Below are 57,671 nucleotides of genomic sequence, written 5' to 3'. Positions count from 1 at the left end.
CGCTTCCCTTAATAATCGGCTGAACGCTCCCCTGATTTCCCAAAACATTTTTCGCAATTTGACCATAAAAATTAGTTGAGGTAACCACTCTCAGCTTATGGTTGGCCCGTTCATCTCCTGATTTTTTGCCACAACCAACTAGCACGATGACACAAAATAAGATTAAAATTGCTGTTATACTTAACTTAAACTTTTTTATCATTGTTTTTCTCCTTTGAAACATCATCCGAAGTTAAGTTGACCATCATTAAACAAATAATACTCACTTAATATAATACTGTTATCTTAAATTGAGCAATCAATCCACTGGAGGAATTTTCATGGCAAACGTTCGTAACCAGGATAAAACCCATTCCCTATTACTAGAGGCCGGGTTTAAGGCCTTTCTAAAAAACGGGTTTGATAAGACAAAGATTCGTGAAATTTGCCGAAACGCTAACCGGACAACCGGTTCCTTTTACAAACACTTTGAATCAAAGGATGCGATTCTAGATGAAATTCTTGATCCCTTTATCAAGCAATTAAAAGACGAATATGAGAATCAGTTTAATCAGGGAATGGCTAAAATCAGTCCAGCCAGCGTTCAAACGGTGTGGAAACAAAACATTTTGAATATGAATCCAATCATCCACACCCTTTACGCTAATCCGAAGTATAAGGAATTAATTCTTTTTAAATCAGAGGGGTCGAAGTACGACAATCTAGCCGAAATGCTAACGAAATACTTTACCCAAAAAATTGCTAACTCCATTGGGATCATGCAAGAACGTAACATCATCACTGTTAGCTTTAAGTTTAACTACCAGGAACTGCATTTTCACGTGTTCTCGTTTTATGCTACTTTTTGTGACATTTTGAAACATCGGTATAACGAGCAAGAGGCCATCATGCTGTGTAACAACCTCTACGACTTCTTCTACCCGGGATGGATGGCATGGCTGTCCATTTAGTTTGTTTTTAATAACACCGTTATTTAAGACCCCCTTCAATAGTACTTGAAGGGGGGTCTTTTTGGCTTTACTAAACATTTACATAAAAAGCCCGTAAAATTTACTTAACATTTACATTCACCTTATATACTTGGTTCGTAAACAAAATAATGTCCATTTAAACCAAAGGAGATTTCGTCCATGTCATTAGGCAAAAAGAAAAAGGTTGCATTGATATTAACGTGTGGACTGCTGGCGCTGGGACTCGCCGCGTGCGGATCATCATCTTCCACCAAGGCCAAAAACGGTAATAAGATTACCGCCGTTGGCTCCACGGCACTTCAACCACTGGTCGAGCAAGCGAGTCGAGAGTATCAGGTTAGTAACCCGAAAGTTAACATTAACGTCCAGGGTGGTGGATCTGGAACTGGCCTAAGCCAAATCCAACAGGGAGCCGTCAATGTTGGTAATTCAGATGTCTTTGCTTCCCAACAACCAGGTGTTACTGCTAAAGATTTAGTTGATCATAAGGTTGCCGTTGTTGGAATTGCCCCGGTTGCCAATAAAAAAGTGGGAGTGAAAAATCTCTCAATGAAACAACTTGAACAAATCTTCACTGGTAAAGTCACCAATTGGAAGCAGGTCGGCGGAAATAACGTCAAGATCGTGGTGATTAACCGGGTCGAGGGAAGTGGAACCCGGATGACCTTTGAACAATCCGTTTTAAAGGGCAAAAAAGCCATCAACGCTCAGCAACAAGACTCAAACGGAACGGTGCAACAGATTGTCTCATCGACTCCCGGTGCGGTTAGTTACCTCTCGTTTCCATATTTAAACAATAAAACGCAAAGTATTTCCATCGATAAGGTGCAACCAACCGACCCCAACGTAGAACATAACAATTGGAAAATCTGGTCGTATGAACACATGTATACCAAGGGCAAGCCCACTGGAACCACCAAAAAATTTATTGATTACATGCTTTCAGATCATGTTCAACAGAAATTAGTCAAGCAGATCGGATACATTCAAGTTAAAAACATGAAATTTGAAAAGAATGCTGAAGGTCAAGTTCAAGCGGTTAAATAATTATGAAAGTGGTTTTTTATATGAATGACATTAAAGAAAAATTACTGAAACCATCAAAAGAAACTCATCAAGATAAGGTTGGTCATTTTATCAGTCTCATATGTATCGGCCTGATCGGCATCCTCGTCATTACCATCCTCTTCTTCATCACCACCAAAGGACTGGCGACCTTTACTTCCGATCACGTCAGTATCATCGATTTCTTCACCAAGGGGGACTGGAATCCAAGTCAGACGGGACCAAATGGGAAACCAGAAGTTGGGGCACTTCCAATGATCGTCACCTCATTTGCGGTCACCCTACTATCCGCCATTCTTGCCACCCCATTTGCGATTGCCATGGCTCTTTTCATGACCGAAATCGCTCCCAAACGAGGGCAAAAGATTCTGCAACCAGTAATCGAATTACTCGTTGGAATTCCATCCGTTGTTTATGGGTTCATCGGTTTAATGGTCTTGATTCCCATCGTTAGAACGGCGTTTGGCGGGACCGGTTCTGGGATTTTACCAGCTACCATCGTTTTGTTCGTCATGGTTCTTCCGACCATCACCTCAATGTCAGTCGATGCTTTAAAGGCCGTCCCACGAGACTACCGGAGTGCTGCTCTTTCACTCGGAGCCACTAAATGGCAAATGATGTACAAAGTGGTCTTACGGGCTGCCACTCCGGGAATCCTTACCGCGATGATCTTCGGAATGGCGCGCGCCTTTGGTGAAGCACTAGCCGTTCAGATGGTCATCGGAAATGCAGTCCTCATGCCAACCAGCTTGACAAGTCCAACTGCAACTTTAACCAGTCAACTGACGACCCAAATGGGCAATACCATCATGGGAACCTTGCCTAACAACGCCTTGTGGACATTGGCCTTAGTTTTACTAGTAATGTCACTAGTATTCAACGTCATCGTAAAACTAATTGGAAAGAGGAGTGCATTTAAAAAATGAAAATAAATGCCAAAAAAATTAATAAGTTCGCCATTGGGACCATCTGGGCCTTAGTCGTGGTCGTAGTTCTGATCTTAATCTTCCTACTCGGTTACATCCTCATCACCGGTCTACCCGATATCTCGTGGAAGTTTTTAACCACCACGTCCAGTTCGATCAGTGCCGGCGGTGGAATTAGAGATCAGCTCTTTAATTCCGTCTACCTGCTAATACTGACGATCATCATCTCGCTGCCAATCAGTCTTGGGGCCGGAATTTACCTGGCAGAGTACGCCAAGGACAACTGGCTCACAACGCTCGTTAAAACGGCCATTGAGGTTCTAAGTTCATTGCCTTCCATTGTCGTTGGTTTGTTTGGATACTTGGTGCTAGTAATCAAGTTTCAACTTGACTACTCCATTCTGTCAGGAGCGATTGCTTTAACCATCTTCAACCTGCCACTCCTTACCAGAAGTGTCGAAGATTCCATCGAAGAGGTGCCAAAGTTACAAAGAGAAGCCGGGTTATCGCTTGGACTCTCCAAGTTTAAAACCATTACTGGAGTTGTGCTACCCCTCGCGATCCCGGGCATCATCACCGGTGTCATCCTTAGTTCTGGTCGAATCTTCGGGGAAGCCGCCGCCTTGATTTACACGGCTGGTCAAAGTGCCCCAATCGTAAGTTACACCAACTGGAATCCTTTCAGTCCCAGCAGTTTCCTAAATCCCATGCGTCCAGCTGAGACCCTTGCAGTTCATATCTGGAAACTAAATACCGAGGGAATTGTTCCAGACGCACACGTCGTTTCAAGTGGAGCATCAGCCGTTCTTATCATTGTTATCTTAGTCTTTAACCTGTCGTCTCGGTTCTTAGGTAACTGGGCTTACCGCAAGATGACTGGGACTTCTAGAAAAAAGCGAGGTTAAAACATGGCTCAACAAAATTACGATTTAAACCACCATCAAATTATTACACCACCAGGAGAAATGGCCCTTGAGACCGAGGACGTGAACGTCTTCTACGGTAAAAAGCAAGCTACCTTTGATGCTTCGCTGGCATTCTCAAGGTTCAAGATTACCGCCCTCATTGGAGCCTCTGGATCTGGCAAATCAACCTTCCTTCGCTGTCTCAATCGAATGAATGATGGTGTGGCAAACGTTACCGGTAGAATCATGTACAGAGACGTAGACATTAACCAAAAAAAATTAAACGTCTACGTCCTTCGAAAAAACATTGGCATGGTCTTCCAACACCCCAACCCCTTTGCCAAAACCATTCGTGAGAACATTAAATTTGCGCTTAGAAAACATGGCGTAAAAGATCCACAGGAACTTGATCAACGAGTAGAACAAAGTCTAAAAGCCGCTGCACTATGGGACGAAGTCAAAGATAAGCTGGATACAAGCGCCCTTGAATTATCTGGTGGACAGGCTCAAAGGCTCTGTATCGCTCGTTCAATCGCCATGCAACCTGACATCTTGTTGTTAGACGAACCAGCGAGTGCCCTTGATCCCATTTCAACCTCTAAGATTGAAGAAACGCTTCTAGAGTTAAAGAAAAAATATACGATTATCATCGTGACCCATAACATGCAACAAGCCGCCAGAGTCAGTGACTATACCGCCTTCTTCCATCTTGGACACGTCATGGAGTACGCTAAAACAGCTGACATTTTCACCAGACCACAGGTCAAAGCCACTGAGGATTACATTTCCGGCAACTTCGGTTAAGGAGAAGTAAATGACAACTAAAACGGAACCAAAAGAGATTATCAAAACTGAAAACGTCAATTTGTACTATGGAAAGCGAAAAGCGTTGCACGACATTAATTTAAACTTCAAACAAAATGAGATTACCGCCCTAATTGGACCATCTGGATGCGGAAAGTCAACATACCTCCGTTGTTTAAACCGAATGAATGATCTTATTCCAAACATTACCATCACGGGAAGCTTCACGCTCAATGGTCACAATATTTATGGTCCAAAAGAAGACATCGTGGAACTCCGAAAAGAAGTTGGAATGGTTTTCCAGCAACCCAATCCTTTCCCCTTTTCCGTGTACGATAATGTCACCTTTGGCTTAAAATTAGCTGGCGTTAAGAATAAGCAACTATTGGACGAACGCGTTGAAGAATCTCTAAAACAGGCGGCTATCTGGGATGAAGTTAAGGACAAACTTCATAAAAGTGCGCTTTCATTTTCTGGAGGACAACAACAACGAATCTGCATTGCTAGACTCTTGGCCATTCAACCAGACGTGATTTTACTGGATGAACCAACGAGCGCGCTCGACCCTATTTCGAGTCAGATGATTGAGGACACCCTCCTAAACATCAAGGACAAGTATACGATCATCATCGTGACTCATAACATGTCACAAGCTTCTCGAATCTCAGACAAAACGGCGTTCATGCTGAACGGTCGACTAGTGGAAGTAGGCAAAACCAAAAAAATGTTTATGAATCCTGATAAGCAAGAAACAAGTGACTATCTCAACGGAAAATTTGGATAAGGAGAATGACTATGGGAGCATTATTTGATGATGAATTAAAGAAACTTAAAGGACACTTCATGGAAATGGGATTTGACAGTAGTGAACAAATCTACCAAGCCACCAAATCTTTCATTGATCATGATAAGGACCTCGCACGCAAAATCATTGCAGAGGATCCCAAGATTAACAACGAAGAAATGGATTTAGAGAAACAGTCCTTACAACTGATCGCACTCCAGCAACCCGTTGCCAGTGATTTTCGTCAAATTATCAGTATTTTAAAGGCCAGTACCGACATTGAACGAATCGGCGATCACGCCAATACGATTGCGAGAGAAACCATTAACGCCAAGGGCCATGAACGAATCCCGGCGGTCGAAAAAGTCATCAGTGAAATGACTGAACAAGTCCGTTCAATGTTAGAACAGGTACTAGAGGCCTTCTTTGAGGGGAATGCCTCGGAAGCTAAGAAAATTGCTGACCAAGATGAATCAATTGACAAGTATTATCATTCCACCAGAAAGTTAGTAACTGAATCCCTGAAAAAGAACAGTAAGACGGCGCAAGCGGCCCTAAGCTACTTAATGGTCATCCGATTGCTCGAACGGATCGGTGACCACGTCGTAAACCTCGCCGAGTGGCTCGTTTACAATCAAACCGGCAAGATGGTCGAACTCAGTCACAGCACCAATCACGATGAAGAATACTTTGAAAACAACAAGTAACAAAGAAACCACCCTGATATTTCTATCAAGGTGGTTTTCGCTATTTATTGATTACTGGTTCGCTCAAAGAAGTCCAAAAACAACTGTTCCTCTTTTGGATCGTTTTGCCACAATAATTCTGGGTGCCACTGGATTCCCATGATACTAGCATCATCATTTTCAACCGCTTCGATGACGCCATCAGGGGATTTGGCCGTGACGGTCAAACTCTCTCCGACCCTTTTTAGGGCCTGATGATGAATTGAGTTCACCACCGGATGGTTTCCAATGGAATGGACCAACTGGCTTTTGGCTTTCACTTGCACCTCATGAAAATTATGCTTCGGATCGTCGTGTTTCACGTGTTGAACGTTAGACTTGGGTAAATCAGTGGCAATGTCTTGATAAAGACTACCACCAAAAGCTACGTTTAATACTTGAAGCCCCCGACAGATTCCTAAAAGTGGTTTTCTCCGGCGCACCATTTCTTTAATCAGTCCCATTTCCCACTCATCATGGGGTCGATAGTGCGCATCGTCTGGTTCGACTGATTTTTCGTGGAATAATTCTGGTTGAACATCTTGACCACCAGGAATAATTAGGCCGTCAACTAAGTCAACGTATTCGGAAATCATATCAAGCTCAGCCATGGGAATAATAACAGGCAGAATGCCGTGTTTTTGCAGTAAATCAATAAAAACTTGAGCAGTATAATTGGCGTAATCAAGGTTATAGTTAGGCGTCTTAATCCGGTTAACGTTTGCCGCAATTCCAATTCTCAAAATGAACCCCTCCATTACAATTTAGTAATTCCTAATGAATAAGAGCCATCCCGAATTAACGGGATAGCTCTTATTTGGTTTAGAAGTTAGTTTGGTCCAACTTTCCTATAATTGCAATAGCTTAATTAATTTTTTAATCTTTATTCGGAACTCAGACTCACAATTGGATCTAATTTAGCGGCCTTGGCTGCTGGAGCAAGTGCTGCTAGTAAACAAATAATAACAAAGACTAGTGCCCCAATAATGGAATTGGCCGGTGAAATTTGAACAATTGCGTACTTAATCGCTCCATTAGAAATCGTATCCGCTCCCCATTCGGCCAGGTAGGCGATGATAACCGCAAAGATGGACGAGAAGACTCCCAGAATAAAGGCTTCGGAGAAGAATAGGTTTCGAATGTTGCCCTTGGTAAAACCAAGTGCCCTTAGAATCCCAATCTCCTTGGTTCGTTCGGCAACACTAATGTAGAGCACCACGATGATCATAATTGCTGACACAAGGAGCGAAATTGCCGCAATTCCTGCTAGAACCCAAACAGCGACGTTAATGTAAGTGTTCAGTGTTGATACAATCGCACCCGCACCAGTAATTTGGTACTTGGCTTGTTGATTGGGTCCCTTCAACGACTTAATCTTATCTTGAACGGGTTGAACGTTGGGAACTCCACCAGCGATGTTCACCGCGGCAAAGTTCGGTTCGTACTTCATTTTAGCTTCACTAAACATTGACTTCATCGTGTTGGAACTAACAAGTGCCATTGGGTTCACGTCACTAGTCACCCCACTCACAGTAACCTCTTTTGATAGGACATGGGGCTGCCCGTTATCATCGGGGGCATTCGCAAACAACTTAATTTTTTGGCCCGTCATGTCGTACGGCTTCTTCTTATTAAAGCTTTGGGCCGTCTTCTTATTAATCAACACCTGATTATCTTTAGTGGGGACTGCTCCGGATTTAATGTTCTTCTTTAAGACCGCTCCTTGATAGTATGTTTGAATGTACTGAACGGAAGCGGTTTTATCGGCCGCTTTAAACTGACCGCCAGCTAAAAACTTACCCAACGTTGAACTCTTGACGTTCTTTAGATCCTGCAACTGCTGGTTATCCTGGTTGGTCAGAAGTTCATTTTTAGGGTTTTGTTCCTCTCCTTGTTTCTGTTTTCGACTAACCTGAATGGTAGTGGGATTAACCTCTGAATAAATTTCATGATTAATGTATCCCTTGACCCCATTGCCGAGACCTAACATGAAAATGACCGAAAAGATGCCGATGGCCGCCCCAAAAATAATTAACAGGTTGCGCTTCAGGTTATAACGAAAGTGTTCGAAGGCCATCGTAAAGATGGAAGCAAGTTTGGCCGGACGCGCCTGAAAGTCCGCCTGCGTTTTATTAACCGGGTAAGCGGGTTTTAAAATCCTATCTTCATCAATCTTCCCGTTGGCTAAATGAACGATTCTCGTTCCATAATTGGCAACCACCTGAGAGTGGGTGACGGCAATTACCAGTTTTCCGTCTTCGGCAATTTCGTTCATTAGTTCCAAGATGTCATCGGTATTTTGAGCGTCCAAGGCACCAGTTGGCTCATCAGCAATGATGATATCTGGGTCAGAAGCAAGTGCTCGAGCAATTGAAACCCGCTGCATTTGTCCACCTGAGAGTTGATTGGGGTACTTGTTACGGTGGTCATACAAACCAACCTTTTTTAAAAGCTCAGTGGCCCGTGCTTCTTGTTGTTTATGTGTTAAAGTTGTCATTTCTAAAGAGACCATCACGTTCTCTTTAATGGTCAGATGATTCACAAGGTTAAAGTTTTGAAAGATAAAACCAATCGTACTGCGCCGATACTCATCAAGTTGTTTACTGGTATCTTTTTTTAACGATTTCCCGTCAATTAAAACGTCACCGGAATAATCACTGTCTAGTCCAGCGATAATATTCATAAGGGTCGTCTTTCCACCACCAGATTCTCCCAGGATGGAAACAAATTCCCCACGATCGAAGTTGAGACTGATCCCGTTTAAAACATGAAAATCCTGATTATCCACATAATAGGACTTTTTGATGTTTCTTAGTTCTAAATAAGCCATTTGGTTCTCTCCTTCTTTTTTAGTAGTGTCCATTTTAAACTAATTTAACCAAAAGTAAATTTTAACCTGAAAGTAAGACCGGCCTTAACGGAAAATTAAAAAAATAATTTTGTGAAATATTTTCGTAATTTTTTCATAACAATAATTAAAATTAATTGCTTAATTCCCACTCTAATGCCGTTATCTATTTCACTTATCAAATTTCTTCTTTGTTCAATTTTTATTGGATCTATTTCAGAAGCTGGAATGCCCTTGCAAACAGTTTTCAAACGGTTTACATTATTACTTGGAAACAAATCTGATATTCCTGAAAGAAATCTTTCCATTTTTTTCGATCAGTTATGTTCAGATTGTAACGATATTAATTCATCAACTTTTCGAAAGGAAGTTATCTTATGTCAAAAATGAAAGCTTTAGTTATGACAGCTAAGCAACACATGGAGATTGAAGACAGAGATGTCCCAACTCCTAAGGACGACGAAGTCTTAGTTGAAACTGCCTACGCTGGTATCTGTGGTACCGACCACGCCTTATACAATGGTCTCCCTGGTTCAGCTGATGCTACTCCTCCAATCGTGTTAGGTCACGAAAACTCTGGAGTTGTTTCCGCAGTTGGAAAGAACGTTAAGGACTTCAAGAAGGGTGACCGTGTTGTTGTTGACCCTAACATTTACTGTGACAAATGTTTCTACTGTCACACTGGCCGCTACGAATTGTGTGAAAACCTATCGGCCGTTGGTGTAACTAGAGATGGTGGTCTTGAAGACTACTTCACCGCCCCAGAAAAGGTTGTTTACCACATTCCTGATGAACTATCACTTCAAACTGCATGCTCAATGGAACCACTTTCATGTGCCGTTCACACGATGAAGATCACCGAAAACATTACCCCTTACCAACACGCTTTAATCATTGGTGATGGATACATGGCTAAGTTGTTTGCTCAACTACTTAGAATCTACGGAATCCAGAACATTGACATGACTGGTAGACATGATGAAAACCTTGCTTGGGAAAAGAAAGAACTTAACTTAAACAAGGTTATCAACACGACTAAGGAAAAAATCACTGACAAGTACGACATGGTAATCGAATGTGTTGGAAAGCCTGAAACCCAAGAACAAGCTGTTGAAGCAACTAATCCTGGCGCTCAAGTTATGATGTTTGGTGTTGGTGCACCAGGTCAAACATTTAACATGAACACTTACGAAATCTTCAAGAAGCAATTAACCATCAAGGGTTCAATGATTAACCCCCACAGTTTCGAAGATTCAATTGCTTTACTTTCAGATGGTTCCGTTAAGGTTACACCTTTCCAACACAACATCCTTACTTTAGAACAAGTACCTGGTGTATTAGCTGGTACTGACAAGGTTCAAGGCAAGTCAATTGTTAAAGTTAATGGTAATCTTAAATAATTGAACCAAAATCTGATCGTGGAGGGAAACTATGGCGAAGAAAACCGCTAATAGAAAAGCCAAACGTACCATTTCCATGACAGCTTCAATTATGTTCTTTATCCTTTCATTAATAATTAACTCTGCTGGAAATGTTTTGACTCTAGTAACAACTGCTAAGATTCATCCATCTTTTCTAGGTTCAGCTTACTGGACCGCAGCCGAAACCAACCTTGGAAATGCATTTCACTGGAACTTATTCTGGGCATTTCTAATCTTGGGAGTTGCCATTACCATTTTGAACGCCTTTTTAGTCGGTCACTGGGATTGGGGACGTGCCATTGGAAACGTCATCTTCATGGTTCCGTTCTCAGCACTCATCCAGGTCTTTGATGACTTCTTCATGGATGGTTCACTGCCAGTAATTGGAAAAGTATCATTTTTTGCTGGATTCCCTGAAGCCAAGGGTTGGATGATGGTCGCTTTATATGTCCTCTTAAATTTCTTCGGGGTAGCATTGATTGCAACCGCCATCTCAATCTACCAACGAGTCAACTTAGTCTTGCATCCCGCTGATGATTTGATGCAGATCCTGCGATTTAAGTACTTCAATGGTGCTGCTGGGAAAGCCATGTGGGCTTCCTACATCCCACCGACTGTCATGGCAGTGGTTGCCTTTGCAATTACTCGTCAATTTACTAACTTAGGAGTAGGAACGATCTTTGCGTTCCTATTCCAAGGTGGAATCACTGGACTTGCTGATAAATACATCTTCCCTCACCTAAAGCATCAAGCGTTAGATGTTGGTGATGAATCAACGGTTGCCGTTGATATTGACGAAGACGAAAAGACAAAGAAAAAATAAGCAAAAGAAATAACCGATCTCAACCGAGATCGGTTATTTTTATTTAAACCACTATTTCAAACTTTTTAAAATCTCGCTCAATGCTGGTTGACCATAAACGTTATAACGTTTCTTGTACGCATCAATCGTTTTTTGGTCAAAGTTTTCTGGGTCAAGTGGGACAAAACTAGTATCAATTGGGTCAAACGCTTTAATCTTAGCGTCAATCACAATCGGCTTCGTGTTACCTTCGGCCTGCATTCGGTCAATCTCAACCATGACACTATCCAGTTCATCTTGACCCGAAACTTTAAAGCCATGAGCACCCATGCCTTCAGCAACCTGGGCAAAATCCGCTTGATAGAGGTCAACACCATAATCACTAATGCCAGATTGAACGTCTTCGTGTTCAATGTAACCAAAGCGTTCGTTTGACAAAACGACATTGATAATCGGCAAGTTGTACTTGGCCTGCGTAATCACATCCTGCATGACCATTGCAAATCCCCCATCACCTGAAATCGACCAAACTTGACGATCAGGATATGAGAGTTTAGCAGCAATGGAAGCTGGTAGACCAAAGCCCATTGTTCCAAACCACGGTGACATGGCAAACTGCTGCTGCTGATTAAAGGGAAGTTGACGAATGGAATGCATGGTGTTGTTTCCAACGTCAAGTCCATAAACCGCATTCGACTTAGAATGGTCAGCGATTGCTTTCAAAACAGTCTCAGCTCTAAGACCCTCGTCGTAGTCAGTCGCAATGCTATCAAGCCATTTTAACCAATTCTCGCGATCAATTCGAGCGGCTTTTAAGAAATCACTCTTAGGAAGCTTTACATCTGAATCAATTAACATTTCTAAGAATTCCTTGGCATCACCGTGAATCGTGAGGTTGGCCTGATACTGACGACCCAAATCAGCCAGATTGTTATTAACTTGAATGATTTTCTTATCTTTAGGCATGAAGCGAGCAAACGGAAAGTCGTTTCCAAGCATAATAATCAGATCGGCAGCCTGAGAAACTTCAAATCCGGGTTTCGTTCCCAGTCTACCACGAGCACCCATGTAACTCAGATTGTCGTTTGGCATAATCCCAGTTGCAGGAGCCGTGGACAAGACTGGCATGCTAAACTGATCGGAAACTTTCACGATCTCATCTCGGGCACCCTTAGCACCTCTTCCGTACCAAAGAACCGGATGTTTGGCTTTCTTAATCATCTTAATGGCTTCATCAACGTCAGCTTGTTTAGGGTGAACCGTTTTAATGCTACTTGAAACGTTGGCTGTCTTAGTTGGTTCATAGTCAATCTCAGTTCCAAGTAAATCATTCGGTAAGATGACGACTGCTGGCCCCTTCTTTTGATAGGCCGTCCTGATGGCTTCATCAATAATCTTTGGTATCTGATCGGCAGTTGACGCCTGGCGGTTGTAAACCGAAACGTCAGCAAACATTGGCAGTTCATCCATTTCCTGAAAGAACCGCGTGTTCATCATTGGTTGGGGAACTTGTCCAACGAGGGCTAGCATTGGCGTATTGTCTTCCTTCGCGTCGTATAAACCATTAAACATGTGAGTCGCACCAGGACCAGCCGAACCAAAGGCGACCCCAATCTTACCGGTATACTTATGGTCAGCGGAAGCGGCCAAAGAACCGACCTCTTCATGTCTAACCTGAATATATTTAATGTTCTTTTTTTCCTCATCTAGCGCATTCAATAAGTTATTCAAAGAGCCAGCTGTGATGCCATACAAATGGTCGACATCCCAACTCTCAAGCACTTTCACCAGTGCTCTACTTGCTGTCATTTTACTCATAGAATCCCTCTTTTCGTTTTTCCAATTTAACTGTTGACCCAATTGAATTATAAACCACTCCATCAATTTATCCTATCAGAAGCAATAAAAAAGACTCCTAATCAGAGCCTTTACTTATTAATTCATATTTCTAAGCTGGTCATTTTTAGTGTAAAAACTATGATAACCCATGTAACATGCGATGATTGAACTAACGGCCGTAATCCCAAGCAACATGAAAGTTACCATGATCTGGTACTTAATGGCCTTAACCGGATCAACACCAGCAAAGATTAAACCAGCCATCATCCCGGGTAAACTAACCAGTCCAACGGTCATCGCAGTATCAATCGTGGGCTGCATCCCGGTCTTAATGCTGTCACGCACAATGTCAGAACAGGATGTTTTCACGTCGGCTCCCAGAGCTAATTTTTCAATAATCTGCTGTCTCCGGTCTTTAAACATGGAATTCATACTTCGATAACAAAGTCCCAAGGCAACCATTGAGTTACTGGCAACCATTCCGGTAATTGGTACCACTTGAGACGGGATAAACTTAATTGCTCCCGCAAAGACTAATACCGCAAGTACGACAATCGTGCTACTTCCTAACGCAATGATGGAAATGGGCAATGCGTGTTCCATACCGTCACTACGTCCTTTGGCGTTATAAGCGGCGTTAAACAAAATAATTAAGATTAAAATCAGGGTTAAAAAAACGTTATTGATCCGAAAAACGAATCGTAAAACGTACCCAACTATAAATAACTGAACCACACAACGGATGGTGGCAATGATAATTGACTTATCAATGCCCAACTTTTCTTTCCATCCGACAAATAACGCGATTAAGACCAGGAGTCCAGTTAATGCGAGCGCTTGATTTGAAACAATTAAATTAGGCATCTTTATCTCCTTTAACTAGTCGTCCGTTAACAATTGTGACTAACTCGGTGGCATGGTCAATCTCACCTTGATCATGAGTAATCATGATGACCGTGGTGTGATCTTTTTGATTAATGTAGTTAATCATCTTGTGCACACTTTCCTTGGTGTTCTCATCAAGGCCAGTGGTAACCTCATCTAAAATAAGCACATCAGGCACAAACATGATGTTGCGAATTAATGCGACCCGTTGGCGTTCCCCACCAGAAAGATTATCGACCGTCCGATCCAAATCACCATCACCTAGATCGACGGTTTGAAGTGCTTTTAACGCATGTTCTTTATCAAACGGTTTATTTCGAATCTGATATGGGAACTCAAGATTATCCTTGACCGTATTGCCAAACAAGGTGGGTTGCTGAACGGCGTATGATACTTTTCTCCGATACTCAATTGGATTTAAATCAGCGACGTTTTGGCTTTCAAAAATTACTTCACCAGAACTGGGAGTCAAAAGATCCGCCAAAAGTCTCACAAAAGTTGTCTTCCCACTCCCTGATGGACCAGTGATCGTAACGATCTCTCCGGCATCAACGCTCCAGCTGATATCCTTGATAATCTCACGTCCATCAGCGTCGTAGCATAGGTTTTTAGTTTCTAGTACTGCCATTTTGATACCTCTCTTTTCTTTTTAACAAATTAACAGTATGATTATACAACACTTTTGTATCATATATGAGTCTGCTATAATGACGTAGACGTTGTTATGAAGAAAAAAGGAGTTCTAATGAGTTATAAAAGAGTTAGAAACGGTTCAAAAAGATCGTCAAATGTTTCGGTAGAACTCCACCAACGAGTTACGGTCACCATCAAGCGTCTCGGAATTAATGGTGAGGGAATTGGTTATTTTCACCGCAAATTAATTTTTATTCCTGGTGCGCTAGTTGGTGAATTAGTTCAAGCTGATGTAACCGAGATTAAACCTAAATACCTACGCGGAAAATTAGTTCAAATTGATAAGGAAAGTCCCTTTCGGGTTAAACCGCGTGATCCATATGCTGGAGAAGTTGGTGGTTTTGAACTCGAAGACCTCGCATACCCTAAGCAACTGGAATTCAAACGTGATTTAGTTAAACAATCGCTTAGAAGATATCATCCGAGGGCTTATGATCATTATGATGTCAGGGAAACGATCGGGATGGATAATCCCTATGAATACCGTAATAAGGCCCAGTTTCAAGTTCGAACTGAAGCAAACGGAAGAGTCATCGCCGGATTATATAAAGAAGGAACTCACGAAGTGGTCGACATGGAGACCTGCTCCGTTCAGTATCCGCTTACCATGAAGGTCATGCACGCTTTAGTCGAAATGGTTCAGGAACTAAACATCCCAACGTTCGTTGAATCCAATCACTCTGGCATTTTAAAAACCTTGGTAGTTCGAGCAGCTCTCAATACCAACGACGTGCAGGTGGTTTTTATCACTAACACGCCCAAGTTGATTAAGAAAAATCAACTCTTAGAAATGATTTCCGATCGCCTTCCAGAAGTCACTTCCGTCATGCAAAACATTAATCCTGGTGACTCACCTTTGATCTGGGGAGAAAAGACGGTTCATTTAGCTGGAAATGATAGTATTACCGAAAAAATTAATGGTCTATCATTTAAGTTGTCACCAAGAGCTTTCCTCCAACTAAACAGCATCATGACACCAAAACTCTACGATTTAGCTGGAACAGCCCTCAATCTTGATTCTGATGATCGTTTGATTGATGCATATTCTGGGGTAGGAACCATCGGTCTTTCATTAGCAAACCAAGTTTCTGAAGTTAGAGGAATGGATACCATTAAGGAAGCCATTACCGACGCCAATCATAATGCAGCAATCAATCATATTGATAACGCCACCTACTACTTTGGCAGTGCCGAGGATTTGATGCCGCAGTGGATAACCGAGGGTTTTAAACCCACGGCGCTGGTGGTTGACCCACCACGCGTTGGCCTTGACCAACACCTAATTGATGCCATTTTAACCGCTAAACCACAAAAATTTGTATATGTTTCATGTAATCCATCAACGCTAGCTCAGAACCTAGTTCAACTAACGAAGTCTTATAACGTGGACTACCTGCAACCAGTTGATATGATGCCACAGACTCCGCACGTCGAAGTCGTCGTCAAATTTACTTTAAAGTCTTAGAAAGGTCCAATTGTCAATGAATCCATTCGATAACGGCAATAATAGTGGGAATAATGGCATGAACAACATGTTCTTGCCACCTAACTACGCCGTCGTGCAAAATAAAGAAACCCAAGAAGTCAAAGTCCAAAAGGTGGGCTTCTCATTCACTACGCTAGTGTTTGGAATCTGGCCTTCTATTTTTCGTGGTGATTTCTATAATACCCTTTGTATGCTAGGGGTGGATTTTATCCTAGCAATGGCACTTACCGTCTTAACTGGATTAAACATCGCATCCTCTGCCTATGAGATTTTTGCAATCATGCCATTAGCATGGAGTTTTGTATACAATATGATGTTTTTCCGGCATTTGCAAAATAAGGGATTTGTTCCCATCAATAAACGTTCAGCTGAACTTTTAAAACGAAGTCATTATTATAAATAATTAGGAACACAAAAAACACTTCACATAATGTGAAGTGTTTTTTTGTTTGAGATTAATGATTTTATAGCATAACGGTAACGGCAGCAGCAACGATGATCAAAGCTAAACCGATCAAAGTAGCAACCATTTCCTTTGGAGTCTTCTTCTGGTGTAAGAAGTAAACACCGGTCAAGGTAGCAACAACTACTGATACCTGTGATAGAACGAATCCAGTTGAAAGACCTAACATGTTTGGTTGTGCAGCAATCAAGTATGAGAATGCGGCAATTGCAAAGAAGAAACCAGCAATAATCTGTTTGTATGAAACACCCTCAGCAAACACATTTTCACTCTTCATGTTCATCAAACCGTAGATAATAGCCATCAAGACCATTCCCATTGCCTGTGGCAAGAATGCTTCCATTGGGGTCATTACTGAAGTGGACTGTGGCAAAATTCCCTTAGCCCAAGTCAAGTTATTAACCTGTGGAGCGGCTGAGTATAACCAGTAACCAATAACACCAATTAACTGTAAGATAACGGCTTTTTCAAGCGCACCTTTATTAACGTTTTCTTTGTTTTGGCTCCAAGTGGTAAGAGTGGCACCGATAATGATAACGATCAAAGCAAGGATTCCAATGATCTTGTGACCAATACCAGGCCAACTACTTAACGCAAATGCACCCCACAAAGCAGTTACAATCAACTGAAATGCGGTCGTGATTGGCATAACTCTTGAAGAACCAATCAAAGAATAACCTTTAAAGGCCATGATTTGACCGAAGCCCCAACCCATACCAGACAAGATTCCGTAGACTAAGTTCCAGCCCATTGGGAAGCCAGCTTGCGTGAATAATAAGACAACAATCGCAAAAATCAATGTACCAACTGTGGCACCAAAGATTTGGTTCGTTGGTTTACCACCAATTTTTGATGAAATAGTTGGAAATAGCCCCCAACCAATCACTGGAATTAATCCAATTAATATTGCTTCAAAACTCATATCCCATACCTTCTTTTCAAAATACTTTTGTAACCCTTATTTACGAAATTAATTATAACACGTCAAAAATAAAAAGAAAACGTTTTCATTAAGAAAAATTTAAAAACTTGCCAAAGCAAGTCTTAATTAATGGGTTTAAAAGCTTGCGTGGCCTTAACCGCTCGCTTCCATCCCTGATACAATTTATCTCGTTCAGCTGCTTTCATTGAAGGGGTGAAAATCTTTCCCTCTTCGTAAATGGACTGAACTTCATCTAAATCTTTCCAGAACCCGGTTGCTAGTCCACTCAAGATGGCAGCCCCAAATCCGGTCGTTTCTTCATCGCTGGCTCGTTGAACCGGAATATTCAAAATGTCAGACTGAAACTGCATTAAGTAACTATTGCGACTAGCTCCCCCATCAGCTCGAATCTGTGGAATATCGAGATCGGTATCGGACTCCATTGTGTTAACGATATCCTTAGTTCCATAAGCAATTGACTGAAGCGTGGCCTTTACAAAATCATCACTGTTAGTTCCTCGGGTAATCCCAAAAACGGCTCCTCTGACATTTTGGTCCCAGTATGGGGCCCCTAATCCATTAAAAGCAGGAACAACGTAGATTTCATTGTGGTCGGTCGATCGTTTAGCCGCCTGTCTGGACTCAGGAACACTGGTGATAATCTTCATTTGGTCTCGAAGCCACGTCAACGCACTCCCAGCCACGAAGATTGAACCCTCAAGTGCATACGTAATTTTTCCGTTAATTCCATACGCAATGGTCGTCAACAAATTCTCGTCTGAGTACTGCGGCTGGTGTCCCGTATTCATCATGATGAAAGCACCATCACCATAGGTGTTTTCAACCATTCCCTTTGAAAAGCCCATTTGTCCGATCAACGCCGCCTGCTGATCGCCAGCAATTCCAGCAATTGGGACACTAACACCATAAAATTGGTAGTTTTCGGTCGTTCCATAAACTTCATCAGAAGCATGAACGGTCGGAAGCATGATCTTTGGAATGTTTAAAATCTTCAAGATTTCGTCGTCCCACTTTAAGTCATTAATGTTAAACATCATCGTTCGACTGGCGTTCGTATAATCAGTAATGTGATATTTCCCACCAGACAATTTCCAGACGAGCCACGTATCAATGGTCCCAAATAACAATTCACCATCAGAAGCGCGCTTCTGTGACCCATTAACGTGGTCTAAAATCCACCTGACCTTGGTAGCGGAGAAATACGAGTCAATAACTAGGCCCGTTTTTTTATGAATTAGGTCCTCGTACCCTCTGTTTTTTAAGTCTTCAGCAATTGAATTAGTTTGTTTTGAAAGCCAACCAATGGCATTGTAAATGGGTTTGCCGGTCACTTTGTCCCACACTACCGTGGTCTCACGCTGATTGGTAATCCCCACCGAGGCAATGTTTTCGGGGTGAATGGAGGCGTCAATCAAGGCACTCGCAATGGCAGAAAGCACGGAGTTCCAAATCTCGTTTGGATCCTGTTCAACCCATCCGTCACTATTGATAATCTGAGGAACTTCCTTGTAACTCTCAATGACTTTTCTACCACTATGATCATAAATAATCGCTCTCGTACTAGTCGATCCTTGATCAATCGCTAGGACGTAATCTTTATTGTCAGACAACTGGTTCATCTCCGTTTCATCGTATTTTTGATACTCATATTAGCACGATTCAATTCATCTCACTACTTGAAAATAAAAGAGAAAGTAGAATAAAATCTACTTTCTCTTTTATGGCATCATTAATTAACGCTTAACTTCAACCCGAATATCAGCATCAATATCTTTTGGCTCAACCTGTTCGTCATAAGAAAAATCAGCATCTTTAAAGTATTCCTTGATTTCAGCATTAATCTCGTTTAAATCACGAACATCATTATCCTGACGTTTAATCAACAACGTGTACTGCTTGTTATCTTCATCAACGTTTTCAAAATCATAACCAACATCAACCGTGTTTAAGATTTCTTGAATCATTTGTCTTTCAGTCATTGCCATAATTCATACTCTCCTTAATAATCTTCATACGCTAAGCTTATTCTATTTTCTAATATTTGTAAAATCATATCTCAAAAATTCATGTGGAACACGGGCTTCATGATATAATTATATTACACTGACATTGAAAGGTGGGTTACATGGAAAACATGGAAAATAAAAGAGTTCTAGCCATTCCAACTGGTGAAAATTTTCGTGAGTTAGGTGGATACCAAACTATTGATGGTAAAACCACTAAGTGGCACAAATTACTACGTGCGGGACACTTAGGTGAGCTCAGTGAAAATGATCTAAAAACCCTTGAGCATTATGGGGTTCGCTTTGACGTTGATCTCAGAAGTCAACCTGAAGTCGACATGCTGGCTGATCAAGTGGAAACTTCTGCTGTCGACTACATTTTTGATCCGATCTTTAAAGAAGACGCAACTGACAATTCGAAAAGTCCAGCTGAAATGAAGAAAGTCCTGTGCAATCACCCTAATTATGGTCATGATCATATGGAACACGTCTATAAAAGCATGATTAAAACGAAACACTGTCGTTTGGCTTTTAAAAAATTATTTGAAGTTCTACTCGCTAACAGGCAAGATGACGAGTCCGTCCTATTTCACTGTACAGCTGGAAAAGACCGAACCGGAATGTCTGCGACCATGATCCTCTCTGCCCTAGGAGTTGATCGTAAAACCATCGAAGAAGATTACCTGTTAACCAATCAGGTGGCAAAACCAGTGATTGATGCTCGATTAGAGCAAGCCAAAGAAGAAGGATATAATGATGCAGCCCTAAAGAGTCTAAGATCCCTTTATAGTGTCTCATTAGACTTTTTCAATGCCGCAATGGATGAAATCAATCAATTATACGGCGGAATGAACCAATTTCTCCATGAAGGTATTGGATTGACCAATGCCGACATTCATCAGTTACGTCAAATTTACCTTGAATAATTTGCATATTGTTAATTCGGCTAGGTAATGATACGATGAGTTTATCAAAAGTAGTCTAATATTTAAGTGATAAGAGAAGTGGCGGTTGGTGCAAGCCACACAGGATATTAGATGAACTACCTAAAATTACACATTAAGATAAGTGCAGGTACTTTTGTATCTGAACGTGGGTGGTACCGCGCACAAGCGTCCCAGTAGTCAATTACTACTAGGACGCTTTTTATTTATCAACAACAGGAGGAAAACAACAATGAATATCATTGAAGATTTAAAATGGCGAGGTGCCATTAACCAAACAACCGACGAAGACGGACTAGAAAAATTAACCAACGAGAAAAAGATTGCCCTATACTGTGGGGTCGATCCAACTGGTGATAGTATGCACATTGGTCACCTAATTCCGTTTATGATCATGGAACGTTTTTCACGGGCTGGTTTTCACCCTTACATCCTAATCGGCGGGGCCACCGGTTCCATCGGTGATCCAAGTGGGAGAAACACCGAACGTCCCCTTCAGACCAAACAGATGGTCAAACACAACGTTAACGCCTTAACAAAGCAAATGAAGCACCTCTTTGGTAGTGACAGTAACATTCACATCGTGAATAACTACGACTGGACGTCTAACGTGTCACTGCTTGATTTTCTTCGTGACTACGGAAAACTCTTTAACGTCAACACCATGTTATCAAAAGAAGTGGTGGCAAGCCGCCTGGAAAAGGGCATTTCATTCACAGAATTCACCTACCAAATCCTACAAGCATTGGACTTTCTCACTCTTTATCGTGACCATGACGTTCAACTTCAGATTGGTGGTGGAGACCAATGGGGAAACATCACGGCCGGAATTGACCTCATTCATCGCGTTGAAGGTCAAGACGCCGAGGTATACGGATTAACCATCCCATTAATGCTTAAATCAGACGGAACTAAGTTTGGAAAGACCGCTGGTGGTGCTGTTTGGCTTGATCCAGAAAAGACCTCACCGTATGAATTCTACCAGTTCTGGCTAAACCAAAACGACGCTGACGTTATCAAATACCTCAAATACTTCACCTTTTTGCCTAAGGATCAAATTGATGAACTGGCCCAAAAAGTTAAAGATGAGCCTTGGAAAAGAGAAGCACAGAAAACATTAGCACGTGAGGTCACGAAATTTGTGCACGGTGAAGACGCCGTTAAGCAGGCCGAAAATATCTCAAAAATTCTTTTTAAAGGCAACGTTCAAGACCTATCAGTAAAGGAAGTTAGTCAGGCATTTAACAGTGTCCCAACGTCTTCGATTAGTTCTGATCCCGTAAACGTAGTCGATTTAATCATTGCAGTTGGAGTTGATAAATCCAAACGGCAGGCTAGAGAAGACGTTAATAATGGCGCTATTACCATCAATGGTGCAAAGGTTACCGACGTCAATACTGAAATTAACCCCCAAGCTCAATTTGACGGGAAGTTTATCATCATACGACGCGGCAAGAAACGTTACTTCTTAGCTAAGGTTAAGTAAATAAATCCCGGTATCATAAATATGGTACTGGGATTTTTTGGATCCAAAAAAGGGGCGAAGAATTATTCTTCGTCCCTTTTGCATCTTGTTTTTCGTTTGAGTAATCGTTAACTTGAAATTAAATCTTACCAGTAGTTATGTGATGCTCGAAATTGAGCAGCGGCAGCGATTGAACCATAACGTGAAACTGCGTATTGACGAGCCACACGTTCTTGGTTAGCTGGAGAGTAATCACCATTTAAATATGATGAAGACAATTGGTATTTACCAATGTACTGACCATTTCGAGCACTGTATGAGTTACCAGATTCAACTTGTGCAATTGATGCTAAACCAGAGTTATCACCGGCACTGTTTGCATTATTGTTACTGCTTGCAGCAGGTTGAGTAGTGGTTGTAGTTGTTGCTTGTTGTTGTGTTTGAGCAGGTTGTGCGTTTTGCTGTGGTGCAGCAGTGTATTGTGCATTGCTACTTACCTGAGCAGATGGTTGTGTTTGAGTATTGTTACTTTGGTAAGTCATGTTGCTTGCGTTAGTAGGTAATGTTAACTTTTCTCCGACATGAATCAGGTTGACATTCTTAAGGTGGTTAGCCTTAACAATGCTGCTGATGCTAGTATTGTGTTGCTTTGCGATTTTTGAGACTGTGTCACCGCTCTTAACGGTAACTTGATTAGTGTTAGTGGCAGCGTTGGCGTTGAAGCCTGCAGTCATTAACACACCGGCTACTGTGAAAATAGATGCTAAAAGCACCTTTACGTTTCTAGATTTTAATAAAATGATAAATCACTCCTATAAATTTTTGTTACTTCCGTTTTCTTAAAACTGAAATATACTCAAACAACAATTTCACATTCTAAATACTGTTATTTACATGGCAAAAACAGCAATGTTAAAAAAACCGATTATTTTGTCACGTTGTAACATCAATGTAACAAAACTCGTAAGAATGCCCGTTTTCAAGGATTGATCAACAATTCACAACACCGATTTTTAGCAAAAGAAAAAGCCTTCTGCCATAAAAAAAGTTATTAAAAGCATAAGACTTTACTTAATTTCATCATTTTTCAGCTAATTTTCGATTAAAATAGTGCTCTAATTTACTCTTAGGATACACTCCGGTGACCTTCTCAACGCCCTTTCCGTTACGAAATAATACTAGTGTTGGAATACTCATGACCCGGTATTTTCTGGCAATCTCCTGATTATCATCGACATTAAGCCTTAAAAACTTGATTCGACCCTTGTACTCACGTTCCAGTTCTAAAATCAACGGATCCATCATTTTACATGGACCACACCATGGTGCCCAGAAGTCAACCACGGTCATTGGTCCCGTAATTTCTGAGTCAAAATTATTCTGGTTTAGATCCACTGCCATAGTCTTTCCCCCTCTTCACGTTAATCACATGGATAACTAAAGTAGCCACTAGTGTGACAATTACCAAGATTCCAAACCATCCCGCTGGAATCTCAATGTCAATCATTGGAATCGATAAGAAAAGTTTCAATGCAATGATAATGATCAAAAAGTACGCCATCGGCTGTAGTTCAGGAATCTTTTTCATCAACATCATTATGACTTCAGCTACCCCACGCATCGCTAAAATCCCAATCATCCCACCAATTAAGACGATCACTGGATTAGGTGAAATGGCTAACGACGCTAGCACCGAATCAATTGAAAAGATAATGTCCATGAATTCAATCTGAACTACCACCCACCAAAAGTACTTGCGAGTGTGGTTTTTCTTATTTGGTTTGACCTGATGAGTTCGGCTCTTTTTGTGCTTATTCTTGTGCATATTATAGAAGAAACTAAACGCAAGATAAAACAAATAAGCTGCACCTAATACCTTAATGATCCAGAACCTAATTAGGTACACTCCGACTCCGATGATCAAAAAGCGAAAGATGTATGCTCCCCACATTCCGTAAAACAAAGATTCTTCCTGCCACTTTTTAGTAGGAAGAACTTGAGTCTGGGCCGCAAGGACAACTGCATTATCAACGGATAAAAGACATTCAATCACTACCAATGAGAAAATAATCAACCAGTCATTTCCAGACGTTATGACGGTTTCCCAGTTATGTAGATCAAAAAAAGGACCATATAATTTAGCGAGTAGGTCGAACAATCAAAGACTCCTCCATTAGTTAGTTGTAATTAGTAATTGTTAATTGCTTTAACGTCGTATTTCATTAGTTGATGGTTCACGATGACACCAATTAGCTTATTAGCGTAGTCGGGATCGGTAGCGTAGCCATTTTTTTGCAACAAGTTGGCTTCTTGTCTAAAACTCGTGATGCCCGTTTTCTTTAAAAACTTGGTATTTAAAGTCTCGTTATGATCCTCGATGGCATCAGCAACCGAGGGGTATTTTCTAAACTGACCCACTTCGGTCGTTTTCTTTTTATTAACGTACTCGGTTGTATCGTACGAGATTGACTGACCATTGTACGTTCCTTTGATTCCAAACGGATTATTGGCTTTCTTATAAAGTTCGGATTGCCCCCAATTCGATTCGAGAATAGCCTGTCCGATCACGATACTTGGCAAAACCTGTTGTTTTTTCTCGTAAATCTTAACGGCTGGGTCACCAATTTTTTGAATAAACTCTTTGTGCTGAGTTTCGATCTCTTGATCACGTTTCTTGGTTGCGTTATTCATTTGCTCTTGTCGAACTTGATATGAATGATTAATCAACATGTGTCTAATCTTAAATGCAGCGAACACAAGTAGTAAGACGACGACTACTCCAATCACAACTGCAATCCACACGTTTTTCTTTTTACTGTGTTTCACGGACAACATCTCCCTATGTGGTTATTATACCTTAGCCAACCATTTTTTGTTGAGTATTTATGATTACTTAAAAAAGTTTCTTACTCATTTCCAATTACGCATTATAATAGAAGAAACACCCACTAAAATCGACTAACTTAGCCATTTAGTGTAGTATGAAGATATCTGACAATATAGTAACGGGAGTAGTTTTGCATTGATTAAAATTGAAAAAATCAACCAAAATATTAACTGGATTAAAACCATCGATTGCCGTCCAGCTGATAAGGAAATTTTAAAAACAGAATACCATTTAAATAACGAAATGCTCTATTATGCACTTGACCGTCACGAACGACCTCGGGTTGAATATTACGATGAAGAAGGAGTCCTCCTTTTCATTTTTGATGTGGCCGAACCGACTCGTTTTAACGGGGATGTTTCTGCTGAACCAATTGGAATCATAACCCATGACAACATGTTATTTACGTTCACGGCCGATAAAACTAATTTCGTTAACGAACTCATTTCTTCCATTATAAAAAAAGCCGGTTCAAAACAACTCGCAGAATTACAACCAATTGACGTAATTAATAAAACGTTGTACCAACTATCCGTCCAATACTTTGATTATATTAACCAAATCAACAGTGTCAGAACTAACATTCAACGTAACTTACGTGGCAAGGCCAATAAAAGTGCCATCAACCACCTGCTTAATCTACAGACCGACTTAGTATATTTCCTAACGTCACTCGGATCAAACAACGATATGATTAACGACTTCAAGCGGCGTTTTACAAGGGACCTCACTGAGGATCAAAAAGCTGCCGTTGAAGATATCAGTATCGAACTTCAACAGGGACTTTCGATGGCAGAGATGGCGAACGCCGCGACTCAGCAAGTAGCAAGCGCTTATTCCAACCTCCTTGATAGTGACTTGAACAACACAATTAAGTTTTTAACCGTTTTTTCGTTAATTCTAAGTGTTCCAAACATCGTATTTGGGTTCTATGGTGAAAACGTAAAACTTCCATTTATGGATAAACCATCAGCGTGGATTATAACCATTATCATCACGATCATTTTTATCATCATTGTGTTGCTGTTTTTACGTGCAAACCATTTCTTTAAGAACTAATTTAATATAAAATGAGCATGAGGGGGTAGTGAAATAAAATGAAAGGAATTTTCTTCGATGAAACATTTTATAAGGACGTTACACGAAAATAGGATTTTCTCTTTAATTATTTGGCTAGTTGTCATTTTTATGGCAATTGTCAGTCTCCCCAACCTGAGTCAGGTTGTGATGCAGGCTGGCAACCCGGAAATGAACTCAAAGTCCCAGATGTATAAAGCACAGAACTTACAGAACCAATGGGGCGAAGGCTTAGATGGAACCACAAGTATGAACATTGTTTACCACGCCAACAAGGGTAAAATTACCAGTTCTGAGCAAAAGGACATTTACAATCGGGTTGGTAAGATTCAGAAAAGTAACGGGGACAACGGGATTAGTCGGATCACCACCGCTCACACGAGCCCGAATGGTGCCTCAAAGTTTATCTCCAACGATCAATCAACCGAGATTGTGAATATTCATGTTCCCAAAAGCAATGCCACAAGTGCAAGTTTTGCTAACACGCTTCAAAAACAATTCAAAGTTAATAATAGACTGAAGACGTACGTCACCAGTCCGCAATTAATTAATCAAGACAACAATGAGAAGATTTTAAGCGTCACTAACATTGTGACCATTGCAATTTTCATTCTTTCCTTAGTCTTTATTGCCATTGCATTTAGATCACTATTAGCACCGGTTTTTACCTTTATCATCCTGATCATCGCTTACCTGGTTTCATTAAGTGCAACAGCTTTAATGTCAACTCAACTTAGTCTCCCGTATTCGCCATACATTCCTTTAGTAACTGGCTTGGTAGTAACTTTATTTGGTACCCTTGCTAGTTTCTTTTTGTATCGACGTTTTGAATTGGCACTTAAAAACGAAAGCGTTGACCCCAGTAAAACAGCCACTAAAAGTCTTACATATCCACTTGGGGCAACCGCAATAATTACGTCATTAGCATTTGGATCACTTTACCTGCTCAAGTTTAGTTCGGTTCGGGCCATTGGTAGCGTCGCCATTGTCGTACTAATAACTTTATTAGCCGTGATGACCGTGACCCCAATGTTCATGCAACTCCTTGGACCAACTTTCTTCTGGCCAAAGAAGAAAACTTTAAAATTAGCAAACGAGGGCTTCTGGGGTAAACTTGCCCATGTCTCGCTTTTAAAACCTCTCCTAGGCCTACTAATTGCATTAGTGATTACGGTCCCACTGGTTTTATTCTATCGTTCTAATGTAACCTACCTTACTAACAACAATTTAATTGCTAATGATCAAGCTGAAGTCGGTAGACACATCCTTCAAAATCACTTTAATAAGGGAAAACCAACTCCAGTCACTATTTATATCAAAAATAACCGACCCTTTAATAATGACAACACCATTAGTGCCATTGACCAGGTTACAACGAAGCTTCAGTCCCAAAAAAACGTTGCACAGGTGTACTCTGTGACTCAACCAGGTGGGGATGAAATTGATAAATACTATTTACGAAATCAATTGAATAAGACCACTTCAACCCTTAATGGCATTAGTAATTCCCTTAAGGGATCACAAAGAACCCTTAAAGGGGCGAACAAGACGCTTCAGCAGAAAAACATTAAGAATCAGACTAAAGCAGTCGATTCACTGATTAGACAACTTGATCGGATTAGTGATACGAGTGAACAAGCTGACACCAACAATTTCAGCACATTCACTCCGCTTGAAACGGCTCAGTCATCTAATCAAGCCCAGAAGTCCAAAAAACTTCGCCAAAATCTCTCACAAGTGTCCGATCAGTTGAGTACCACCAGTCAAAGCTTGACCCAGTTAAGCAACCAAATCTCTGACGCCCAAAATTCTGGACTGGAAGCGCAAGAGGCGGTCCAGCAATACAACGAACAAGCGTCTAAAGTTCGTGGTGAAATTGCGTCCGTTAACCGAACTTTAAAGGAAAGTAAGGATAAGTTAACGCCCGTCACTGGTTACTTAAATGGTGTCAAGAAGTCAAGTGCTGGGAATACCTTCTACATCTCACCGCAACAGATTAATGACACCGATTTTTATCAAACTAAGTATAATTTTGCAAGCGAGAACCAAAAAGTAACCAAGCTCGAAGTAGAATTTAATAATGAGCCCACCGGCAACACGAACTTAAATAACGTTCACAACATGCAAAATACGGTTAGAAACCAGTTACAAAACACCAGCCTTGAAAATGCTAAGGTCGCTTATACCGGCCAGCCAATTGAAAACGCCAACGTTCAAACTAACTTTGACCACGACTTTATTATTGGAATGATGATGATCATCTTAATCGTTTTCGCCTCCATCATCATCGTTAGTCGTTCCATTCTCCAACCATTTTGGTGGTTGGTCACATACGTGATGAGTGTCTTTTCCGCACTGAAGGCCACCCAACTTATCATGTACTATGCCGCAAGTGACGGTCAATTAAACTGGCAGGCATCCGTTTCCATGCTGGTTCCCCTTTCCATAATTGGTATATTTGAATTAACCTTTTTGGCCATTTCCTACCGAAAACAAAATCCGGACTTACTAGGATGGTTGACCGGTGGGACAAGTGCATTTACAAAAACAGTTAGTTACGTGATGTTTGCTACCATTATCATTACATTCGGCCTTTTCGTTAGTCTGCTTCACTCGCTTGACTTCATCGGGCTGACCGTCATCATCACGGTTATTATTTTTAATGTCATCCTGCCACTTGTCACGACTGGACTTGGCAAACTAGCAATCACGTTACCTCGTTCCGATTTGTATCATTGGCCCCTTTATAAAAACAAACGAGCCAAAAATAAATAATCAAAAAGCCATCAGTTAAACTGATGGCTTTTATTATGCCCTAAAAATTCATTTTACGAATTGATTTAAAGTAAAGAAACAAGATGACCAAAGAACCAGACATTGCCGTAACACCAAATAATACAAAAATCACCTGAATGTTAATAACTTTTGAAAAGGCACTGATAAACAATGACTCAAGCGCCATCAAAAGAGCCGTAATTAGATTGCAAAAAGACATCAACGTAACTCGGAGTCGTTTCACCACTGTATCCTGCAGTTCAGCGTTTAGTGTCGTATCCCACACTTCAAAAAGTGAACTAAAAATTACAAATGCAATTAAAGCAACGATGAAATTCGAAATCCCTAAGAGTAGTGACATCAATAAGCCAATTGCCATGCTTAAAGAAATCACCCTCATTCGGCCATATTTAGCAACTACTTTAAAGACGTTTGCCGAAAAAACAGCTCCAATGATATCAACAATCGCTAGGATCATCGCAATGTTACCGGTGCTAAATCTTGTAATGTGGGATAGATACAACGACCCGTATTGATACATAATCGAAGCCGTAGCCTGTGAAATCGCCACTACTAGGATTAACTTCTGGTAGTTTTTATTACTAACCAAGAAAATCCGTAATTGCTTTAAGACACTTGGAGCATTGGGCTCATTAACCACCGGTCGGGGTTTGATCACTAATACCGTCATGATTGAAAGAACGTGGGCCATAATTGAGGCGGTAAAGACCAGTGGCCACGAAACGTCTGCCAAATACCCACCAACCATATTACTGAAAGCAACCGTACAAATCATGATGGCGTTGTATCGTCCCCAAAATTTCTGGTAGTGTTGTTTTTCATCTGACTCATAAATGATGGCCTCATCGGTTCCCGAAATTAGCGAAAGTCCAATTCCAAACAAAACGAACCCACCAAATACTAGCAAGTGGTTACGTGCGACAAAAAAAGTTGCCACGTATAATACACACATTATCTGACCCAAAATCAAAGTGGTTTTGTAGCCAATTTTGTCAGCAATGATTCCGGATGGTAGTTCACAAATAACCTGAGTTGCGTTAATCACAAGTTGTAATAATGCAATTTGGCCAACTGACCATCCCATATGTTTCAAATAAAGCATCCAAATTACTAATTCAAAGGTTAAGTTAGAAAAGAATGCGTACGTATACATTTTCCTGATATTTTTCATAATTTCCCTCATTTCAGTTTAACGATTACTAATGAAGTTGAGGAAATTCAATGATTGATTCAGGATGAATGTTTCACCCAAATAATCGAATGAAATTATGACTCAACTTCATTTCACAACTATTTGGGAAACAGTCTGTCTTTGAATAAATACCGTTACATGCCGTGCTGAAAACTTACTGCCAATTTCTTGAAATTCGCTTTCCATCGTTCACACCTCCGACATAATTAATGATTATTCAAAAGTATATACTTTTGGTCCTTAAAAACAAGGCTCCTAACAAAAAGGGAATCGTCATCTCTGCCGATTCCCCCACTGGGTTAAATTCTAAAATACTAACAAAACAGCAACTAGTATCAAAATTGATACCAATCCCAGCATTGTCAAAATGACTTTTTCAAGCAATGCCATTATCAAATGACCCTTCCTAGCACTCTACTTTTTCTACTGCCAATAAACATGCTACCGTACATGAGTCATTCCGTCAAAAAACGCCAAAACTAATTATCAGCTTTGGTGTCTTTTCGAGTAATTTTAGTTATCTTTTACGAGGTACTTAACTTCCCCGTCGTCATCAAGGTAGCCATACAAACGCTTCGTGTGCGCATCATCAAAGTATCCCATGTCTGCCATTCGTTTTCCATTCACTTCGTCACAACCATGATCCACTCGCTTAAAAAAGGAATACAAAAAAGCAATTCGTGATTTAAACTGCGTCGCCTTTTGATAAGCAGACGTCAGGGTGTAACCGTCATCTAGATATTCTTTCATTAACTTAATCAGTACAAAATTTGAAAAATTGAAAACTCGTGACGCTAATTTTTCAACTCGGGTACTTCTCACGTATCCCTTTTTCTCCCAGTATCGGAGTTGTCTTGGTGATACCCCCGTCATCTTACTAACTTCACCAATTCGAAAAATAAAGTCCTGCATGTTAAAGGAATTGATGATCTTGTCATTAGCTTCATGCATTTGTCGCCTCGCCTCCACTACTTATTGTATTCAGTGACCTTGATTTGATTACCATCAACACTCATCTTAGTAATACTGCCATTTTCGGGACGTTTTGTCATATCATACTGTCCGTCAGAAAAACGTTCTACTAAACTAAGCAGGGTATTTCCGTGACTAATCAAGAGGACGTTGTCGCCGTCTTGAACCTTAGCATCGTGAGTAATCATATCTAACCCCTTATCAAGTCGTTTCCAGTAATCAGCTGCATTTTCAGCCATATGGAAAGGATCAGCCTCTTTCATATAGTCCTTAGCCGTATTGATATCATATTTATTTACAATGTCTTTAAAAGTTGGTACTCCATGAGGTGCTCCGGCCTCGTACCACGCTTCATCCATGTTTAATCCTTCAAAATAACCATAAAATTGTTCACGAAAATTGGGAGATACGACAGGCTCATTAATATCTGAAACTAAATTATCGTTTAGAATAATCTTGGCGGTATCTTCAGCACGAGTAGTATCACTGCAGTAAGCTTGAACAAATTTGATGTTAGATAAACGTTTAGCGGTCTTTTTGGCACCAGTAATTCCCTTGTCGGTTAGTGGTGAATTACTCCAGCCTTGTAATTTGTTAAAAATATTGAAATAAGTTTGTCCGTGTCGGACAACGTATAGGGTAAATTTTGCCATTGTATCTCCTCCATTCACACTCTAAGTATATCACTTGTGGGCTTTAACTTTTCTCTAAGATTCTCCCTCAATCCTACCCAAATTTAATAAATCTGATAAGATAGGGGTTGGACTTAAAAAGGGGACTTTATACCTTGAAAACGATCAAGAAAATTCTGTCTAAATGCAATACTAGAATCGGTTTTTTCGTCTTACTAGTAGTGCTTTTTTGGGCTAAAACAATTTACGCATATTTCACTGACTTTAATTTGGGTGTCGACAGTATCTTTCAACTGTTTTTGCTCCTAATTAATCCAATCGCAACCACCGTTATTATGTTAGGTTTGGCGCTTTATCTAAAACCAGCTAAACTTTTTTATCCAGCAATTTTATTTCTGGACTTTCTAAACACGGTTCTTTTATACTTAAACGTAATTTACTTTCGTGAATTCACCGACTTTATGACGGTGTCGACCATGACCGGTTATTCCAAGGTCAACCAGGGACTAAGTGGAAGCTCATTAGCACTAACTTCGCCCCACGACGTTTTTTACTGGATTGACATCGTGATCGTCATTCTCTTACTTTTTTTTAAAGTGATTAAGATTGACAAACGGCCACTACAGGCCCGAGTTGGTTTTGCGGTTTTCTCACTTGGAGCCCTCATGTTAGTTGGTAACATTACTTTGTCCGACATGGATCGGCCCCAATTATTGACCAGAACCTTTGACCGCACTTACATCGTTAAATACCTGGGGTTGGATTCTTTTACCGTCTATGACGGAATTAAGTCCCAACAAACCAACAACATGCGAGCCAATGCCAATAAGTCTGACTTAACGGGGGTTCTTAAATTCAAAAAAGAACACTACGCCGCTCCTAACAAGAAAATGTATGGCATTGCTAAGGGTAAAAATGTCATTATCATTCATCTGGAAAGCTTCCAACAGTTCGTGATTGATAAAAAGATCAATGGCCAGGAAGTCACTCCATTTTTAAATAAGTTGTATCACAGTAAATCAACTTATTCCTTTGATAACTTCTTCCATCAGGTCGGCCAAGGTAAGACGTCCGATGCAGAAAACATGCTTGAGACTAGTACTTATGGTCTCCCACAGGGATCCTTATTTGCTCAACTTGGCAGTGACAACACCTTCCAGGGTGCTCCTGCCATCCTTGGTCAAAAGGGATACACGTCCGCCGTCTTTCACGGAAACGTTGCTAGCTTCTGGAACCGAAACAACACTTACAAAAACCTAGGATATGACTACTTCTTTGACGCCAGTTACTACGATACCTCGGGTGATAAGTCAACCGGATACGGACTGAAGGATAAGCTCTTATTTAAAGATTCAACCAACTATCTTCAGCACCTCCAGCAACCGTTCTATGCTAAATACATCACCGTTACCAATCACTTCCCGTATCAACTAGACGCTGAGGATCAGAAGGATTCTGATTTCAAGGCCCCTGATACTAATGATGAAGCCGTTAACAACTACTTTGTAACGGCCCACTATCTCGACCAATCAGTTCAGGAACTCTATGAGTACCTTGACAAAGCCGGTTTACTAAAGAACTCCGTGATTGTCCTATACGGGGATCACTATGGCTTATCGAACTCTGAAAACACCAGCTTAGCACCGCTACTTGGAAAAGACCCTAACGACTGGAATGACTTTGATAACGCCCAATTGCAACGAGTTCCGTTCATGATTAACATGCAGGGCATTAAGAATGGTCACGTGGATCATACCTATGGTGGTGAAATTGATGTACTTCCAACCTTGATGCACCTTCTTGGAATCAGTTCCAAGAAGTACATTCAATTTGGGACGGACCTCTTCTCCAAGCATCATGATCAGGTCGTTGCTTTTAGAAATCGGGACTGGGTTTCTCCTGAGTACACTTCGGTTAATGGGACGGTCTATGATAACAAGACCCAAAAAGTAATCCATCCGGATAAAAAGTTGAAACAGAAGTTAGAAAAGACGCAGGATAAAGTCAATCTAGAACTCTCGTTATCCGATACGCTGAATGAACAAAACCTACTTCGTTTCTATCATCCTAAGGGATTTAAACCAGTTAACCCGCAGAAGTACAATTATGCTAACGGATTGGACCATGAAGAAAACATTGAAAAGAAGCTTGGAAAAGCCTCAACCAGTCTCTACTCAGAACGACATGATAAGAGTACGAATAGTTTATACCATACCGATGCTCCTGAGCTTTACCATAGTTCAACTAACTCTAATCGAATTCAAATTACCAACCCTGATTCAAACAAAGAATAACTATAAAGAACCCACATCAGTTGATGTGGGTTCTTTTGTATGACTGTACTAGTTTTTACCTGTGCTATAATACGGGTAAATCTAGGGATGGAAGGTTACAAATTATGACTAAATATACAGTTACAAAAAGAGCCAAGCAGTATAAACAGCCCCGTGGTGGTTTCATTCCCGTCTCATCCCTTCACATCAAGCAGTTTACGCCAGACGAATTTCTGCCGATTGCTAGTGAAAACATCACGCCCAGCTTTATGGGACTGGTCGTCGACTATCTAACACGGTTTGAAGTCACCGGAGACGTCGTGGCAGCATTCAGTATTCCTGAAATTGGTGCCCATAACGTTGACCTACTAGCGGCCGAAAAGACTGGGCACCATTACGATGGTAATATGGACCGTTTTAAACAATTAACCAGTGAAATCAATTCCGGACTTGATGATGACAGCATTCAGTGCGCCATTCAACTCGTTAATTATGACATTGCCTACCGGATGGGACCTAGTTACTACGTTCCTCGTCCCAAGTACCAAGCGAATGAGGTTACCATTGAGCACATTAAACAAATGGTTAACCGGGGCGTTCAGTTCTTGAAGCAAGCATCAGAAGATGGTCCCATTACAATTGACTTTGATTTTCCCGGTGCGTACACCGACACCGTCGTAAACGGCGATGGTGACTACCTGACCAAGGATGGGCTGTGGGATTTCAAGGTATCAAAGGCTAAACCAACCAATAAATTCACCCTCCAGATCCTGATGTACTACATCATGGGGCTCCATTCAGCAAATAAGTCTTATTTTGAAATGGTTAAGCAGTTAGGCTTGTTTTATCCACGCCAAAATTGCCTGTATTGGATTAACGTAGCCGACATCAAAACCAAGACGCTAGAAACGGTGGCAGAGGATGTCATTGGATACTAAAATACCACTATCATTGAGGTAGTGGTATTTTTGTCATATTTTAGTTTGCGGTTGTCTGAATAATTCGGAGGTCTCCCTTTAACTGATACGTTTTGGCTTGAACTGGCAAGACATAGGTACTTCCCTTTTCAAGCGAATACGATTTGCCATCGACAATTAGTGTCCCTGTTCCATCAATAACAACGTTCACTGAATAAGTCTGCATGTCTTTAATCTCGGCTTGACCGTGAACCACAATTTGATAAACGTTAAAGTACTTTGATTTCAATAGACGTGTCCGGGCTGGATTATTTGAATCGACAACCAGTTGGGTTTGCTCGGGGTCTGGTAGAACGTTCGGAGTATTGGTTACTTTAATGGCATCTTCTACCTGGAGTGGTCGTTTCTTCCCCGTCTTTTGATCCACCCGGTCGAAATCATAAAACCGGAGCGTGTTGTCAGAATTTTGTTCCACCTCAAGAGCGACAATGCCTGCTCCCAAAGAATGAAGCGTCCCCGCTGGTACATAAACCATCTCACCTGGTTGAACGGTTTTCGTTTCTAAAATCTGGTCTAACTGGTGGTTTTTAATGGCCTGCCGAATTTCATCCTTACTTTTGGCGGAATGACCGTAATATACCTTTGAATCTGGTTTGGTGTCTAAAATGTACCAGCACTCAGTTTTTCCATTCTTTTCATTAAAGTACTTTTGCGCGTTCTCATCACTTGGATGAACCTGGATTGACAAGTTTTCCTTGGCATCCAAAATTTTAACCAATAGTGGAAAGGAGGCGTTAGCCGGATGCCCACCAAATAGTGCTGGATGTTTCTTCCAAACTTCTTTTAAAGTCTTTTCATCGTAGGGTCCGTTATAAACCACTGACAAGTCATCACCATAAGTCGAAGCAATCCACGCCTCTCCAACGTGATTACTATTTAACTGATAGTGATACCGCTTTAGTTCGGTTCCACCCCACATCTTATTCTGTAAAACGGGCTTTAAAAATAAGGGAAATACTTCATTTGTCATGAACATCATCCTCCAGTTAAGAAATTTCAACTAGTTTCATGATAGCATCATGTTAATGGTTTCACAACATTTATCCTTTCTTTAACCTACTTGCGGTGAAGCGAAGTACTGTGAACGGGTCCCCTTCGGTCGGGATAAATTTCTTTCATTAAAACGTTAATGGCGGTGGGAGCCTCACCAAATCCGGTTGCGATCAAGTCTTGTTTGCCGGGATAAGTAATCTGATCCCCAATCGCAAAGATCCCTGGCACACTGGTCTCAAAAGATTGATCAACCTCAAGTAAGCGATGATCAAGGGCTGGTTGGATCTGCCATTCCTTTAACTGGTGATTATTCGAAATAAACCCGTAGTTCACCACGAGATCATCCACCATCATTTCCATCTCGTCATCTTCAGTCTTAACCTTTTTACTGGTAACCCTTAAACGATTATCAATCTCATCCAGTCGTTTGATTAAGTATGGAGTAACCACTTCAACTGATGATTCTTTCAATCGGTCAACCATGTACTCAAGACCACGAAATTCGTCCCGCCGGTGCAATAAAAACACCTTACTTGCAACACGTTCAAGCATTAAAGCCATGTCAACGGCGGAATCGCCACCACCAGCAACCATAACGTCTCGCCCCTTGAACTGGTTTAAATCATTGATACTGTAAAAAAGACGTTTCCCAGTGAGCTCTTCGGCATTTTCAGCCCGTAGTTCACGCGGCTTAAAGGCACCGTTTCCGGTCGCAATGATGACGGCTTTACTCTTAGTGGTCCCCTTACTGGTTTCAATCTCAAAATAGTCATCTTTTTTAATCACATCGACTACCTTACTCTCGACCTTTTGGTCAACATCAACGGTGTCAAGTTGTTTTTGCAGCCGTGAAATCAGCTCGTCACCCGTGACGCCCGCAAAACCAGCCACGTCCAAAATGGTTTTTTCAGGATAAAGCGCTTTGACCTGGCCCCCAAGTTCAGGAAGGCTCTCAATGATCTGCGTTTTAACATCCCGCAGGCCAGCGTAAAACCCCGCAAACATCCCAACGGGACCGCCGCCAATAATTGTTATATCGTACATATTTTCCATTTTTATCACTCTTTATCTAATTTTATCTTTAACCAAAGTTTACCATGCAAAGACAAAATAAAAAAACCAATTTCATATCTATCGCAATTTCCTACATATTAAAGTATTATAAAGTTGTACTGTAACTGAAGTTATATAGGAGGACTTTATATGAGTACCAAAAAAATGATTTTGGACCTTGATACTGGAATCGATGACTCAATGGCACTAACCTACGCGGTTGGCAATTCTGAGATTGATTTAATCGGGGTCATTGCTTCGTTTGGCAACATCGAAGCCGAACGGGCAGCCGTTAATACCCTTAAAATTTTAGATTTACTTGGTGCTTCAGACGTTCCGGTCTTTATTGGTGAAACTCATCCATTAAGCGAAGATTATGTCAGAATGCAAGTCAGCGCTGACATTCACGGTGAAAATGGGATTGGCGACGTTGACCTTCCCGAACCAAGCGGGGCGGTCCAAAGTAAAAACGGGGTCGACTTCATGATTGAATCCGCTAAAAAGTACGGTAACGATCTAACGATTGTGCCAACTGGTCCTCTTACTAACTTAGCCCAAGCAATCAAACAAGCTCCAAAAGCCATGGAGCAGGTTGGCAATGTGACTTTAATGGGTGGTGCTTTAACCGTTCCGGGTAATGTCACCCCCGTCGCCGAGGCCAACATCAACCAAGATGCCATTTCAGCAAACGAAGTTTTTACCAGTAACCTCCATATCAACATGGTCGGCCTTGACGTTACATTACGAACCCTTTTGACCAAGCAAGAAACCCAAAAGTGGCGTGAATCTGGGACAATGGCTGGAAAGAAAATGGCTGACATCGTGGACTTCTACATCAACATCTACGCTGATATGTATCCTGAACTTGGCGGCTGTTCCTTACACGACCCACTCGCCGTTGGTGTAGCGGTCGACCCCAGTTTCGTAAAATTCATTGATATGAATATGATCGTTACCACCAAACCCGACGCATACTATGCTAGAACAATCGGTGATAAGAATCGATTAGATGATCCTAACACCAACGTTAAGGTGGCTGTAGCGGTTGACTCCAAACGCTACTTAAAAGAATTTATGAAAAATATGAATAATGCGTTTGAGACCATGTAAAAACCAAATAAAAATGAGCTAAACATAATTGTTTAGCTCATTTTTATTTGGTTGTGTTTATATTTATTGATCAGCTTTAAAATATTGCTTTAAAAAAACTGCCACACCATCATCATCATTCGATTTAGTCACATCCGTCGCAATTTTCTTGATTGGTTCCTGCGCATTCGCCATTGCAACACCAACCTTGGCTTTCTTAATCATTCCAGCATCGTTTTCAGCATCACCAAATGCCATTAGATTAGAAAAATCATCACCATAGTGACTAAGCAATGCTCCTAATCCATAAGCTTTATCAACACTGGGTGCCAAAAACTCTAGGATTTGGGGTTGTGAACGAACAATGTGATACTGCTTTTTCACATCTTCGGGCATGTCACTAACAGCTTTATCAAGAACGTCTGGTTCGGCTGCGATAACCGCCTTAGAGTAGCTTTCGTCTGGCATCTCAGAAAACTTAGTTGGTACAAACTGCATGTCAGCATTCAACATTTGTTGATAAATCGATGGTTTTAAATCGGAGATTGGATAGACCTGGGTAAAATCAAGAATATCTAACGGGAGGCCGTTTCTTTGAGCGTATTCATAAAGTAATTTGAACGCATCTCGATTCATCCCACGCTTAAATAATTCATACTTATCGGCATTTCGAACCACGAGCCCACCATTAAAGGTGATGGTATAATCATCTGGCTCATCAAGGTCTAGTTGCTTAATGTACTTCCAAATGGCATTGATTGGTCGTCCAGTACAGAGCACCACTTTGATACCCTGTCGGTGTAACTTTTTTAACTCGTCTTCGTTTACTTTACTGATCTTCTTATCACCTGTAAGCAGTGTGTTGTCAAGATCGAGTGCGATCATTTTAATCATATTAATTCCTCATCATTTAAATTATTCATAAAAAAACGCCCATACCGGGCGTTTTCATATCTTAAGAAGTTAACTTCGACTCTAATTGTCTCAATTCTGCTTCACGAACATCTCGCGGTAAGAACCGTCTAATTTCTTCTTCGTTATAGCCAACTTCAAGACGTTTGTCATCAAAAATGATCGGACGCTTGATTAGGTCAGGGTACTTTACTAATAAGTCAACTAACTCGGTTAAAGATAAGTCATCTAAGTTCAAGTGCAGTTTCTTAAAAACATTTGATCTTGTTGAAATAATATCCTCACTGCCATTTTCGGTTAAACGAAGAATTTGTTTTACTTCGTCAGCGTTAAGTGGGTTTGAATTGATGTTTCGTTCCTTAAATGGAATATTATGGTCTTTCAACCAAGCACGGGCTTTACGACTTGATGCGCTGCTTGGTGCAACATATAAATTCAACATGTAATAACCTCCTCATGTCTAACATTTAACATGACTTGTTTAAATTAGTACGAATGTACTTATTAAACAACTAAATTGTATCATATATTATTACTTCGTCAACGTTATTTTAAACTTAAATAAAGCCTGATTTCTAGCTTTTATTTACACTTTCCTTAATAAATATTATAATTTGTACTATATAAGAGGGAGAGGCCAAACTATGAAACTCAAAATACTATGTACGAGCGATATTCACGGTTATTTAGCGCCAACAAATTACGTTAAACCAAATGAAAACATGCCCTTTGGTTTAGAAAAGGCAGCAACCACAATTAAGCACGAACAGGAAGGCTTCGACCACACCTTAATTTTAGATAATGGTGATTTTTTAGAGGGGTCTCCTCTCGCCTACTACACGGCCGAAGTTTTAAAACTTCCGAGTGCTCAGGCGATTAATAAAGCATATGATACGATTGACTATGACTTTGGCTCGCTTGGTAATCACGAATTTAACTACGGGCAAAGCTACTTAAAAAATACCATCAAAAACACCAAGCGCCAGTTTATCTGCGCCAACATCCTAAACGAAAAAGATGAGCCAGCCTTTGGGTCGGCCTATGCCATTAAAGACTTTGGGGATCTAAAGGTGGGAGTATTAGGTCTTACCACTCAGGCCATTAACCAGTGGGAGAATAAGGCCAACGTTAAGGGGCTTAAGTTTAAATCTGGCTTAGAAACGGCCAAAAAATACGTCCCAATTCTTCGCCAAAAAGCTGACGTGGTGGTTATTTTGTATCACGGGGGGTTTGAAAGAGACAAAGTAGGTAAACTTAGTGAAAAATTCACTGGTGAAAACGAAAGTTATCAAATTTTAAAAGAAGTTCCCGGAATTGACGCTTTAGTGACGGGTCACCAGCACCGAAAGCTCGCTAACCATCTCTTTGGCGTTCCGTACGTTCAACCCGGACATCGTGGTGATTACGTAGGCCAAATTACCCTTGATATTAATGATAACGATAAAACGGTGGTCAACAGTAACGCCAAACTAATCTCAACGGCTCAAAATAAGCCATTTCAACCGACCAAAAACGTCGTTGATCCAGTCGACCAAGATGTTGAAAAATGGCTCTCAAAACCACTCTCAAAGATTAAAGGTAATCTCAAATATAAAGATCCCTTCGAAGTTCGAACCCATGGATCGGCCTTTATCAATTTTATTCAAAGGGTCCAAATGGAAACAATGGGGGTTGATATTTCGGCAACCGCGCTCTTTACCGACGAAGCCCATGGATTCGAAAATCCAATCACCATGAGAAACATCATCACCAACTACGTCTATCCAAACACGTTAGCAGTCTTAAACATTACTGGAGCGGACTTAAAAGCTGCCCTTGAAAAAACTGCTGATTATTTTGCCTTAAAGGATAATAAAATCATCGTCAACCCCGTATATACTTATCCGAAACACCGGGATTATAACTATGACATGTACGCGGGCATCGATTACACTATTGACGTCTCCCGGCCGATTGGTTCCAGAATCGTTAACTTAACCTATCACGGTCGCCCAGTTCTGGACCATCAGCCCTTGAAAATTGTTTTAAACGCGTATCGCGCCGTTGGTGGCGGACACTACCCCATGTACGATGAAAGTAAAATTATTTCCTATAACACCATTACCATGAGTAATTTGATTGCGAAGTACCTTCAGGATCATCCCGTAGTCGACGCTAACAACCAACAAAACTTCAAAGTCATTAAATAAAAAAGTTCCTCACCACGTAAATACCAATGGTGAAGAACTTTTTTTATCCAGCTTTTTTCTTTTTATTGTTTTTCGGTTTACCGCCCACGTACTGAACGGCTTGTAACTGTCGAATTGTAGTAACCTTAATTTTACCAGGATAGGTCAATTCGTTTTCAATTTGATCCTTTACTTCATTGGTTAACTCACTACTTTGCGTATCGTTAACCTTCTTTGGATCAACCATGATTCGAATCTCACGACCGGCCTGAATGGCGTAACTATCTTTAACGCCGGGATGTTCATTCGCAATTTTTTCCAAACTCTTTAATCGATTGATGTACTCCTCGACCGATTCGCTTCTGGCACCTGGTCGAGCTCCTGACATTCCGTCAGCCACTGCGACCAAAATAGCGTATGGGTTATCTGGTTCAACGTCCCCATGATGAGACGCAATCGAGTTTATGACAATTGGATCTTCACCATAAGCCTCAGCTAACTTCACTCCCAGTTCAACGTGTGTTCCGGAAACTTCTCTGTCAATCGCCTTCCCGATATCATGGAATAATCCAGTCCGTTTAGCCATCCGAACATCTAAACCAAGTTCAGCAGCCATCACAGCTGATAGTTCGGCAACTTCAATGGAATGCTCTAAGACGTTTTGACCATACGACGTTCGAAACTTTAAGCGTCCCACCGTCTTCATTAGGTCCGGATGAACCCAACCAAGGTGCAAGTGACTAACGGTCATCTCACCAGTCTTTCTTAATTCATCCAAAACTTCCTGTTGGGTTTGATTGATTTCATTTTCAATTACACCATTATTAACCTGCTTAATGGCCAGCAGATCGTTAATGGAATTGCGCGCAATCTCTCTTCTAACCGGATCACTGGTACTAATGATTAACGTTTCCGGGTGTTCTGGATCAAAAATTAAATCAACTCCGGTAAGGGTCTCAATCAATCGTAATCGTTGGTCATCTTTGCCAGCAATCTTGGTGCGCATTCCGGCATCCGGAATAATCACTGAGCGCTCAATGTGGTCACGAGGAACATCAACTGGCCCCTCTTGAACTGCCTCAATCATAAGATTACGGGCCTGTTTGGCAGCATTAAATGCCATTAAGTCATTATTTTCCTTAACGGTAGTATCAAAGTCACGTTTTAAATCAGCTTCAAGAGTGGCCAAAACGAGCTGTTTGGCCTGCCCTTCAGTTAATTCACCCCGATCGTGGATGATTTGTTTTCTTTGCTTCTCAAGTTCTAAGACGTCATTACGAGCCTTTTTGAGGTTTTCGACTAGAAGGTGATTACTGTTCCTTTTAATTGTCAGAGCGGCCTCTGACTTGTCCAAGCGGGCAACAGAAGTCTCCAAGCTTTTTTCTCTATGATCAATTCGTAGTTTGCGACTCTCATTCTCTTGAACTTGGGAATCGAGTTCAGTTTCTTCTTCTTTACGATAATTTTCAGCTGCTGTTTTACTTTTATCTTCAAGTTTTCTTTTAGTATCATTAATCTTAACTTGATTATTATCTTTAATCTTACTAGCAGCAGTTCTGGCAGCTATCAGTCCCTTGTAGACGTGTTTTTTTCGTGCGTAGTAGCCACATGCTGCTCCAAGTAAGAGTGCAATAATAATTGCAATGGAAGTTATCAATTTGACACTTCCTTTCTTTTCAATTCATTTTAATCTATTTAAATAATAACATTTAAATCTTTATTTTAAAATAAGTCACTCGTGCTTTTTGATGATATCATGAAGTATAATGGTATTAAGGAGTGATTCTATGTTTCCTGAAAGACTCAGAGCTTTACGAACCGGTCAGAAAATCACATTGACTGACCTTGCAAACGGATTAAACACAATGTTTCCCACTGACAAAGAGCATGAGAATACCGCCTCACAGATCGGCAACTGGGAACGTGGAATCCGTAATCCTTCTTACATTGAAGTCAAAAAATTAGCTGAATTTTTTGGCGTGTCAATGGATTATTTGAGTGGCCGTGTTGACCATGAAGAATCCGATCTTTCCAAGTTATTTATCTCTGGAAAGCAACTCTTCTTTAACGGCGAAGCCATTAATAACAACGATCGGTACGAGATTTTTCAACTTATCAACGGTTACCTTCACGGTAAACAAAACAGAGACGATGACCACAAAAATCACCAAGAATCGCTTGATTTACACTACTAAGGACACCAAATGGATAAACGTAAACTCAGAAAAAAACTCAAAAAACGTCATCAGTTGAAACAGGCGACTCCACCTTACATTCATCAAATGGAACAGTATCGTGACGAGTATCGGGAGTATCCTGAGATTAAATACTTAATTAACAACGTCTTAGCAGCCAATCAATTACTTACGGCTGGTAGACTTCCGCAGGATTTGCCCAAGCTGATTCTTCCTGATGACATTCAGGACCAGATTTATCAAAAAATCAATTCCAAGTACGCCATGAATGATCGTAGCGGTGATTCCGAATGGAACCGGCTTTCAGGCGATCTTTCTGACCTTGACAAGCACTTGCGTGACTTTCGTGATTATCTCGAAAATCAATACGGGATGTGGGCATACATCTCCTCATCGTTTACCTACCATCTTGCAAAATACTTAGATGGTAATGCTGCCCTTGAAGTAATGGCGGGTAACGGCTACATCTCAAAGGGACTCCGTGATAACCACGCAAACGTCATCGCAACTGACAGTTTAGATTGGCAAAACGAGAACGAAACTGGCAGACATCCCGTCACTAACGTGGAAAAGTTATCAGCTCTCGACGCATTTCACAGGTATCAGGACCAGATTGACTACGTAATTATGTCGTGGTCTCCAGATGGCATTCCAATCGATAATGAACTTCTTGAAGCAATCAGAAAGTCAAATCGTGATATCAAATTAATCGTCATTGGTGAGAGAAACGGGGCCACCGACTCCAAAGAGTTCTGGCAAAACGCACAACTTTACGATGACGAGGGCATTAAGAACCTGAATCAACACTATTCAAACTTCGATTTAATCCAAGATCACGTTTATTTAGCAAAATAAAAGAGCTTCCAACTTTTGTTGGAAGCTCTTTTTGGCATCTGAACAAGTCAGACGGACTAACTAGGTGTTCACATCACCTGCTAATCAAACCATCTGCAATCCGGCAGATAAACATGGTTCCCACAATCAGACTAAAAAGTCTGCTCGGCTCGTCGCATCTTTGTATTGTATCATAATTTGCAATTAAAAGCTATTTGGAACTTGCATCATCCTGTTCATTAGCCGCAATCTGATCTAATTTATCCTGAGTCCAATCAACGAAATGCGCCAAATAAGTTCCATCGGGCTCCTTTTCAAAACTAGTTGAATCCGCCAACTCATCAATTCGCATTTTAGAACGGTTGACGTTGGGAGAAGCAATGATCATGTACACATTGACTGATTTTATCCCGTCTCCCACCGTTATTTTAGCAATGTTTTTAGCGTAGTCTAGCGGTAAATTAATGACCGAGGTCTGCAGTTTCAGCTGAATGTCATGATCAGAAACGGTGATTTCCGCGCTGGCAATCCTGTCTTCTTTCAGATTACTTGCGATAAAATCAGTCATCTTCTTCAAGTTTCCCTTTAAGTCAGATTGCAACTTTTTAAGGGACATTTCCGACACCTGTTTCTGAAAATCATCATTTCCAGCCACTTCAACAAACTCTTTTTCATCAATTTTCATTTCATTCACCTAACTTTATTTTCTAAACTTCATATAATGAGCCACACGTTCTTTCGTCGTTGCCTTTCGGACCTGATAAGCAATCGTGAACCAGTAAATATTTACACCAATGGAACCAATTACCAGCACAATGACGGCAATTCGAAGTGGCCATGTTGCATGACTAATTGTAATCATCGCAATAATCGCTGCGATTAACCCAATCGTGTAAATAACCTGAACGGCTGCCAACAAATAATATCCTAAACGACTTTTAAACGCAACCAGAATCATCGGAATCAAATACATAATGGCTGCAATAGCTGACGTGCGAACTAGGCCACTGACACTCGACTTGACCGTTAATTTCATGATTGGCATCGTCATAACAAAGTTTACAATCCAGAACAATATCAGTGAAATAAACGCCCACGTTAACATCTGTTTTCTTTTCATTTTACTCATCCTTTTAGCTTCAGTATAACGAACTTCTCAATTTGATACCAACAATTTTTGTTTTAGCTAAATTCGTTACGTAAATTCTTAAAACATGGTATAGTTAGTGTATAAGAAAACAAATGAGGTGAGCTAAATGGCCAAGAATTACAAGAGGATTTTAGCACCGGTGGATGGTGCTGAAGATACAATGCCTGTTATGAGTCGTGCAATCACAATGGCTAAACAAAATGACAGTCACTTAGATATTTTAAATGTAATTGAAGTTAACCAATTCAACCGTAGTTACGGGGATGCAATTACCGCCGACGCTGTTTACCAGTTAACTGACAAGACAAAGAAGATTCTTGAAACTTTGAAACAACAAGCAATTGACGCTGGGGTAACCGACGTATCAATTCATATGCGTTTTGGTAATCCCAAGAAAGTTATTGCCAAGGAATTTCCAAGCGATCACCACGATGACCTAATCATCATCGGTGCTACTGGTCTTTCAGCCGTTGAACGTTTGATGGTTGGCTCGGTCACTAGCTACGTCACACGTGCTGCTACTCAAGACGTCTTAGTAGTCAAATAGTCACAAAATCTCTACCCACTTATTGAGTGGGTTTTTTATTTTGAGGAATTTTATGAAGAAATGGAAATATGAATTAACCGTCCCAAAATCATTTGATCAACAAACCGTTCGAGAGTATCTGCACGAATATCTTTTAATTCCCAAGCATTTGATTTTTTCACTAAGAAAAAATCACCGCGTGTTAATTAACGGTCAGTACCTGCCCATGAACTTTCTGATTAAGCAAAATGATCGTGTCTCACTCGAGTTTATTGCTGCCGATTTTAAAGCCCCATTCCCACACGTTCCATCAGATTCATCGAAACCACTAAACGTTGTCTACGAAAACTCTGACTTTTTAATTGTTAACAAGAATCGCGGTGACAAGACCCATGCCAATCAACCTCACGAAATGGGATCCACCCTTAATTTTGCTGCCAACTACCTTCAACCCCAAAACGACGCTTACATGGTTCATCGCTTAGATCAACAAACCAGTGGTGCACTTATCATCGGCAAGAATCCATCCGTGGTCCCCATCTTAGTCAAAATGATTGAAACTAAAGCAGTCAAGCGAACTTACTTGGCCTGGGTTCATGGTCATTTTAAAAATCAATTGGGAGTAATCAATCAGCCAATTGGTTTTGATCCTTACGACCAGCGTAAACGCAAAATTAACGGACCAAATTCTAAATCAGCGATCACAAATTACAAGGTCATAAAAACGGATCCAGACAAAACCCTCGTGGCCCTTCAACTTCAGACCGGTCGAACCCATCAAATCAGGGTGCACTTGGCTTCCACTGGTCATCCGATCATTGACGATCCCTTATACGACCCGAACGGTCATCCTAATCATCCCATGCTGCTTCATTCTTGGCGGGTCCAAATGATGACACCGTTTTACCATCAACCACTTGGAGTTACTGTCCCACTACCGCCTGAATTCAATATGTAAACAAAAAGAGTGAACTCATATGAGTTCACTCTTTTCTAATTAATTAGTTACATTAATTATTTCTTAGCTGGTTTTTTAAGTGGTTCCCATTTCCAGTTTTCAACTTCTGGCAAGTCAGTACCGTACTCTCTAATGTAATGGTCGTGCTTGTCGAGCATGTTGTTCATTTCTTGGATAAATCCAGTACCCTTAAGGGCGTATTCTGGAATATCAGAAACAACTTCCTTAGACAAATTGAATCGGTCTAATTGGTTCAAGACACGCATGTCAAATGGTGTAGTAATGTCACCATTTTCACGGTATCCATGAACGTGAACGTTCTTATTGTGACGATCAAAGAAGATGGTTCTGATAATATCTTCGAAACCGTGGAATGCGAATACAACCGGTTTGTCCTTAGTAAAGAGTTGATCGAATTCCTTGTCACTAATACCACGAGGGTCTAGTTCTGGGTTACGTAACTTAAGCAAATCAACAACGTTGATGTATCTAATCTTCATTTCAGGGAAACGCTTGTGCAAGATTGAAATTGCAGCAAGGGTTTCAAGAGTTGATTCAACACCAGCAGATGCCATAACAACGTCAGGTTCTTCACCATTGTCAGTTGAAGCCCAGTCAATGTAGCCAAGACCGTTCTTAACAAGGTTTGAAGCTTCGTCAATGTTAAACCATTGTGGACGTGGGTGCTTTGAAGTAGTAATCAAGTTAATTCTTTCGTAACTATCAAATGCTTCGTTACCTACAGCCAATAATGTGTTTGCATCAGCTGGGAAGTATTCACGGATAAACTCAGGTTTCTTTTCAGACAAGTGGGTAATCATACCTGGATCTTGGTGAGTGTAACCATTGTGATCTTGTTGGAATACAGTTGATGAATCGATGAAGTTCAATGCAGGATACTTGTTTCTCCATTCGAGTTCAGAAGCTTTTCTCAACCACTTGAAGTATTGAGTAAGCATTGAATCTACAACTCGACCGAAGGCTTCGTAAGTTGCGAAGAATCCATGACGACCAGTAAGGGTGTATCCTTCAAGCCAACCTTCGTCTTGGTGTTCTGATAGTTGTGAATCAATCAAACGACCATAGTGAGCCATGTACTCATCATATGGTGGGTTGATATTTGGCAACCATTGACGACGAGTAACATCGAATAAGTGCCATAATCTGTTAGACCATGTTTCATCAGGGCCGAATCCACGGAAGTTATTAGGATTTCTCTTAGTAACGTCACGTAGCCATTCGGACCAAACAACCATGTCTTCGTTTTCAGTAGCACCTGGAGTCTTGATATCAAGAGCGTAATCACGGTAGTCAGGTAAGTCTAATGGCTTAGGATCGATACCACCGTTAGTGATTGGGTTCGTTGACATCCGTTTGTCACCCTTAGGAGCTAATTCTCTAAGGTATGGCTTTAAAGTACCATTTTCATCAAATGATTCTTCAGGTTTGTAACTCTTCATCCATTCTACGAATTCATCAGCAGTACCCATGTCATCTGCTGATAGTGGAATTGGAACTTGGTGAGCTCTAAATGATCCTTCAATTGGAAGACCTTCAGCGTTCTTCTTAGGGCCAGTCCAACCCTTAGGTGAACGGAAGATGATCATTGGCCATTTTGGTTCTGTAGCAGTTTCTGCAGTTTGGTTCTCACGAGCGTTCTTTTGAATGGCTTTAATTTCTTCAATTGAAGCATCCATAACTTTAGCAAGCTTTTCGTGAGTTTCCATTTGGTCGGTACCGTAAGGCATGTTGGTTTCAACGAAACGAGGCTTCCAGCCCATACCTTCAAAGTATTTAGTAATGTCTTCGTCAGTCATACGAGCTAAGACAGTTGGGTTAGCAATTTTGTATCCGTTTAAGTTAATGATTGGTAAAACAGCACCATCAGTAACAGGGTTGATGAACTTACTTGACATCCATGAACCAGCCAAAGGACCAGTTTCTGATTCACCGTCACCGATTTCAACGGCAGCGATAACGTCAGGATTATCAAAGATTGCACCAACACCATGTGAAAGTGAATAACCTAATTCTCCACCTTCATGAATTGAACCTGGAGTTTCAGGTGCAGCATGTGATGCAATTCCACCAGGGAATGAAAATTGCTTGAACAGGCGAGCCATTCCGGCTTCATCTTGAGAAATCTTAGGATAGATTTCTGAGTAGCTTCCATCCATGTAAGAATTTGAAACCATAACTTGGCCACCGTGACCTGAACCTTCAATATAGAACATATTAAGGTCATACTTGTTGATGACACGGTTCAAATGGGTGTAAACAAAGTTTTGTGAGGCAATTGTTCCCCAATGTCCAATTGGCTTAACCTTTACATCTTCAGAAGTCAAAGGCTTCTTAAGCAAAGGATTAGCACGTAAAAATAGCTGACCTACTGACAAGTAATTCGCAGTATTCCAGTATTGTTGCATTTTTTCAAAATATGATTTGGAATCATAATCTACTGCCATGCTATAACACTCCTTTTAAATAATCGGCAGCTCGTTTTCGAGCTGGATCTAATCTGTTTTTGAAAGCGCCAAACTTATTGGCTTACCTACAACAACTATGATAAAGACTTTTGGTGAAATGTCAACCATTTCGACAATTGATACGAACCAATTTTAAGCCCTTAAAAACCCTAATTTCAAGCAATTTTAAGCACTAAAAAAGTCTCCAATTTTTCAATTGGAGACTTAAAATATTTTATTCAATTCCACGAAGTGCTTTATTAATTAATGCACTGATAACTGACGGTGAAAATAGTCCCATAATCTGCGCAACTTGGGGAGCAGATGTGTCACCAGTAAAGATGACGTTTAGTGGGAAGTAAAGCTGTTTACCCTTCATCCCCGTTTCTTTGCCAACCTCATTAACAATTGGACCATAATCAAGTCCCTTATTTTGACCGTTTTCACTGGCCTCATGAATCTTGTCTTCTAAAGCATTGAATAACTTTTCCAAATCATCGTGTGAAAAGTCGCTGAGTTTTGAGTAATCAATGTTTTGACCCAAAATATTGTAATAGAAATCCATGTATTCCATGATTTCAGTCAACTTAAACACACTGTGTTTGTAAATATCAATCACCTGTTCAGCGTAATCGTGCAGGTTGGGAATGTCATCTTCTTGAATTTTCTTGGCAATGTCAGTCTGCCCTTCGTCAACGAGTTCGACCACTCGATCGGCAAGTTCACTTGATGGCATGCTCTTTACGTATTGCGAGTTAATCCAGTCTAATTTGTGTTGGTCAAAGAAAGCTGGCGATTTTGACATTCGCTTTGGATCATACGCCTTAATCAGTTCGTCCTTTGAAAAGATTTCCTTTTCACCAACCGGTGACCACCCAAGAAAGGCAATGAAGTTAAAGATTGCTTCACGTAAGTATCCCTCACGCTTATACTCACTGATGAACTGCAAAGTATCCTTGTCACGCTTGCTTAACTTCTTACCGGTCTTCGGATTATAAATCAATGAGATGTGCCCAAAGTTAGGGTGCTGCCATCCTAATGCATCATAAACGGCCATTTGCTTAGGGGTGTTAGCAATGTGATCGTCACCTCTTAAAACATCAGTAATGTCCATTAAATGGTCATCGACCACCACAGCAAAGTTATAGGTTGGTAATCCATCACTCTTTTGAATGATAAAATCGCCACCTAAATTGTCAGAATTAAATTCAACCTTACCTCTCACAATGTCGTCCCATTCGTAGGTATGATCCTTTGGTAAATGTAAACGAATTGTGTAAGGTAATCCCTTATCTTCAGCGGCTTGAATATCAGCTTCAGAAGCACCATACCAACGTCCATCGTAATGTGGAGCCTCTTTATTTGCCCGTTGCTTTTCCCGCATCTCTTTTAGTTCGTCTTCAGTGGCAAAGTCCTTGTATGCCAGACCCTTGTCCATTAATTCACTGATGTATTTATCATACAAAGCTCTTCGCTCCGTTTGATGATAGGGAGCATACTTCGGATTAGGCTTATCAGGGCCTTCATCCCAGTCAATCCCTAACCAGCGTAAGTTGTCCATCTGGCTTTTTTCACCACTGTCAACGTTACGCTTTAAATCAGTATCTTCGATTCGAAGAACCATCGTTCCGCCGAAATGTTTTGCAAACAGATAATTAAATAAAGCAGACTGTGCATTTCCGATGTGTAAAAAACCAGTTGGGCTTGGTGCATATCTAACTCTAACGTTCTTTTTCGCCATCTTAATACTTCCTTTTTTGCCAGCATTGGCACTCTTTTAAATCTCTTCGTACATTCTTACATTACGTTAATTCCGAACCAATGTACGTGCTTACAACAATTCCATTATATCACTTTTAAACTAACTCAAAAAATTGAGTAAAAGTCGATTCTAGTTATTCAAATCAACAAACGTGTTGTAATTAAAGTACTTATAATGAATGCGCATGTTGGAAATTTCAAACGGGGTTCCATCGTCTAAAAAGAAAATCCCACCCATGACCACGACTGGTTCATCAGGCTTTAAGTTCAATAGTCTTTGATCATCAATCGTGGACGGTTGGGCTTCAATCGACATGTAGGATTTGGTTCCCGTCTTGTTTAGCTTTTCCTCTAAGTAGTTAAAAATCGAACCCTTAACCACTCGCTTACTCATCTTGGGCGCCACTTTAACCGGAATATAACCAGACTCGATAATAATAGGTGTCGAATCAACCGAGCGGAGCCGTTTAATCTCATACACTTCATCACCTTGATTTAGAAACAGATCTTCTAAAATCTCAGGGGTGGGGGCAACAACTTTAAATTCCAGTAAATCAATCTTTGGATCGTACCCCTCAACCTTCAGATTATTGGTAATTCCAAGGTTAGATCCCTCGTAACTAAAAATAGATTTATTCTTCAAATAAAGTGGATTAATAAAGGTCCCAGAGCCACGTTTCTTGAAAATAATTCCCTGTTCCGCTAGGATACCTAAAGCTTGCTTAACCGAGCTCCGACTGACGTGATACTTTGAACTTAAAGTCCGTTCATCCGGTAAACGATTATTATTGAAATAGTTGGAATCAATCTTCTTTTTTAAATCATCCATTACCCGTTTATAAACTAGATCAGCCATTCAATACTCCTTATTAGACGTTTCTTACCCATTATTTTAACATATTAAAAATAATAAATTTTGGCTAAAAAAATAGAGCTCCGATCAAATCGAAGTTCTATTTTTCTAATTAATTATTCGTACTGATCGACTTCTTTTTTCGCGTTCTTATGTTCCTCCATGAATCGTTTATTACTCTTGTACAAGTCCCAAACGACCCAAGTCAAGAGGGCCAGAACTAAAACAATCAAGATGTAGGCAATCCAGTTCCCCATATCGGTTTGAGCTGGAGTTGGATTATCACCAAAGAAGCTGACAATCTGACTTGGCAAACCATACAGATTCAAGAAAGTCAAAGCAATCACAGATACCCAACCAGCAATTTTAACCCAAAGGGCATTAACGAACCGTTTTCCACGCATTTCAAATTTACTATCGGTAAAGATCAGAAGCGGCAACATGGAGAATGGTAAAGCAAACGCCAAGAAGACCTGTGAGTTGTTCATCAGAGTATTAAGCGCTTCATGCTCTTCAATGGCTGGTTTTCCACTACTCAAAAGTACACAAATAACAACTGGGATGATTGAAATGACACGGGTTACCAAACGACGAGCCCACAAAGGCATTCTCATATGGATGAAACCTTCCATAACAACCTGACCAGTCAAAGTACCAGTGATAGTGGAGTTTTGACCAGAAGCAAGCAAAGCCACGGCAAACAGGATTGAAAGAACTCCGGTTTTAGCAACACTTGCTAGTAATGGGTTGGTCATAAAATCAGGATTCTTTAAGGCAGCAAACAAACCAAAGAATGATGGGTCTTTAACGGCACCAGACTTGAAGACCGCAACCCCCATAATCAATAACAATGCGTTAACAAAGAACGCCATTGTTAATTGGATGTTGGAATCCCAAGCTGAAAATTTAACTGAGCGTGCCACTGAATCCTCGTCGTTATTATCAGTCTTACGGGTTTGCGAAATGGCAGAATGTAAGTATAGATTATGCGGCATAACGGTGGCTCCGATGATACCTAAGGCACCACTTAACGGAGTTTGACCACCTACAAATGGATGGGTTTGAACGGTTTTGATGTTTGGAACTAAGTTTAAGAAAACCTTTGACCACTGTGGGTTTGAAAGAGTTACTTCGTAGGCAAATACCAAGAAGATGACACAAATCAAACAAACAACAATGGCTTCAATCTTTCTAAATCCAATACTTGTAAGTAGTAACAGTACCAAAACATCAAGAACCGTAATTAAAACGGCAATCAACAATGGAATATGGAATAGCAAGTACAACGCAATCGCTGCCCCGATAACTTCCGCGATATCGGTCGCCATAATTGCTAACTCAGTTGTTATCCAAAGGATAACCCCTAATGTCTTACTACTTCTTGCACGAATCGCCTGCGCTAAATCCATTTGTGTCACGATACCAAGTTTAGCCGCCATGTATTGAAGTAACATCGCGATCAAACTTGAAATCAAGATAATTGACATCAGCAAGTATCCAAAGTTCTGACCACCGGTAATTGAAGTTGACCAATTTCCGGGATCCATGTACCCCACCGCAACTAACGCTCCTGGTCCTGAATACATGAATAATGTTTTCCAAAATCCTAATCCTTCAGGGACATCAACGCTTCCGTTAATTTCTTGGAGGGATTTACCATTCGCATACTCAATTAGGGCATGCTTTTTCTTTGGTGCTTTTTTTTCATCTTTCTCACTCATTTTCCTTTGCATCTCCTTCCACGTTGATTCTACATAAATAAGAATTAAAAGTAAATGAAATTTTTACTTATATTTTATTAATATGATAAAATACCTCCGAGAGGTGAGCCATTTGTCAAAGAAAAAAAAGAATCAAGTCCACAAAACCTTAGTCGAACAAATCCTTGAAAAACACAATATTCCTTTTCAACAGATGATTTTTGCCACCCATCAAGAGGGAGACGTTCAACAAATCACCACTAACGAAGCTGACGTTGATCAACATTTAATCTACAAAACGTTAGCGCTGACTGGAAAAACAACTGGTCCCGTCATTGGAGTGGTTCCTTTAGATGAACGCTTAAGTTACAAAAAGTTAGCCAAAGCTTCTGGCAACAAAAAAGTGGGCATGGTTCCCCTAAAAGACTTAGTTAATACGACCGGATATGAGCACGGTGCAAATACCCCCATCGGAATTTATGAACAAAAGGGTTATCCCATCTACATCGATGAAGAAGCCCAAAAACAGGGTGACATCATTGTGTCATCCGGTCAGATTGGTCGTTCTGTTAAAGTAAATGCTGAAGACGTCAAACAATTAGTCAACGGAACCTTTGCTGATATTACCGAATAAACTAAAAACGTCGATCGTTCGGATCGGCGTTTTTTTATCCATCCCACTCGTTTTTGAATTCAGCAACAAATTCACGCATGTATTGGGTTCTCTTCTTTCCAATTTGTTTAGCAGCATCGGTATTTAAATCGGAAGCAATCTTAAACAACTTTTCGTAAAAATGATTAATGGTGGTATCGTCAGTTGCGTTGCGATAATCTGCTTTAGTAGTTAAAGTCCGCGGCTTAATTGTCGGATCATAAATGGTCCGATGATGTGCCCCACCATACTGAAAGGCCCGCGCAATTCCAATCGCACCCAGAGCATCTAATCGATCAGCATCTTGAACGATTTGACCCTCTTTTGATAACGGTTGTTTGTGTTCAATGTTGTCACTAAAAGACATGTGGTTGATAATGTCCATCACCTGCAAAATCTCATCAGGACTAAAGCCAAATTTTGCTAACCGCTCTTTGACTTCCTCTCTTTTAGCGTCCGGATCATCCACCAATTTATCGTCAAAAACGTCGTGTAAGTAAGCAGCTGAAAGGGCAATCTCACCGTTAGCTGGTTCGGTCCCCATCAATTGTAAGACCATGTTTGCGACCCGTTGGATGTGGTCAAATCCGTGTCCACTCTTATCCTTACTCATGTTCTCTTTGGCGTACTCTTTTACCTTTGCAATTTTATCGTTCATGTCTCTCACTCCTACTAAAATAATTTCCCACATTATAAATATATAACTAAAAAAGAAGCCATCCAATAGCTTCTTTTACTTACATAATAAAATTAATAATTTCCATCAGGATCGGAACCACGATAACGAACAGCACGGTGCTGGTTACCACTAAATTAGTGGCATAGTCCACGTCCCCATGGGATTGACTAACTAAAATCGGCAAAACCGCTAGTTCGGGCGTTGCCGACTGAATTACCAACGTCCCAAACTCTGGAAAGGCCATGTTCACGCCAAAATGCATAAACGCTAAGAGGGTTCCAATCATGATTGCTGGCGCAATCACAAATCTTCCTACCAGTCCGGCAATGGTATCCTTATCAAAATGAATTGAAGATAAGCCGGCATCGGCTAAAATGATTCCAATGTAGATCAATGCCAACGGTGTCACTAATCCACCAATCATGTTGCAGGTCTTATCAATCCAAGCTGGCAATTTGACGTTCACGATCAAAATCCACGCCAAACCTAAGATAAATCCAACCAGTGGCGGCGGTAAAATCTGTTTGAGGGTAACCTTCTTTTTCTTTTTTCCCCTTTGTTTCGTTGGGTCATCTCCTGAAATGAAGAAAATTCCGATCGCCCAGGTTGAGACGGTGTTCATCACATAGTAGACCAAGAAATACGTCATCCCGGCGTTTCCAAACAACGCAATGTTTAAGGGTAATCCCATAAAAATCGTGTTGGCGTTGACCGACATGTTGATAAAGGCCCCTCTTCGACCCCTTCTGATCCTTAAAACAAAAACCAATGCGATTGCGATTACATAACCCAGGGTAAAACTAATCAACGTGTATAGTAGTCCGCCAACTAGTCCAACTAATTTTACCCGATTCAAATTATCCAAAACGGAAATAAAAATCGAAACTGGTAAGGCAATGTTCATAATTAAGAACGAAACATTTCCCTTAAAACCATCCGTCATTTTGTTGGAACGACGAAGAAAATACCCTAAAGCAATAATAATAACAATCTCAGCGACACTCTCTAGTGAGGCAATAAATGCGGTCACTGTTTAATCCCTCCAATTAATTAATAAATGAAATTGTGCATACTTCTACGTTACCACTTTCAAACCGTGTTAGTGACCTGTGCAAACAAAAAGAAGCCAGATTGAACGTCTGACTTCTTTATTAATTACTTATCTATACGATAAAGTTGATAATGGCCATCAAGATTGGAACCACGATCACGAACAGAATCGTGCTGGTTACGACCAAGTTAGTAGCGTAATCAACGTCACCATGGGACTGACTAACCAGAATTGGAAGCACAGCCAAACCAGGGGTGGCAGATTGAATTACTAAGGTGCCAAATTCGATGTTTGGAATCCCAGCGCCGGTGTGCATGAAGACCAGTAAGGTTCCGATCATAATTGCCGGAGCAATCACGAAACGAGCAAGTAGTGCGGCAATGGAATCTTTATCAAAGTGAATTGATGAAAGACCAGCATCGGCCAAAATAATCCCAATGTAGATTAAGGATAATGGTGTTACAAGACCACCAATCATGTTACAGGTCTTGTCGATCCACATTGGCAACTTAACGTTAACAATCAGAATCCAAACTAACGCAACCAAGAAACCAATCAGTGGAGCTGGAAGCAACTTCTTCCAGTTAAAGTTCCCCTTGCTTTCACCCTTCTTCTTGGTGGGATCGTCTCCTGAGATGAAGAAGATTCCGATGGCCCAAGTTGAGATGGTGTTCATTACATAGTAAATCAGGAAGTAAGTCATCCCAGAAGTTCCAAACAGTGCCAAGTTCAAAGGTAGCCCAATAAAGATGGTGTTGGCGTTCACTGCCATGTTAATGAAAGTTCCCCTACGACCCTTTCTAATTTTTAGGATGTAGACTAGGGCAATGGCGACAACGTAACCTAACGCAAAACTAATTACGGTGTATAACAGTCCGCCAGCTAGCCCGACTAACTTTCCACGGGTCAAATTATCTAATACTGATACGAAGATTGAAATAGGCAAAGCCACATTCATGATTAAGAATGAGATGTTTCCCTTGAAACTGTCGGCGAATTTTCCCGACTTCCTCAAGAAATATCCAAGTGCAATGACAATGACAATCTCAGCAACACTTTCTAGTGAAGTAATAAACGCTGCCAATGTAACATTCCTCCAATTATTTGTTTAAATTAGTTAAATCTGGGTATTTTGGATACCATTTTTCGTCATCAACGGCTGACTTAACGTCCGTAATCTTTTCTCTAGTAATGTTTTGATCAACTGCACTCTGAGCAACAGCAATCGCAACGGTCTCAGAGAATTCAGTTAACTGGTCAACTGGTGGCAAAATGGCAGCCCCAGGAACCGTTGAATCCACAATGCCACCAAGAGAGTGAGCAGCAGCACTAATCATGTCGTCGTTAAGTTTAGTGGCGGTAGCTGCAATGGCACCCAAACCAATTCCTGGGTAGACTAAGGCGTTGTTAGCCTGTCCAATCTCGTACTTAACTCCGTTGTATTCAACGGGTGCACTTGGAACACCAGTAGCGACTAAGGCACGACCATCAGTCCATTTGATCAAATCGGAAGCAGTTGCTTCAGCCAACTTAGTTGGGTTTGAGATTGGCATGATGATTGGACGGTCAGTATGAGCGGCCATTTCCTTAATAACATCTTCAGTAAATGCGCCGTGTTGAGTAGAAGTTCCAACCATGATTGATGGATGAACAGCCTTCACAATTGAGAGTAAGTCGGTCAGGTTTTCTGAGTCAGAAAATTCGGAACGGCTTCTCGCAAATTCTTTTTGACCAGGAGTTAAATCGGACATGTCGTCAAACAAGAGGCCTTGCTTATCAACCATGTAGAAATGCTTCTTAGCTTCTTCCTCGGATAAGCCAGCTTGCACCATCTCTTCACAAACCCGTTCGGCA

Annotated in this window: 55 protein-coding genes (2 of these 55 cut by a window edge); 24 read left to right on the top strand and 31 right to left on the bottom strand. The window is 40.8% G+C overall.

Annotated features, from left to right (window positions below; genetic code table 11):
- Positions 1–202: the 5' portion of a metal ABC transporter solute-binding protein, Zn/Mn family gene (locus tag AC6UDC_RS06470; protein WP_500721852.1), read on the bottom strand. It extends 719 nt beyond the left edge of the window; only the first 202 of its 921 coding nucleotides appear in the window; it begins with the start codon at positions 200–202; its stop codon lies beyond the left edge, outside the window.
- A gap of 118 nt (positions 203–320) precedes the next feature.
- Between AC6UDC_RS06470 and AC6UDC_RS06465 the strand changes: the two genes are divergently transcribed.
- From AC6UDC_RS06465 to phoU, 7 genes are all read left to right on the top strand, one after another.
- Positions 321–950, top strand: coding sequence for a TetR/AcrR family transcriptional regulator (locus AC6UDC_RS06465; RefSeq protein ID WP_500701247.1), 630 nt, complete (start codon positions 321–323; stop codon positions 948–950).
- Between the two features lie 180 nt (positions 951–1,130).
- The gene (locus AC6UDC_RS06460) at positions 1,131–2,018 is read left to right on the top strand and encodes a phosphate ABC transporter substrate-binding protein PstS family protein (RefSeq protein WP_500694044.1); all 888 of its coding nucleotides are present in this window, start codon (positions 1,131–1,133) and stop codon (positions 2,016–2,018) included.
- 20 nt (positions 2,019–2,038) lie between these two features.
- The gene (gene pstC / locus AC6UDC_RS06455) at positions 2,039–2,962 is read left to right on the top strand and encodes a phosphate ABC transporter permease subunit PstC (RefSeq protein WP_500707436.1); all 924 of its coding nucleotides are present in this window, start codon (positions 2,039–2,041) and stop codon (positions 2,960–2,962) included.
- A 2-nt stretch (positions 2,963–2,964) separates the two neighbouring features.
- Entirely contained in the window at positions 2,965–3,867 is a 903-nt protein-coding gene (gene pstA, locus AC6UDC_RS06450; protein WP_500701305.1) for a phosphate ABC transporter permease PstA, read from the top strand.
- A 3-nt stretch (positions 3,868–3,870) separates the two neighbouring features.
- Positions 3,871–4,671 (top strand): phosphate ABC transporter ATP-binding protein PstB, encoded by an 801-nt coding sequence (gene pstB / locus AC6UDC_RS06445; RefSeq protein WP_500721848.1) that lies wholly within the window; start codon positions 3,871–3,873, stop codon positions 4,669–4,671.
- A gap of 10 nt (positions 4,672–4,681) precedes the next feature.
- On the top strand, positions 4,682–5,455 hold the full coding sequence (gene pstB / locus AC6UDC_RS06440) for a phosphate ABC transporter ATP-binding protein PstB (protein ID WP_500694047.1): 774 nt from the start codon (positions 4,682–4,684) through the stop codon (positions 5,453–5,455).
- 11 nt (positions 5,456–5,466) lie between these two features.
- Positions 5,467–6,162 carry a phosphate signaling complex protein PhoU gene (phoU, locus tag AC6UDC_RS06435; protein WP_500694048.1) on the top strand — a complete coding sequence of 232 codons (696 nt, stop codon included), beginning with the start codon at positions 5,467–5,469 and terminating at the stop codon, positions 6,160–6,162.
- Between the two features lie 44 nt (positions 6,163–6,206).
- On the opposite strand, the gene AC6UDC_RS06430 is transcribed toward phoU, so the two are convergent.
- Together AC6UDC_RS06430 and AC6UDC_RS06425 are read right to left on the bottom strand one after the other, a co-directional pair.
- Complete coding sequence (locus AC6UDC_RS06430) at positions 6,207–6,923, bottom strand: gamma-glutamyl-gamma-aminobutyrate hydrolase family protein (RefSeq protein ID WP_500721844.1); 717 nt, start codon at positions 6,921–6,923, stop codon at positions 6,207–6,209.
- Positions 6,924–7,063: 140 nt separating this feature from the next.
- Complete coding sequence (locus AC6UDC_RS06425; protein WP_500721841.1) at positions 7,064–9,010, bottom strand: ABC transporter ATP-binding protein/permease; 1,947 nt, start codon at positions 9,008–9,010, stop codon at positions 7,064–7,066.
- A 404-nt stretch (positions 9,011–9,414) separates the two neighbouring features.
- Here AC6UDC_RS06425 and AC6UDC_RS06420 point away from each other — a divergent pair, with 404 nt between their 5' ends.
- Both AC6UDC_RS06420 and AC6UDC_RS06415 read left to right on the top strand, forming a co-directional pair.
- The gene (locus AC6UDC_RS06420; RefSeq protein WP_500694138.1) at positions 9,415–10,428 is read left to right on the top strand and encodes a zinc-dependent alcohol dehydrogenase family protein; all 1,014 of its coding nucleotides are present in this window, start codon (positions 9,415–9,417) and stop codon (positions 10,426–10,428) included.
- 31 nt (positions 10,429–10,459) lie between these two features.
- Entirely contained in the window at positions 10,460–11,272 is an 813-nt protein-coding gene (locus AC6UDC_RS06415) for a DUF6198 family protein (protein WP_500721837.1), read from the top strand.
- 51 nt (positions 11,273–11,323) lie between these two features.
- Here the strand turns inward: AC6UDC_RS06415 and spxB are convergent, their stop codons facing one another.
- The 3 genes from spxB to AC6UDC_RS06400 form a co-directional block, all read right to left on the bottom strand.
- Positions 11,324–13,069 (bottom strand): pyruvate oxidase, encoded by a 1,746-nt coding sequence (gene spxB / locus AC6UDC_RS06410; protein WP_500696958.1) that lies wholly within the window; start codon positions 13,067–13,069, stop codon positions 11,324–11,326.
- A 117-nt stretch (positions 13,070–13,186) separates the two neighbouring features.
- The gene (locus AC6UDC_RS06405) at positions 13,187–13,954 is read right to left on the bottom strand and encodes an ABC transporter permease (RefSeq protein WP_500694054.1); all 768 of its coding nucleotides are present in this window, start codon (positions 13,952–13,954) and stop codon (positions 13,187–13,189) included.
- Complete coding sequence (locus AC6UDC_RS06400) at positions 13,947–14,603, bottom strand: ABC transporter ATP-binding protein (protein WP_500721835.1); 657 nt, start codon at positions 14,601–14,603, stop codon at positions 13,947–13,949. The genes AC6UDC_RS06405 and AC6UDC_RS06400 overlap by 8 nt, the downstream gene beginning before the upstream one ends.
- A gap of 117 nt (positions 14,604–14,720) precedes the next feature.
- On the opposite strand from AC6UDC_RS06400, the gene rlmD reads away from it, so the two are divergent.
- Entirely contained in the window at positions 14,721–16,133 is a 1,413-nt protein-coding gene (gene rlmD / locus AC6UDC_RS06395; protein WP_500721833.1) for a 23S rRNA (uracil(1939)-C(5))-methyltransferase RlmD, read from the top strand.
- A gap of 10 nt (positions 16,134–16,143) precedes the next feature.
- Positions 16,144–16,557 (top strand): hypothetical protein, encoded by a 414-nt coding sequence (locus AC6UDC_RS06390; RefSeq protein WP_500694057.1) that lies wholly within the window; start codon positions 16,144–16,146, stop codon positions 16,555–16,557.
- A gap of 61 nt (positions 16,558–16,618) precedes the next feature.
- Here the strand turns inward: AC6UDC_RS06390 and rbsU are convergent, their stop codons facing one another.
- From rbsU to AC6UDC_RS06375, 3 genes are all read right to left on the bottom strand, one after another.
- Positions 16,619–17,539, bottom strand: a complete 921-nt coding sequence (gene rbsU, locus AC6UDC_RS06385; protein WP_500694058.1) for a ribose/proton symporter RbsU — start codon at positions 17,537–17,539, stop codon at positions 16,619–16,621.
- Positions 17,540–17,661: 122 nt separating this feature from the next.
- Positions 17,662–19,179, bottom strand: a complete 1,518-nt coding sequence (gene glpK, locus AC6UDC_RS06380) for a glycerol kinase GlpK (protein ID WP_500694059.1) — start codon at positions 19,177–19,179, stop codon at positions 17,662–17,664.
- A 114-nt stretch (positions 19,180–19,293) separates the two neighbouring features.
- Positions 19,294–19,545: a hypothetical protein gene (locus tag AC6UDC_RS06375; protein ID WP_010022943.1), complete on the bottom strand. Its 252-nt coding sequence runs from the start codon at positions 19,543–19,545 to the stop codon at positions 19,294–19,296.
- 140 nt (positions 19,546–19,685) lie between these two features.
- On the opposite strand from AC6UDC_RS06375, the gene AC6UDC_RS06370 reads away from it, so the two are divergent.
- Together AC6UDC_RS06370 and tyrS are read left to right on the top strand one after the other, a co-directional pair.
- Positions 19,686–20,489 (top strand): tyrosine-protein phosphatase, encoded by an 804-nt coding sequence (locus AC6UDC_RS06370; RefSeq protein ID WP_500721831.1) that lies wholly within the window; start codon positions 19,686–19,688, stop codon positions 20,487–20,489.
- Positions 20,490–20,739: 250 nt separating this feature from the next.
- A complete protein-coding gene (gene tyrS, locus AC6UDC_RS06365) occupies positions 20,740–21,993 on the top strand; it encodes a tyrosine--tRNA ligase (protein WP_500696964.1) in 1,254 nt (417 codons plus the stop codon).
- Positions 21,994–22,118: 125 nt separating this feature from the next.
- Here tyrS and apf read toward each other — a convergent pair whose 3' ends face one another.
- The 4 genes from apf to AC6UDC_RS06345 form a co-directional block, all read right to left on the bottom strand.
- The gene (gene apf / locus AC6UDC_RS06360) at positions 22,119–22,745 is read right to left on the bottom strand and encodes an aggregation-promoting factor (protein WP_500709243.1); all 627 of its coding nucleotides are present in this window, start codon (positions 22,743–22,745) and stop codon (positions 22,119–22,121) included.
- Between the two features lie 307 nt (positions 22,746–23,052).
- Entirely contained in the window at positions 23,053–23,373 is a 321-nt protein-coding gene (gene trxA, locus AC6UDC_RS06355; RefSeq protein WP_500694063.1) for a thioredoxin, read from the bottom strand.
- On the bottom strand, positions 23,348–24,130 hold the full coding sequence (locus tag AC6UDC_RS06350) for a TerC family protein (protein WP_500696965.1): 783 nt from the start codon (positions 24,128–24,130) through the stop codon (positions 23,348–23,350). Before AC6UDC_RS06350 ends, trxA begins: the two co-directional genes overlap by 26 nt.
- 29 nt (positions 24,131–24,159) lie before the next feature.
- Positions 24,160–24,807, bottom strand: a complete 648-nt coding sequence (locus AC6UDC_RS06345; RefSeq protein WP_500708260.1) for a glycoside hydrolase family 73 protein — start codon at positions 24,805–24,807, stop codon at positions 24,160–24,162.
- Positions 24,808–24,994: 187 nt separating this feature from the next.
- Between AC6UDC_RS06345 and AC6UDC_RS06340 the strand changes: the two genes are divergently transcribed.
- Positions 24,995–25,918, top strand: coding sequence for a magnesium transporter CorA family protein (locus AC6UDC_RS06340; protein ID WP_500694066.1), 924 nt, complete (start codon positions 24,995–24,997; stop codon positions 25,916–25,918).
- Between the two features lie 57 nt (positions 25,919–25,975).
- Positions 25,976–28,711: an MMPL family transporter gene (locus tag AC6UDC_RS06335; protein ID WP_500721830.1), complete on the top strand. Its 2,736-nt coding sequence runs from the start codon at positions 25,976–25,978 to the stop codon at positions 28,709–28,711.
- A 40-nt stretch (positions 28,712–28,751) separates the two neighbouring features.
- Here AC6UDC_RS06335 and AC6UDC_RS06330 read toward each other — a convergent pair whose 3' ends face one another.
- The 3 genes from AC6UDC_RS06330 to AC6UDC_RS06320 form a co-directional block, all read right to left on the bottom strand.
- A complete protein-coding gene (locus AC6UDC_RS06330; protein ID WP_500721826.1) occupies positions 28,752–29,903 on the bottom strand; it encodes an MFS transporter in 1,152 nt (383 codons plus the stop codon).
- A gap of 534 nt (positions 29,904–30,437) precedes the next feature.
- Positions 30,438–30,875 carry a MerR family transcriptional regulator gene (locus tag AC6UDC_RS06325; RefSeq protein WP_500694070.1) on the bottom strand — a complete coding sequence of 146 codons (438 nt, stop codon included), beginning with the start codon at positions 30,873–30,875 and terminating at the stop codon, positions 30,438–30,440.
- A 17-nt stretch (positions 30,876–30,892) separates the two neighbouring features.
- A complete protein-coding gene (locus tag AC6UDC_RS06320) occupies positions 30,893–31,549 on the bottom strand; it encodes a histidine phosphatase family protein (protein WP_500695822.1) in 657 nt (218 codons plus the stop codon).
- A 134-nt stretch (positions 31,550–31,683) separates the two neighbouring features.
- Here AC6UDC_RS06320 and AC6UDC_RS06315 point away from each other — a divergent pair, with 134 nt between their 5' ends.
- Positions 31,684–33,822: an LTA synthase family protein gene (locus AC6UDC_RS06315; RefSeq protein ID WP_500721825.1), complete on the top strand. Its 2,139-nt coding sequence runs from the start codon at positions 31,684–31,686 to the stop codon at positions 33,820–33,822.
- A gap of 104 nt (positions 33,823–33,926) precedes the next feature.
- Entirely contained in the window at positions 33,927–34,739 is an 813-nt protein-coding gene (locus AC6UDC_RS06310) for a hypothetical protein (RefSeq protein ID WP_500696969.1), read from the top strand.
- A gap of 40 nt (positions 34,740–34,779) precedes the next feature.
- Here AC6UDC_RS06310 and AC6UDC_RS06305 read toward each other — a convergent pair whose 3' ends face one another.
- Positions 34,780–35,748 (bottom strand): type I phosphomannose isomerase catalytic subunit, encoded by a 969-nt coding sequence (locus AC6UDC_RS06305; RefSeq protein ID WP_500709247.1) that lies wholly within the window; start codon positions 35,746–35,748, stop codon positions 34,780–34,782.
- Between the two features lie 86 nt (positions 35,749–35,834).
- A complete protein-coding gene (locus tag AC6UDC_RS06300) occupies positions 35,835–36,824 on the bottom strand; it encodes an NAD(P)/FAD-dependent oxidoreductase (RefSeq protein WP_500721821.1) in 990 nt (329 codons plus the stop codon).
- Between the two features lie 150 nt (positions 36,825–36,974).
- Between AC6UDC_RS06300 and AC6UDC_RS06295 the strand changes: the two genes are divergently transcribed.
- On the top strand, positions 36,975–37,934 hold the full coding sequence (locus tag AC6UDC_RS06295) for a nucleoside hydrolase (protein WP_500709249.1): 960 nt from the start codon (positions 36,975–36,977) through the stop codon (positions 37,932–37,934).
- A gap of 63 nt (positions 37,935–37,997) precedes the next feature.
- Here AC6UDC_RS06295 and AC6UDC_RS06290 read toward each other — a convergent pair whose 3' ends face one another.
- Both AC6UDC_RS06290 and spx read right to left on the bottom strand, forming a co-directional pair.
- Entirely contained in the window at positions 37,998–38,807 is an 810-nt protein-coding gene (locus AC6UDC_RS06290) for a Cof-type HAD-IIB family hydrolase (protein ID WP_500695828.1), read from the bottom strand.
- A 61-nt stretch (positions 38,808–38,868) separates the two neighbouring features.
- Complete coding sequence (spx, locus tag AC6UDC_RS06285) at positions 38,869–39,267, bottom strand: transcriptional regulator Spx (RefSeq protein WP_010022968.1); 399 nt, start codon at positions 39,265–39,267, stop codon at positions 38,869–38,871.
- A gap of 202 nt (positions 39,268–39,469) precedes the next feature.
- Here spx and AC6UDC_RS06280 point away from each other — a divergent pair, with 202 nt between their 5' ends.
- Entirely contained in the window at positions 39,470–41,014 is a 1,545-nt protein-coding gene (locus AC6UDC_RS06280) for a bifunctional metallophosphatase/5'-nucleotidase (protein ID WP_500721819.1), read from the top strand.
- Between the two features lie 43 nt (positions 41,015–41,057).
- On the opposite strand, the gene rny is transcribed toward AC6UDC_RS06280, so the two are convergent.
- On the bottom strand, positions 41,058–42,650 hold the full coding sequence (rny, locus tag AC6UDC_RS06275) for a ribonuclease Y (RefSeq protein WP_500721817.1): 1,593 nt from the start codon (positions 42,648–42,650) through the stop codon (positions 41,058–41,060).
- A 130-nt stretch (positions 42,651–42,780) separates the two neighbouring features.
- Here rny and AC6UDC_RS06270 point away from each other — a divergent pair, with 130 nt between their 5' ends.
- Both AC6UDC_RS06270 and AC6UDC_RS06265 read left to right on the top strand, forming a co-directional pair.
- On the top strand, positions 42,781–43,188 hold the full coding sequence (locus AC6UDC_RS06270; protein WP_500694080.1) for a helix-turn-helix domain-containing protein: 408 nt from the start codon (positions 42,781–42,783) through the stop codon (positions 43,186–43,188).
- A gap of 9 nt (positions 43,189–43,197) precedes the next feature.
- A complete protein-coding gene (locus tag AC6UDC_RS06265; RefSeq protein ID WP_500721815.1) occupies positions 43,198–44,043 on the top strand; it encodes an SAM-dependent methyltransferase in 846 nt (281 codons plus the stop codon).
- 190 nt (positions 44,044–44,233) lie between these two features.
- On the opposite strand, the gene AC6UDC_RS06260 is transcribed toward AC6UDC_RS06265, so the two are convergent.
- The gene (locus AC6UDC_RS06260) at positions 44,234–44,707 is read right to left on the bottom strand and encodes a hypothetical protein (protein ID WP_500706739.1); all 474 of its coding nucleotides are present in this window, start codon (positions 44,705–44,707) and stop codon (positions 44,234–44,236) included.
- Positions 44,708–44,722: 15 nt separating this feature from the next.
- Positions 44,723–45,142 carry a hypothetical protein gene (locus AC6UDC_RS06255; RefSeq protein WP_500721812.1) on the bottom strand — a complete coding sequence of 140 codons (420 nt, stop codon included), beginning with the start codon at positions 45,140–45,142 and terminating at the stop codon, positions 44,723–44,725.
- Between the two features lie 136 nt (positions 45,143–45,278).
- On the opposite strand from AC6UDC_RS06255, the gene AC6UDC_RS06250 reads away from it, so the two are divergent.
- A complete protein-coding gene (locus AC6UDC_RS06250; protein WP_500694084.1) occupies positions 45,279–45,719 on the top strand; it encodes a universal stress protein in 441 nt (146 codons plus the stop codon).
- A gap of 52 nt (positions 45,720–45,771) precedes the next feature.
- Positions 45,772–46,656: an RluA family pseudouridine synthase gene (locus AC6UDC_RS06245; RefSeq protein ID WP_500721809.1), complete on the top strand. Its 885-nt coding sequence runs from the start codon at positions 45,772–45,774 to the stop codon at positions 46,654–46,656.
- A 56-nt stretch (positions 46,657–46,712) separates the two neighbouring features.
- On the opposite strand, the gene AC6UDC_RS06240 is transcribed toward AC6UDC_RS06245, so the two are convergent.
- The 4 genes from AC6UDC_RS06240 to AC6UDC_RS06225 form a co-directional block, all read right to left on the bottom strand.
- Positions 46,713–49,121 (bottom strand): phosphoketolase family protein, encoded by a 2,409-nt coding sequence (locus tag AC6UDC_RS06240; RefSeq protein WP_500695833.1) that lies wholly within the window; start codon positions 49,119–49,121, stop codon positions 46,713–46,715.
- Between the two features lie 235 nt (positions 49,122–49,356).
- Positions 49,357–50,862: a glutamate--tRNA ligase gene (gene gltX, locus AC6UDC_RS06235; protein ID WP_500694087.1), complete on the bottom strand. Its 1,506-nt coding sequence runs from the start codon at positions 50,860–50,862 to the stop codon at positions 49,357–49,359.
- A gap of 150 nt (positions 50,863–51,012) precedes the next feature.
- Positions 51,013–51,738 carry a GntR family transcriptional regulator gene (locus AC6UDC_RS06230; protein ID WP_500694088.1) on the bottom strand — a complete coding sequence of 242 codons (726 nt, stop codon included), beginning with the start codon at positions 51,736–51,738 and terminating at the stop codon, positions 51,013–51,015.
- Between the two features lie 113 nt (positions 51,739–51,851).
- Positions 51,852–53,456: an Nramp family divalent metal transporter gene (locus AC6UDC_RS06225; protein ID WP_500694089.1), complete on the bottom strand. Its 1,605-nt coding sequence runs from the start codon at positions 53,454–53,456 to the stop codon at positions 51,852–51,854.
- Positions 53,457–53,568: 112 nt separating this feature from the next.
- On the opposite strand from AC6UDC_RS06225, the gene AC6UDC_RS06220 reads away from it, so the two are divergent.
- On the top strand, positions 53,569–54,069 hold the full coding sequence (locus AC6UDC_RS06220; protein WP_500696981.1) for an aminoacyl-tRNA deacylase: 501 nt from the start codon (positions 53,569–53,571) through the stop codon (positions 54,067–54,069).
- A gap of 34 nt (positions 54,070–54,103) precedes the next feature.
- Here the strand turns inward: AC6UDC_RS06220 and AC6UDC_RS06215 are convergent, their stop codons facing one another.
- From AC6UDC_RS06215 to AC6UDC_RS06200, 4 genes are all read right to left on the bottom strand, one after another.
- Positions 54,104–54,745 (bottom strand): HD domain-containing protein, encoded by a 642-nt coding sequence (locus AC6UDC_RS06215; protein WP_500695835.1) that lies wholly within the window; start codon positions 54,743–54,745, stop codon positions 54,104–54,106.
- 79 nt (positions 54,746–54,824) lie between these two features.
- Complete coding sequence (locus AC6UDC_RS06210; RefSeq protein ID WP_500721807.1) at positions 54,825–55,796, bottom strand: AEC family transporter; 972 nt, start codon at positions 55,794–55,796, stop codon at positions 54,825–54,827.
- 133 nt (positions 55,797–55,929) lie between these two features.
- On the bottom strand, positions 55,930–56,901 hold the full coding sequence (locus AC6UDC_RS06205; protein ID WP_500695836.1) for an AEC family transporter: 972 nt from the start codon (positions 56,899–56,901) through the stop codon (positions 55,930–55,932).
- Between the two features lie 16 nt (positions 56,902–56,917).
- Positions 56,918–57,671 carry the 3' portion of a malolactic enzyme gene (locus AC6UDC_RS06200; protein ID WP_500695837.1) on the bottom strand. It continues 902 nt past the right edge of the window, so the window shows 754 of its 1,656 coding nt (coding positions 903–1,656); its start codon lies off the right edge, out of view; its stop codon occupies positions 56,918–56,920.

Source organism: Fructilactobacillus sp. X7R7C1 (genome assembly GCF_059901065.1).
The sequence above is the reverse complement of the archived record's forward strand: the minus strand, read 5'-3'. Positions and strand labels throughout refer to the sequence as shown.

What these genes read in the sequence shown, in the direction of transcription:
- AC6UDC_RS06325 (WP_500694070.1), bottom strand. Translation starts at nt 30,875, where the DNA reads ATGCATGAAGCTAATGACAAGATCATCAATTCCTTTAACATGCAGGAC.
- gltX (WP_500694087.1), bottom strand. Translation starts at nt 50,862, where the DNA reads ATGGCGAAAAAGAACGTTAGAGTTAGATATGCACCAAGCCCAACTGGT.
- AC6UDC_RS06255 (WP_500721812.1), bottom strand. Translation starts at nt 45,142, where the DNA reads ATGAAAAGAAAACAGATGTTAACGTGGGCGTTTATTTCACTGATATTG.
- AC6UDC_RS06375 (WP_010022943.1), bottom strand. Translation starts at nt 19,545, where the DNA reads ATGGCAATGACTGAAAGACAAATGATTCAAGAAATCTTAAACACGGTT.
- pstB (WP_500721848.1), top strand. Translation starts at nt 3,871, where the DNA reads ATGGCTCAACAAAATTACGATTTAAACCACCATCAAATTATTACACCA.
- glpK (WP_500694059.1), bottom strand. Translation starts at nt 19,179, where the DNA reads ATGAACCAGTTGTCTGACAATAAAGATTACGTCCTAGCGATTGATCAA.
- AC6UDC_RS06310 (WP_500696969.1), top strand. Translation starts at nt 33,927, where the DNA reads ATGACTAAATATACAGTTACAAAAAGAGCCAAGCAGTATAAACAGCCC.
- AC6UDC_RS06320 (WP_500695822.1), bottom strand. Translation starts at nt 31,549, where the DNA reads ATGGCAAAATTTACCCTATACGTTGTCCGACACGGACAAACTTATTTC.
- AC6UDC_RS06295 (WP_500709249.1), top strand. Translation starts at nt 36,975, where the DNA reads ATGAGTACCAAAAAAATGATTTTGGACCTTGATACTGGAATCGATGAC.
- AC6UDC_RS06280 (WP_500721819.1), top strand. Translation starts at nt 39,470, where the DNA reads ATGAAACTCAAAATACTATGTACGAGCGATATTCACGGTTATTTAGCG.
- AC6UDC_RS06270 (WP_500694080.1), top strand. Translation starts at nt 42,781, where the DNA reads ATGTTTCCTGAAAGACTCAGAGCTTTACGAACCGGTCAGAAAATCACA.
- AC6UDC_RS06420 (WP_500694138.1), top strand. Translation starts at nt 9,415, where the DNA reads ATGAAAGCTTTAGTTATGACAGCTAAGCAACACATGGAGATTGAAGAC.
- pstC (WP_500707436.1), top strand. Translation starts at nt 2,039, where the DNA reads ATGAATGACATTAAAGAAAAATTACTGAAACCATCAAAAGAAACTCAT.
- AC6UDC_RS06225 (WP_500694089.1), bottom strand. Translation starts at nt 53,456, where the DNA reads ATGAGTGAGAAAGATGAAAAAAAAGCACCAAAGAAAAAGCATGCCCTA.
- rbsU (WP_500694058.1), bottom strand. Translation starts at nt 17,539, where the DNA reads ATGAGTTTTGAAGCAATATTAATTGGATTAATTCCAGTGATTGGTTGG.
- AC6UDC_RS06230 (WP_500694088.1), bottom strand. Translation starts at nt 51,738, where the DNA reads ATGGCTGATCTAGTTTATAAACGGGTAATGGATGATTTAAAAAAGAAG.
- tyrS (WP_500696964.1), top strand. Translation starts at nt 20,740, where the DNA reads ATGAATATCATTGAAGATTTAAAATGGCGAGGTGCCATTAACCAAACA.
- AC6UDC_RS06250 (WP_500694084.1), top strand. Translation starts at nt 45,279, where the DNA reads ATGGCCAAGAATTACAAGAGGATTTTAGCACCGGTGGATGGTGCTGAA.
- AC6UDC_RS06300 (WP_500721821.1), bottom strand. Translation starts at nt 36,824, where the DNA reads ATGGAAAATATGTACGATATAACAATTATTGGCGGCGGTCCCGTTGGG.
- AC6UDC_RS06215 (WP_500695835.1), bottom strand. Translation starts at nt 54,745, where the DNA reads ATGAACGATAAAATTGCAAAGGTAAAAGAGTACGCCAAAGAGAACATG.
- phoU (WP_500694048.1), top strand. Translation starts at nt 5,467, where the DNA reads ATGGGAGCATTATTTGATGATGAATTAAAGAAACTTAAAGGACACTTC.
- AC6UDC_RS06460 (WP_500694044.1), top strand. Translation starts at nt 1,131, where the DNA reads ATGTCATTAGGCAAAAAGAAAAAGGTTGCATTGATATTAACGTGTGGA.
- AC6UDC_RS06260 (WP_500706739.1), bottom strand. Translation starts at nt 44,707, where the DNA reads ATGAAAATTGATGAAAAAGAGTTTGTTGAAGTGGCTGGAAATGATGAT.
- AC6UDC_RS06245 (WP_500721809.1), top strand. Translation starts at nt 45,772, where the DNA reads ATGAAGAAATGGAAATATGAATTAACCGTCCCAAAATCATTTGATCAA.
- AC6UDC_RS06465 (WP_500701247.1), top strand. Translation starts at nt 321, where the DNA reads ATGGCAAACGTTCGTAACCAGGATAAAACCCATTCCCTATTACTAGAG.
- AC6UDC_RS06330 (WP_500721826.1), bottom strand. Translation starts at nt 29,903, where the DNA reads ATGAAAAATATCAGGAAAATGTATACGTACGCATTCTTTTCTAACTTA.
- trxA (WP_500694063.1), bottom strand. Translation starts at nt 23,373, where the DNA reads ATGGCAGTGGATCTAAACCAGAATAATTTTGACTCAGAAATTACGGGA.
- rlmD (WP_500721833.1), top strand. Translation starts at nt 14,721, where the DNA reads ATGAGTTATAAAAGAGTTAGAAACGGTTCAAAAAGATCGTCAAATGTT.
- AC6UDC_RS06405 (WP_500694054.1), bottom strand. Translation starts at nt 13,954, where the DNA reads ATGCCTAATTTAATTGTTTCAAATCAAGCGCTCGCATTAACTGGACTC.
- AC6UDC_RS06305 (WP_500709247.1), bottom strand. Translation starts at nt 35,748, where the DNA reads ATGACAAATGAAGTATTTCCCTTATTTTTAAAGCCCGTTTTACAGAAT.
- AC6UDC_RS06240 (WP_500695833.1), bottom strand. Translation starts at nt 49,121, where the DNA reads ATGGCAGTAGATTATGATTCCAAATCATATTTTGAAAAAATGCAACAA.
- AC6UDC_RS06415 (WP_500721837.1), top strand. Translation starts at nt 10,460, where the DNA reads ATGGCGAAGAAAACCGCTAATAGAAAAGCCAAACGTACCATTTCCATG.
- AC6UDC_RS06400 (WP_500721835.1), bottom strand. Translation starts at nt 14,603, where the DNA reads ATGGCAGTACTAGAAACTAAAAACCTATGCTACGACGCTGATGGACGT.
- spx (WP_010022968.1), bottom strand. Translation starts at nt 39,267, where the DNA reads ATGTTGAATTTATATGTTGCACCAAGCAGCGCATCAAGTCGTAAAGCC.
- AC6UDC_RS06335 (WP_500721830.1), top strand. Translation starts at nt 25,976, where the DNA reads ATGAAACATTTTATAAGGACGTTACACGAAAATAGGATTTTCTCTTTA.
- AC6UDC_RS06290 (WP_500695828.1), bottom strand. Translation starts at nt 38,807, where the DNA reads ATGATTAAAATGATCGCACTCGATCTTGACAACACACTGCTTACAGGT.
- spxB (WP_500696958.1), bottom strand. Translation starts at nt 13,069, where the DNA reads ATGAGTAAAATGACAGCAAGTAGAGCACTGGTGAAAGTGCTTGAGAGT.
- AC6UDC_RS06265 (WP_500721815.1), top strand. Translation starts at nt 43,198, where the DNA reads ATGGATAAACGTAAACTCAGAAAAAAACTCAAAAAACGTCATCAGTTG.
- AC6UDC_RS06345 (WP_500708260.1), bottom strand. Translation starts at nt 24,807, where the DNA reads ATGTTGTCCGTGAAACACAGTAAAAAGAAAAACGTGTGGATTGCAGTT.
- AC6UDC_RS06370 (WP_500721831.1), top strand. Translation starts at nt 19,686, where the DNA reads ATGGAAAACATGGAAAATAAAAGAGTTCTAGCCATTCCAACTGGTGAA.
- AC6UDC_RS06425 (WP_500721841.1), bottom strand. Translation starts at nt 9,010, where the DNA reads ATGGCTTATTTAGAACTAAGAAACATCAAAAAGTCCTATTATGTGGAT.
- pstB (WP_500694047.1), top strand. Translation starts at nt 4,682, where the DNA reads ATGACAACTAAAACGGAACCAAAAGAGATTATCAAAACTGAAAACGTC.